Origin of the sequence: Corallococcus sp. AS-1-12 (assembly GCF_020036995.1) — a bacterium.
Classification (GTDB): Bacteria; Myxococcota; Myxococcia; order Myxococcales; family Myxococcaceae; genus Corallococcus.
The window spans coordinates 1-57,671 of the sequence record NZ_JAIQDD010000018.1; the positions used below are offsets into that span (position 1 = coordinate 1).

The following is a 57,671-nucleotide window of genomic DNA, read 5'->3' on the forward strand; positions in this document are numbered from 1 at the left end:
GGCTTCTTCTTGCGATGTCACCCCACCTCTATGCGGCTCGTAGGACTGCTTATTCCGCGCAGACCTCCTGTCGGACAAGCAGACCGTCCTCGTTGCCCGCTGGGCTGCGGTCCGGGGGGCATGGGGCGAAAATCTGTCCGACAGTCGGACAGGTTTTGAGGCAACCGGGTCCGCGCGGGCGCCTCTGTCCGTGCCCCCACCGCGGTGTCGACGCACGCACGACCTCGTTCACCTTCTGGGTTGGTGCGGCCTCGGGTCCATGCTGCGAGAACCTGTCCGACTGTCGGACAGGATTTGAAGCAACGAGGCCCTGGCGGGTGGGGCCCTATCCCCGCTCCAGCTTGGTGTTCGCGAGCACGCGAACTCGAGACCCGGCCGGTCCTGCGCAGCCTCGGGTCCATGCGGCGAAAACCTGTCCGACAGTCGGACAGGTTTTGAGGCAACCGGGCCCGGTCGGGCTCCTCGGTTCATGGCCCTCTCTTGGTACCGCGCACGCACGACATCACACGCCTCCCAGTCAAACGCGGCCTCGTTCGCCTTGCGGTGGAAAGCGGTCCGACAGTCGGACAGGTTTTGGGGCAACCAGGCCCGCGCGGGCGCCTTGGTTCATGGCCTCCCTTGGTACCCGCGCACGCACGACGTCATACGCCTCCCAGTCAAGCGCGGCCTCTCGCCCTGGGCGGTGGGAACGGGTCCGAGTGTCGGAGATGTCTTGGAGGCACCGGGACGATGCGGGCTGCGCTGCTCTTGGTCCCAACGTCGTGCCCTTGCATGGACGACGTTGCGCTCCGCGAGACGTGCGTCCCCCACTTCGTGCGGTGCGAACCGCTCTGATAGTTGGACAGGCTCTTGGAAGACTGGCTCGGGCGGGTGCTTCTGCTCGAGGCTCCAACTTCGTGCCCATGCATGCACGACGTTGCCGTTCGTCGCTGCGCTCCTCGGGGCGTGTGCCATCGGGCTTCGCTCGGTGCGAGCTGGTCCGACTGTCGGACAGGTTTGCGTAAGCCGGGCCCGGGCGCGAGAGCCTCCAGAAGCTGCTGGCGACGGAGGACGTGGAGGAGGAGTGCGTCGCCACCGCGTGCGACGCGCTCCAGCGCCTGCGCGAGCACACCTTCGACTGCATGGGGATGGACCTGCACCTGCCGGAACTGAGCGGCCAGGACCTCCTGGAGCGCATGACCGCCGAGGAGGCCATCTCCTTCCCGCCCGTCATCGTCTACACCGGCCACGCGCTCAGCCTCGACGAGGAGCAGCGGCTGCGCCGCTTCTCACGCTCCATCATCGTCAAGGGCGTGCGCTCCCCGGAGCGGCTTCTGGACGAGGTGACGTTGTTCCTGCATTAGGTGGAGTCGCGCCTGCCGCCGGAGCACCCGCGCATGCTCCAGGCCGCGCGCGACCGCGAGTCCACGCTGGAGGGCCGCCGCATCCTCGTGGTGGAGGACGACGTGCTGAACATCTTCGCCCTCTCCCGCGAGCTGGAGCCCCGGGGCGCGAAGGTGGAGATCGCCCGCAACGGCAAGGAGGCCCTGGCCCTCTTGACGAAGAGCCTGGCCCTGCCCAGCTCTCCGTGGACCTGGTGCTGATGGACATCATGAGGCCGGAGGTGGACGGCCTCACCGCCACGCGCGAAATCCGCAAGCACGAGGCCTGGCGCAAGCTGCCCATCATCGCGCTCACCGCGAAGGCCCTGCGCGACGACCAGGAGAGGTGCCTCCAGGCCGGCGCCAATGACTCCATCGACAAGCTGCACGACGTGGAGAAGCGGCTGTCGCTCCTGCGCGTCTGGATGCCCAAGGGGTGAGGCCGCGCATGCTCGACGTGGCGACGAAGGAGTTCGACATCGAGCCGCGGCTGCTGCTCGTGGCGCTCTACCTGAACTACCACTACGACTTCCGCGGCTGCGCAGAGTCCTCCCTCAAGCGCTGGCTGGCCCAGGCCTCCGAGCGCTTCGACCGCGCCCCCCTGTCCCGGCTCCAGGACCGGATGCTTCACGAACCCGCGCTGCTGGATTTCCTCACCGTGCAGGTGAGCGAGCTATTTCGCAACCCGTCCTACCTCCGCAACCTGCGCGAGCACGTGGTGCCGGTGCTGCGCACCTCCCCGTCGCTCAAGGTGTGGGTCGCCGGATGCAGCACGGGGGAAGAGGCCTGGTCGCTCGCCATCCTGCCGCGCGAGGAGGGGCTCCTGGAGCGCACGCTCATCTACGCCACGGACATCAACCCCAGCGCGCGGAGGCCGGCGTGTACGCGGTGGGCCGCATCGCTTCCTTCACCTAGAACCACCGGCTGTCCGGCGCGCGCACGTCTCTGCCGGACTCCTGCACGGCCGTGTACGGCGGCGCGGTGTTCGACCGCTCGCTCAGGGGGCGCATCGTCCTCTCGGGCCACGGCCTGGCCACCGACAGCGTCTTCGCGGCGGTACTGCTCCTGTCGTGCCGCAATGTGCTCAGCTCCTTCAACCGCGAGCTGCAGGAGCGCGCGCTGGGGTTGTTCGCGGAGTCGCTCTGTCACAAGGGGTTCCTGGGCCTGGGTGCGCGCGAGTCGCTGCGCCTCTCCTCGCACGAGGCCTCGTTCACCCCGTCGTCCCCGAGGTCCGGCTCTACCAGAAGCGCCAAGGAAAGGACGCAACCGCCATGCCCACCGCGCGCTCCGCTCCGCCCGCTGGCCGCGTCGACGCCATCGTCATTGGCGCGTCCGCGGGAGGGGTGGGTGCCCTGAAGCACCTGCTGCCCGCGCTGCCCTCGGACTTCCGGCCCGCGGTCCTCGTGGTCCTGCACCTGCCCCGCGGCCTCCCCAGCCTGCTGCCAGAGGTCTTCACCCCCCGGTGCGCGCTGCCGGTGCACGAGGCGGGGGACAAGCAGCCCATCCAGCCGGGGACCGTCTCCTTCGCGGCCCCGAACCACCACCTGCTCGTGGACCGGGACGCGAAGGGGCCCCTGCTCGCGCTGTCCATGGACGCCCCCGTCCACTTCTCCCGGCCCGCCATCGATGTGCTCTTCGAATCCGCCGCCGCGGTCTATGGCGCGCGCCTGGGCGGCGTCATCCTTTCGGGCGCCAACGCGGACGGGGCGCTGGGACTCCAGGCGGTGAGACGGCGGGGCGGCGTCACCCTGGTGCAGGCGCCCGACACCGCTCGCTCGCCCACCATGCCCCAGGCGGCGCTCGCGGCCGGAGCGGTGGACTTCGTGCTGCCTCTTGAACAGATGCCCGCCGTCATCCGGGCATGGGGAGATGGCGGTGCTATCTGACCTGTCCGTCCTCAGCAAGGAGCCCCTGCCCGTGGCCTCCCGGGTGAAGTGCCTGCTCGTCGATGACCTGGAGGAGAACCTCCTGTCGCTCTCCGCAGTGCTGCGGCGTGACGACGTGGAGGTGCACTGCGCCCGCTCCGGCGCGGAGGCGCTGGAGCTGCTGCTCCTGCATGAGTTCGCGCTCGCGCTCGTGGACGAGCAGATGCCGGAGATGGACGGCTTCGAGCTGGCGGAGCTGATGCGCGGCTCCGAGCGCACCCGCGACGTGCCAATCATCTTCGTCACCACGGGCGGGGGCGACCCCTGGCGCACCTTCAAGGGCTACGAGGCCGGCGCGGTGGACTTCCTCGACAAGCCGCTGGAGGCCCACGCGCTGCGCGCCAAGGCGGAGGTCTTCTTCCAGATGCACCGCCAGAAGCAGCAGTTGGCGCAGCAGTTGGACACGCTCGCGGAGACCCTGCGCCTCAACGAGATGTTCACCGCGGTGCTGGGCCACGACTTGAGAAATCCCCTCTCCGCCATCCTCACCGCGGCGGACCTGCTCCAGCGCCGCTCGGACGATGAGGCCGTGAAGCGGACGGCCACGCGGATGATGGCCGCCGGCAAGCGCATGGGCCGGATGATTGAAGACGTGCTGGACCTGGCGCGCGCGCGGCTGGCGGGCGGGATTCCGCTGCGCCGGGGGGAGACGGACTTCGGGCAGTTGGTGCAGCGCATGGTGCAGGAGCACCAGACGGCCTGGCCCCGCCACCGCATCGAGGTGCGGCAGGACGGCGACCTCGTGGGGGACTGGGACGCGGACCGGCTGGCGCAGGTGGCCTCCAACCTCATCGGCAACGCGCTCCAGCACGGCGACGCCGCGGAGCCGGTGCGCATCACCGTGGACGGCACGCGCGACGACGCCCTGCGCTTCACCGTCACCAACGTGGGCGTCATCCCCGCCCACCTCCTGCCCTTCCTCTTCGACCCGTTCCGGGGCGGCCAGCAGCGCCGGGGCCGGGGAGAGGGGCTGGGCCTGGGGCTCTACATCGTCCAGCAGATCATCCACGCGCATCAGGGCGGCGTGGAGGTGCTCTCCGGCGCCGGGCCCTACACGGAGTTCCGCGTGGAGCTGCCGCGCAAGGGCCTGGAGGTCGTCAGGCTGTAGCGCCGTTGTCCGCGGGCACGCTGCCCGGCCCGTCCGGCGCCTCCAGCGGCGGCAGCGTGTGCAGCCCCCAGCGCTGTCCCGCCTGCCACGTGGCGGCGCCGGAGACGCCCCAGCCGGCGCGCTGGGCCTCGCGCCCCTCGAACTCCAGCCAGAAGACGGCGGTGTCCGGATGGGCCGCCTGGTCCAGGCACGCCACGCGCGACAGCGTGCGCCCGTGCGAGTCCAGCGCCACCGCGAAGGGCTTGTGCGAGTGGCCGCAGAGCACCCACTTCGGGTGCACCGTGTCCACCAGCCTGCGCGTCACCGGGTTGCCGATCCACGGCGAGGGCAGCGGGCGCGAGGGGGCCAGGCGCTCGTCGCGGGCCTTCTGCACGATGCCCCGGGGCCACTCGTGGACGAGCAGCAGGTCCACGTCCCGCAGCGCGGCCACCCGCTCCACCTCCGGCGCGCGGAAGTAGCCCGCCTGCTTCGCCGTATCCAGCGACGTGGGCCGCTTCAGCGGCTGGTCGATGAAGCGCGGCGCGTGGATGCCGGACAGGTACGCCACGCGCAACGGGCCCAGGGTGCGCAGGCCCGCGCGGCCCAGGTAGTGGACGTCCGGGGCCAGCTCCCCGCCGTCCGGCAGGTCGTGCAGCGCCTCGAAGTCCTCGTTGTTGCCGCCGATGAAGTACAGCGGCCGCTTCACGCGGCGGATGCCGTCCGCGTACTCGGCGAACTCGGCGGGCATGGAGCGCTTGGCGGCCTTGCGCCGGTGGTCGTCCGCGTGGCGGAAGGCCTCCACGTCCCCCACCGCCAGCACCAGGTCCACCCGCCGGCCGCGCGCCGCTTCCAGCGCGTCCAGCCACGCCTCCACCCGGTGGAAGCGGCCATGGATGTCACCCAGCGCGGCGACGAGGAGGGAGTCCTGCGGCATGTCCTTCACTCAAGGCCTCCCGCCCCGCCCTGTCGAGTCATCCGCCCCGGTCACTTTCCAGTGACGGACGAATGGCCGCCTTGGGCTACGGGCAGCCCAGCGGATAGGTGACCTCCACGACGGAGCCCGGCGCCGGGGCGCGCAGCCGGTCGAAGACGACGGCGTTGGCCCGCGCGTCATAGGACCAGCCGTCCGTGACGGGCAGCCCGTCCACCCGGACGGCGATGGCGCCGGGGTCCTCCGGCAGCTCCGACAGGGGGAAGGCGCGGTTGGGCCCGAAGGCGCTCTCCGACAGCTTCTCCAGCGACGCGGCCCAGTTGGGCGTGCAGATGCTGTCCACCACGCCGTTGAGCTTGCGGGCCAGCTCCATGTACCGGGTGCCGGAGCTGCTGGAGGTGGTGCAGGTGCTCAGGTCGTCCGGGCCCACCACGGCGTTGAAGCTGACCTTGGTGGGGTCGTTCCCCTTCAGGGCCAGGAGGTAGGTTTCGTAGAAGGACACCGGCTGGGTGCTGAAGTCCTCCTCGTCCGACAGGACGATGATGGCCAGCTTCGCGTCCTCGCGCAGGAAGCCGCCGTTGCCGTCGTTGGCCTGGGGCGTGCGCGGGTCGTCCAGGTCGTAGAGCAGCGGATCCGACAGCGCGCGGTAGGCCGCGTCCAGTCCCTGCTCGTTCCAGTGGCACACGCCCACGTGCGTGTTGGTGGCGAAGACGCCGGCCGCGTTGGGCGTCTCCGGCGTGATGATGCGCGGGCTGGAGCCGTCCACGGGGAACAGGCGCCCGTTCTCACCGCCCAGCGCGCCGCCGGGGCACTCGGACCAGCCGCCCGGGGACGGATCCAGGCCCGTGGTGGTGACGCCGATGCGGTAGTCCACCTGCGCGGCGGTGGCCTGGGACAGGAAGGCCGCGAAGTTCTCCCCCAGGCTCTGCTGCTCCTCCATCATGGAGCCCGAGTTGTCCACGACGAAGAGCACGTCCACGCGCGACTCCGACTGCTGGACGAAGCGGTCCGTCTGGTCCGTCTTCGCCAGGCCCCGCCCCACGAGCCCCGCGCTGTAGACGGCGCCGTCCTTCAGCGTGAAGCGCACCGTCGCCGCGTCCTCGCCCTCCTCCACGGGCGCGTACTTCGCGGTGAGCGTCACGCGCCCGCCCGCGGGAATGGCGGCCGGCAGCGCGCCGGACACGGCGAACTCCTGGCCCGGCTGCTCCAGCTTCATGGCCGTCACCCTCACCTCCCCCGGGCAGTCGTTGTAGGCGATGAAGTCGCGGGTGCGCGGGCCGCACGCCAGCCGGCTGATGCCGAAGTCCACCGTGGTGGGCTGCACGGAGAAGCACCCCTGCACGCCCCGGCCCACCAGGTTCACCAGCGGGTGGCCGCGCGTGGGGTGGCTCACCCAGCCCTCCGCGAGCCCCTGGTACTCCCCTTCCGCCGGCGGGCGGAAGCGCACGAGGAGCGTGGCCTTCTTGCCGGGCTCCAGCACGCTGTTGGCCACCGTCGCCGCCCGGAAGGCGGGGTCCGACCCGGACGCGAGCTGGAGCCCCGCCAGGAAGCACGCCTGGGTGCCGGTGTTGCGCAGCGTCACCCCCAGCGCCACCTCCGAGCCCACCGGCACCTGGCCAAAGTCCAGCACCGAGGGCAGCGCGTACTCGCACGGCGCGAAGGTCCTGCCCTCGCCCGACAGCGTCACGCCGTCCGTGGCGCTGGAGGTGCGCTGGGTGGAGGTGACCGCCAACTGCCCGCTGCTCGCGCTGCCCACGCCCGCGCGGGGGCTGAAGGTGATGCCCACCTTGAGCGTGCCCCCGGGCGCCACCGGCTGGCTGGACGGCGGCTGCGCGAGCGTGAAGTAGCCCCCCGCCTGCGTGGTGAGGTGGAGCCCGGTGACGGTGGTCTCCTCGCGGCAGTGGTTGTTCACGGTGACCTCGCGCGTGGCCGTCATGCCGAAGGCCACCGGCCCGAAGTCCAGGTGCGACGGCGTCACCTCCACGCACGACGCGCCGCCCTCGCCCGTCAGCGTCACCTTGGGGCCCGGCGACGTCGTCCGGGGCTTGCGCACGGACACCTCCACGCGGCCGTCGCGCACCCGGCCGGCGACCGTGGGCGTGAAGGCCACGCGCAGCTCCACCACCGCGCCCGGCGCCAGCACGTCGTTGGGGAGCGCGGGCGCGCTCACCACCTTGAACACGCCGGACGGGTCCTCCAGCAGCGACGCGCCCTTGTAGCTGAGCGGCTCGGAGCCCAGGTTGCGCACGGTGATGCGCTCCTCCGCGGTGGCGCCCACGGCCACCCGGCCGAAGTCCACGCGCAGCGGCGTCACCTCCAGCGCGCCGGCCACGCCCATGCCCGTCAGCCGCACCGTCGCGGGCTCGCAGCCGTCACACACGGCGACGTGCAGCTCCGCCTCCGCGTTGCCCAGCCGCACGGGGCTGAAGGCCACCGGCACCTTGCGCGTCTCGTGCGGCGCCAGCGTGGACGGCAGCCCCGCGCCCGCGGAGAACTCGTCCTTGTCCGAGCCCTCCACCGACAGCACCAGCGGGCTCTCCACGTCGGAGGGGTTGCGCACCGTCACCTCGCGCATCTCCACCAGCCCCAGGTTCACGTTGCCGAAGTCGAGCGCCGCCTCCGGCACCTCCACCAGCGCCTTCACGCCGCGCCCGCTGACGGGCACCTGCGTCGCCGCGCCGCCGGACGCGTCCGTGAAGAGCTCCAACTGCCCCTGCACCGCGCCCTCCACGTCGGGCGAGAAGCGCACCTCGAGTTCGTGCTCCGCGCCGGCCGTCAGCGTGAAGGGCTCGAAGGCGGGGACGCTGACGTTGGGCAGCGACGAGCGCGCCCCCTCCACGCGGTACGACGCGCGCCCCTGGTTCGCCAGCCGCAGCTTCATGGACTTGGTGCGCCCCACCGCCGCGGGGCCGAACTCCAGGAGCTCCGGCCTCGCCGCGAAGCCCGTGCGTGCCTGCTGTGAAGTGGGCCGCTCACACGCCGTCACCGCCACCACCAACGCCAACACCCGCCATCGGAGTCCACGCATACAGAGTCCCGCCTTTCCTACACACGGCGCCGGTGTCCCCCCACACAGCACTGCACGTGGATCCGGTCGGCGTAGAAAGGTGCAACCCTGGTGCCTGAACGTCCCAACGAGGCGCCGTCACACCGCCAACACGGCAAACGGGCGCTCACGCTGGGGAACGGCATTTAACGGGTAAAGCAGGGGATTCCACGTTTCGTGGAAGCGACTGCAAAAGCTTCACAAACGGTCGATGCCACACCGACCCCTCACCCTCGGGGGCCGTGCGACTTCCAGAGGGGAGGAGTGCCGCGCGCAGGACGGCCGCGTGCCCGTCCGGCTGTGGGGATGCGGGCGGCGGCTTCGCGTGTTTCCGCTGAACCCCTCCGGTGCTGCGCCTTTGCGTGCACCGGAACACCCTTTCAGTGATAAAGCGCGCCCCCATGTCCGAGCCCGACGTCATTTCCATCCGCGGTGCCAGGGAGCACAACCTCAAGACCGTCTCCCTGGACATCCCGAAGAAGAAGCTCGTGGTGTTCACCGGCGTGTCGGGCTCCGGCAAGAGCTCGCTCGCGTTCGACACGCTCTACGCGGAGGGCCAGCGCCGCTACGTGGAGAGCCTGTCCTCCTACGCGCGCCAGTTCCTGGGGCAGATGGAGAAGCCCCGCTACGACACGCTGCGGGGCCTGTCGCCCACCATCTCCATCGAGCAGAAGGCGGCCAGCAACAACCCCCGCTCCACGGTGGGCACCGTCACGGAGGTGCACGACTACCTGCGCGTGCTGTACGCCTCCATCGGCGTGCAGCACTGCCCCAACTGCGGCCGCAAGGTGGGCAAGCAGAGCGCGCAGCAGATCGTGGATGAGATCATGAAGCTGCCCGCGGGCACCAAGCTCCAGGTGCTGGCGCCCATCGTCACGAACCGCAAGGGCGAGCACAAGGACCTGCTGGCGGAGGCGCAGAAGCGCGGCTTCTCCCGCGCGCGCGTGGACGGCAAGGTGCGCGAGCTGGAGGAGCGCATCGAGCTGGACAAGAAGTCCAAGCACGACATCGCGCTCATCATCGACCGGCTGGTGTTGAAGCCGGACCTGCGCACGCGCCTGACGGACTCCGTGGAGACCGCGCTGCGCGAGGGCAAGGGCACGCTCATCATCACGGACGAGAAGGGCACGCTCGCGTCCGACCGCGTGATGAGCGAACTGAACGCGTGCCCCGCGTGCGGCCTGTCCTTCGGGGACCTGACGCCGGCGTCGTTCTCCTTCAACAACCCGCTGGGCATGTGCACGGACTGCAACGGCCTGGGCACGCGTCCGGAGATGGACCCGGACCTGCTGGTGCCGGACCCGACGCGCAGCATCCGCGACGGCGCGATTGAACCGTGGGCCAGCGGCATGAACCGCGGCGAGGGCTGGACGGCGGACTTCGTGGAGAGCCTGGCGTCCGCGTTCAAGATTGATCTGGACGTGCCGTACGCGAAGCTGACCAAGCGGGAGAAGGACGTCCTGATGAACGGCGCGAAGGGCAAGTCCTTCACCGTGCAGTGGGGCGACAACGGCCAGTACGACATGGAGTGGGAGGGCCTGCTCGCCCGCACCATGCGCAACTTCAAGACGACGACGTCGGAGGCGCGCAAGGCGGAGCTGCAGAAGTACTTCAGCGACAAGCCCTGCCCGTCCTGCAAGGGCGAGCGCCTGCGTCCGGAGAGCCGCGCGGTGAAGGTGCACCAGCGCACGCTGGTGGACCTGAGCCGGATGACCATCACGGAGGCGCGGACGTTCCTCACGCAGATGGGCCTCTCCGCGCAGGAGGAGAAGATCGCCCAGGAGCTGCTCAAGGAGATCCGCAGCCGCCTGTCCTTCCTGGTGGACGTGGGCCTGGGCTACCTCACCCTGGACCGCACCGCGTCCACGCTGTCCGGCGGCGAGAGCCAGCGCATCCGGCTGGCGTCGCAGATGGGCAGCGAGTTGACGGGCGTCATCTACATCCTGGATGAGCCCTCCATCGGCCTGCACCAGCGTGACAACGGCAAGCTGCTGGCCACGCTCAAGCGGCTGCGGGACCTGGGCAACTCCGTCATCGTCGTGGAGCACGACGAGGAGACGATGGAGGAGGCGGACTACCTGGTGGACTTCGGCCCCGGCGCGGGCGAACTGGGCGGGCAGGTGGTGTCCCAGGGCACGCCCAGGCAGGTGATGGCGGACGAGCAGAGCCTCACCGGCGCGTACCTGTCCGGCCGCCAGGAGATTGAAATCCCGGAGACGCGCCGCCCGGTGAACCCCAAGCATCAGATCTCCATCGTGGGCGCGACGGAGAACAACTTGAAGAACGTGGACGCGGACATCCCGCTGGGCATCTTCACCGCGGTGACGGGCGTGTCCGGCGCGGGCAAGTCCACGCTGATCAACGAGATCCTCTACCCGGCCCTGGCGCGCGCTCTCTACGAGAGCCGCGAGCCCATGGGCAAGCACAAGTCCATCAAGGGCCTGGAGCACCTGGACAAGGTCATCGACATCGACCAGCGGCCCATTGGCCGCACGCCGCGCAGCAACCCGGCCACGTACACCAAGGTGTTCGACGCCATCCGTGAGGTGTTCGCCATGACGCCGGAGGCCCGCACGTTCGGGTACGGCCCGGGCCGCTTCAGCTTCAACATCAAGGGCGGCCGCTGCGAGGCGTGCGAGGGCGACGGCGTGAAGCTGGTGGAGATGCACTTCCTGGCGGACGTGTACGTCCCCTGCGAGGTCTGCAACGGCAAGCGCTTCAACGAAGCGACGCTGCGCGTGCGCTACAAGGGCAAGAACATCGCGGAGACGCTGGACCTGAGCGTGCGCGAGGCGGTGGACCACTTCGGCGCGCACAAGGACATCATGCGCGTGCTCACCACGCTCACCGACGTGGGCCTGGGCTACCTGCGGCTGGGCCAGCCCTCCCCCACCCTGTCCGGCGGCGAGGCGCAGCGCATCAAGCTCGCCCGCGAGCTGGCCCGGGTGGCCACCGGGCGCACGCTCTACATCCTGGACGAGCCCACCACGGGCCTGCACTTCGAGGACATCCGCAAGCTGCTCTCCGTGCTCAACCGGCTGGTGGAGGCGGGCAACAGCGTGCTCGTCATCGAGCACAACCTGGACGTCATCAAGAGCGCGGACTGGCTCATCGACCTGGGGCCGGAGGGCGGCTCGGGCGGCGGCAACATCCTGGCCACCGGCACGCCGGAGGACGTGGCCCGGGTGGAGGCCAGCCACACCGGGCGTTACCTCAAGCACGTGCTGGGCAAGGCGCGCCGGGCCCGCATCGGCAAGCGCGTGGACGCGGCCTGAGGGGCCCCGGTAGGGTGGGGGCATGGCCGAGACCTCGACCGCCCCCACCTCCCAGCGCTTCCCGCCCCAGATTCCCTACATCATCGGGAACGAGGCCTGCGAGCGCTTCAGCTTCTACGGGATGCGGAACATCCTCACGGTGTTCTTCATCGACTACCTCCTGCGCACGCACGTGCCGGAGACAGGGGCGCGGGAGGCCCAGGCGAAGAGCCTGATGCACCTGTTCATGGCGGGGGTGTACTTCTTCCCGCTCATCGGCGGCTACCTGGCGGACCGCTTCTTCGGGAAGTTCCACACCATCTTCGTGCTGAGCCTCGTGTACTGCGGCGGGCACGCGTGCCTGGCCCTCTTCGAGGACAACGCCACGGGCTTCTACACGGGCCTGACGCTCATCGCGATTGGCTCCGGCGGCATCAAGCCGTGCGTGTCCGCGATGGTGGGCGACCAGTTCTCGGAGAAGAACAAGCACCTGGTGAAGAAGGTCTTCGCCATCTTCTACTGGACCATCAACTTCGGTTCGTTCTTCGCGTCGCTGTTCGTCCCGCTGCTGATGAAGAACTACGGGCCGGCGGTGGCCTTCGGCGTGCCGGGCATCCTGATGTTCCTGGCGACGGTCATCTTCTGGGCGGGCCGCAAGCACTACGTGCTGGTGCCGCCCACGGGCCCCAACCCGCACTCGTTCTTCAAGGTGCTGGGCAGCGCGTTCCGGGGCAAGGACGCGGCGGGCGGCACCTGGCTGGACAAGGCGAAGGCGGAGCACCCGGCGGAGGCGGTGGAGGGCGTGAAGGCGGTGTTCCGCGTGTCCGCGCTGATGCTGCCCTTCGTGCCCTTCTTCTGGATGCTGTTTGATCAGAAGGCGTCCACCTGGGTGGTGCAGGCGCGGTCCATGGACCCCAACGTGGGCGGCATCGTGTTCCAGCCCAGCCAGATGCAGTTCATCAACCCCATGCTGGTGATGCTGCTCATCCCCTTCCTCACGGCCGTGGTGTACCCGGCCTTCCAGCGCGCGGGCTGGGAGCTGACGCCGCTCAGGCGCATGCCGCTGGGCCTGGTGATTGGCGCCGCGTCGTTCGTCATCGCGGGCTTCTTCCAGGTGGCCATGGAGGGCGGGACGACGCTGAACATCGCGTGGCAGCTCCTGCCGTACATCGTGCTGACGGTGGCGGAGATCCTGGTGTCCACCACGGGCCTGGAGTTCGCGTACACGCAGGCGCCACGGGAGATGAAGGGCACCATCCAGAGCGTGTGGCTGGTGACGAACACGCTGGCGAACGTGGCGGTGGCCATCGCCGCGGCGCTCAACGTCTTCACGGGCTCCGCGCAGTTCTTCTTCTACGCGGCGCTGGCGGCCGTGGCCGGCGTGGGCATGGCGCTGGTGGCCCGCCGCTACGTGGTGCGCGACTACTACCAGACGGACGCGCAGGCCCCCATGGACGGCCGCAACCCCGCGGTGGAACCCAAGCCGGCTTAAGGCCCCAGCCGCGCGTTCGGCTCCGCCGTGGCAGCCGCATGGGGCCCCCGGCGGGGCAGCTCCACCGTGAAGGTGGCGCCCTGCCCCGCCTCGCTTTCGACGCGGACCGAGCCGCCCAGCCGCTCCACCAACTGGTTCACGATGTGGAGGCCCAGCCCCAGCCCCCCGTAGTGGCGGGACGACACCGCGCGCTCGAAGGCACGGAAGATGCGCGTGTGCCGCTCCGCCGGGATGCCGATGCCCTGGTCCCGGACCTCCAGGCGGGCCGTCACGGCGTCCCCCGCCACCCGGACCTCGATGGGCCTCCCCTCGCCGTACTTGATGGCGTTGGAGAGCAGGTTGGTGACGATCTGATCCAACCTCGAGCGGTCCCACACCCCCGGCATCGCCGTGTCGGCGTGGAGCTGGAGCCGGGTCCCCGACGTGGCCAGCTCCGGGGCGAAGCGCGCCGCGACGTCCCGGACCAGCGCGGACAGGTCCACCTCCTCGAACTCCAGCTCCAGCCGCCCCGCATGGATGCGGGAGACGTCCAGCAGGGTGTTCACGAGCTTCGCCATCCGCTTCGCCTGACGCTCGATGACCTCCAGCGAGTGGGTCACGCTCTCCACCGGCGCGGTGCGCAGCGCCCCCGCCCGGGCCAGGCGCATCAGGCCCTGCACCGAAAGCTGGAGGGACGTGACCGGGGTCTTCAGCTCGTGCGAGGCGATGGAGAGGAACTCGTCCCGGAGGCCCACCGCCAGTTGCGCCTGCTGGTAGAGGCGCGCGTTGTCCAGGGCCATGGCCGCGCGGCGGGCCAGCTCCTGCGCGAGCGCGAAGTCCGCCGGGCCGTACCGGTCACCGCCCTTCATGCGGGCGAGCGTGAGCGCGCCGAGCGCGTGCTCCCGCGCGAGCAGCGGCACGGAGATCCACGACTGGAACTCGACCACCTCGGACAGGCCCTGCCCGTCCCGGACGCACCCCAGGGACATGGAGGCGCACCCCTCCGGGCAGAACTCCGGCTCGCCCAGGCGCAGCACCCTGCCCGGACCATGCGGGGCCTCCAGGTCCGGCAGCGCGCAGTCCATCCGCGTGGGCGCGGTGGCGCGCAGCACGTCGGAGCGGGCCTCGGCGATGCGCTGGAAGGAGTGCCCCCCGTCCAGCAGGTCCACCGCGCACCAGTCCGCGAACCGCTCGACGGTCAGCTCGGCCACGCTGCGCAGCGCGTCCTCGGGGGCGAGCGAGCCGGTGAGCAGCCCGGACGCCTCCGCCAGCAGCGCGGAGCGCCCCTCCTGCTGCTCCGCGCGGGCGCGCGCCTGCTGCTCGCGCTGGAAGGTCTGGTCGCGCTCCTGCTCCGCCCGGCGGTGCTCGGTGATGTCGATGCCGGTGCTGATGACGTACTCGATGGCCCCGGACTCGCCTCGCAGCACGTTGCTGGACCAGGCGATGAGCCGGCGCTCGCCCTCGCGGGTCACCCAGTCGTTCTCGTACTGCTCGAACCCCCGCCCGGACGCGAGCACGGCGAAGTGCGCCTCCACCCGCGCCGCTTCGTCCGGCGGCAGGAGGCGCGTCCAGAAGCGCGCGCCGCGCAGCTCCTCGAAGGAGTAGCCCGTCACCTCCTGGCACGCCCGGTTGAAGCGGACGATGCGCCCCTGGGGATCCAGGACGATGACCAGCGCGCGCGCCGTGTCCAGGACCGCCGAGCTGAAGTCCCGCTCGTGCTGGAGCGCGCGCTCGCTGTCCAGGGTGCGCGCGAAGAGCTGCCGGTGGACGAGCGCGGTGCGCAGCACGCCGCCCAGCCGCTCCACCATGCCCCGGTATTGCCGCGGCAGGTGCGGCTCGCGGTCGAAGTACAGGAGCAGCAGGCTGGACGGGGCCCCGGCGTCGTCGATGGGCACCGACCACCGCACGAGCCCCGGCGAGGCCAGCTCCGGATAGGGCAGGTCGACCCGCGGAGGCCCCGGCGGCCCCGGGCGCGGGGGCAGCGCGGGAATCGGGAGCTGGCGGGAGGCCGAGGACAGGCCGCTCGCGCCCAACAGGCCCACCTGCCCCCGCGCGTCCGGCTGGAGCCAGAGGGCCACCGCGCAGCCCAGCCGCTCCGCGACGCGGTCCAGGAAGTCGTCCGCGGGCTTGTAGGGGTTGAGCAGGTCGAGCGCCGCGACGGTGAGCTCCTGGAGCACGCTCAAGAGCGCGAGCCGCTCCTCGGTGAGCTTGTGGTCCGCGTCGGGGTCCGCCATGCGCCACCTCATTCCCCTACCCGGGCAGGGCGACCACCACCGCCGTCTTGTTGTGGAACTGGGGGACCCCGCCGCCCATGGCCCCCACCTCGCCCAGCGTCAGACACCCCACGAGCGGCACCTCCTCTCCGAGCGCGTCCTGGAACCGGGAGAGCTCCTCCCGGACGCCCTCCCCCAGGACGAGGTAGCGGGAGACGCAATCGAACACCACCGCGCCGCCCAACGTGCCGGAGGTGGCCTCCCGCGCCAGGGTGGCGGCGCTGCCCGCGGCGTCGAGCAGGTCCCTGCGCCTGCCCTCCATCACGCGGACCAGGGAGCCGTCCGGGACCTCGGCGATGAAGCGGACCGAGCCGTCGGGTTCGACGGACAGCGGGTCGCGGATCACGAACTCGCCATTGGCCTGGGGAATCCCCAGCGGGTGCGTCATCGCGAAGCGGGGGAAGCTCCGCGCATCCAGGGCGTCCCCCCGGCTCTCGGCCGTGTGCCGGTAGACGTCGAAGGCGCGCTCATAGTCGAGCTCGACGGCGGTCGAGCCCCGGGCCTTCGTCACCTGCGAGGGCGGGCCATACGGGGACCAGCCGTGCTGGATGCCCACGCCGAAGGGCTCCCGGGCGTCGAAGGCAATCACGACCACCTGGTCCTCGTAGGCGTGCCCTTGCATGAACTGGGCGGTCTTGACGAACCGGAGGTTGTTCCCCGCGCCGCCCCCCGCCCAGCGGATGCCCGCGCCGGCTTCCTGTTGGGCCCCGCGCACGACCTCCGTCGAGTTGCCGCTCAGCGCGTCCGGCAGGACGAACAGCGTGCGCCGGTATCCGGGGGGCTTGGGCGGCAGCCTGCCCACGGCCTCGGCCACCGCCGCGCGCCCGGCCGCGCGCGGGCTCACGCTGACGGGGCCGCCCATGCCCACGCCGACGCGGAAGTCGTCGCCGCGAAAGAGCGCGATGACCAGCCCCTGGAGCAGCAGCTCCGTCCCCGCGAAGACGCCGGCCGCGCAGCACCCGGCCCAGGGGATGGCCCCCAACTGGTCGCGGACCGCGGACGCCAGCGCCACCGCGTCGTACTGGTCCGTGCACAGGACGAGCGCGAAGGTGGGGGCGTCCGCGCCTCGCAGCGCCTCCTGGCTCGCCTCCCGCGCGGCGGCGATGCAGTCCGCCGAGCGGCTCTTTCCAATCTGGATCCGCATGGGGCTCCAGAATCGATACCCACGCGGGAGCGGGCGTGCAGGGCCCGCCCGGCGCCAATGAAAACGCCGGAGCACCCAGGGGGCGCTCCGGCGTTCGTGTCCCGGCAAGACCGCCCTGCGCGGCTCAGGTGGCCGGGTGGACGGTGCCCTGCTGGTGCGCGGGCGGCGCCGCGGGCGTGACCTCGTCCGTGCCGTGCATCATCCGCTTCAGCATGGGGGCGAGGAACAGCAGGATGACGCCCGCCAGGCCCGCGCCGATGACGATGGTGAGGAACACGCTGAACTCACCCATCTTCTCCGAGTAGCCACCGAGCACGCCGGACAGCTTGTTGGCCACCGCGTTCGCCAGGAACCACACGCCCATCATCGCGGAGACGACGCGCTGGGGCGCCACCTTGCTCACCATGGACAGGCCCACCGGCGACAGGCACAGCTCGCCCATGGTGTGGAAGAGGTACGCCATGATGACCCACCACGCCGCCGCCTTGCCGTCCGCCGCGCTCTCCTTGGAGGCGCCCAGCATGAAGGCGAAGCCGACGGACAGGAAGATGAGCCCCAGGGACATCTTCACCGGGATGCTCAGGTCCTTGCCCTTCGCCGCCAGCGAGCTCCACACCGCCGCGAAGAGGGGCGCCAGCGTCACGATGAAGACGGAGTTGAAGTTCTGGAACCAGGTGGTGGGCACCTCCCAGCCGAACATCGTCCGGTCCACCTTCTGGTCCGTGTAGAGGTTCATCAGGCCGCCCGCCTGCTCGAAGCCCGTCCAGAACGCGACCACGAACAGCGCGATGATGAAGATGACGATGATGCGGTCCCACTCCTCGCGGGAGAAGGCGTGGCGCTTGCCGTCCGGCGTCGTCGTCTGCGCCTCGGTGGGGCGCGGCGCGGGCGCCAGGCCCACGTTGCCGAGCATCCGATTCGACAGCGCCATGAAGATGAGCAGGCCCAGCGTCATGCCCACGCCGGCGGAGCCGAAGCCCCAGTGCCAGCCCACGCGCTCCCCCAGCGTGCCGCAGATGAAGTTGCCCAGCACCGCGCCCAGGTTGATGCCCATGTAGAAGATGGTGAAGGCACCGTCGCGCCGGCCGTCACCCGCGGGGTACAGCCCGCCCACCATGGTGGAGATGTTCGGCTTGAAGAAGCCGTTGCCGATGATGAGGAAGCCCAGGCCCGCGTAGAAGATGGAGACGCCGGGCAGCGCCAGCAGCAGGTGACCTATCACCATCAACGCGCCGCCCAGCATCACCGCCTTGCGCTGGCCGATGAAGCGGTCCGCGATGTAGCCGCCCAGGATGGGCGTCAGGTACACGAGGCCCGTGTACGTGCCGTAGAGGCCCAGCGCATCCGCCGTGGACCAGCCAAACCCGCCCCGCACCTTGTCGGTGAGGAAGAGCACCAGCAGGCCGCGCATGCCGTAATAGGACATGCGCTCCCACATCTCGGTGGCGAACAACAAATAGAGGCCCGGGGGATGCCCCTTGCGGGCCTCGCCCGCGGCGACGGTGCTTTGCATGCCGTGAGTTCCTCGAACGGATTCTTGTGGGGGGGAACGAAAAGTCGCGCGACTGTAACAGGAGTCCCGCCCTCGGCGAGGACAGAGGACACCCCGCGTCCTTGGGAATTCCCGCCCCCTGCGCGAGCGGCCCTTCAGCCCCCCGCGTTCGTGTCCGGGCGCGTCAGCCCAGGCGCCGCGACCAGCGGCCGCGACTCGCACCCGTGGTGGGGGTGGAGGCCAGGGGCTCCGCGTGCGCGGGGCGCAGGGGCAGCCGGACCTCCACGCGCGTGCCCTTGCCCATCTGGCTGGTGATGTGGATGCGGCCCCCGTGCTGCAAGACGATGCGCCGGCTGAGCGCCAGGCCCAGGCCCGTGCCCTCCCCCGCGGCGCGGGTGGAGAAGAAGGGCTGGAAGAGCCGCTCCAGGTCCTCCGGGCGGATGCCCACGCCGGTGTCCTCGATGGTGACGAGCGCCTCGTCGCCCTGCTGGGCCGTCTCCACCAGCACGCGGCCGGCGTCGCCCACCGCGCGCAGGGCGTTGTCCAGCAGGTTGAGCCACACCTGGTTGAGGGTGCCCGGGTCGCCCCAGATGGGCTCCGCGCACTGGTAGGCGCGCTCCACCACGACGCCCGGGGGGACGCGCCAGCCCAGCACGTTGAGCGTGGAGTCCAGCGCCGTGTCCAGCCGCACCGCCACCGGCTTCTCCGCCGTGCGCACGAAGGACAGCAGCGACTCCGCCAGGTGGCGGATGCGCTGGCCGCACTCCTCCATCACCTCCAGCATCGCGGGGCCCAGGTCGGGGTCCCCCCCCGTCTGCTTGCCCTGCATGAAGTCCTTGAGCGGGACGAGCGCGTTCATCAGCCCGTTGAGGGGGTTTCGCACCTCGTGCGCGAAGCCGGAGGTGAGCAGGCCGATGGCCGCCAGCCGCTCGTTCTCCGCCGCGCGCACGGCCGCCTCGCGCAGGCGCAGTTGCGTCTCCACGCGCGCCAGCAGCTCGCGCGGGCTGAAGGGCTTGCCCAGGTAGTCGTTGGCGCCCGCGCCCAGGGCCTCCACCTTGGCGGATACCTCCTGGCGCGCGGTGAGCAGGATGACGGGCAGGTCCACCGTCTGCGCGTGGGCGCGCAGTTGCACCAGGAGGTTCAGGCCGGACTGCACCGGCATCATCACGTCGGACACCACCAGGTCCGGCCGCTCCTCCAGCGCGCGGCGCACGCCCTCCTCGCCGTTGGTGGCCTCCAGCACCCGGTAGCTGGGCGCGAGGATGTCCGCGATGAAGGCGCGGATCTCCGCGTCGTCCTCCACCACCAGGATGCGGGGGGCCTTCGCGTCCGCGCGCGTGTGGTCCTGCGGCTCCGTGGGGCGCTGCGCCCCGGCGACGGTGGCGGCCAGCACGGTGGCGAAGCGGCCGGAGCTGCGGCGCTCGCGGCGCGTGGGCAGGTCCGTGGCGCGGCGCTCGCGCAGGTCCTCGCGCAGGTGCTGGGTGCCCTTGGGCAGCCGCACGCGGAAGCTGGAGCCCTGCCCCGGCGTGCTCGACACCTCGATGCCGCCCGAGTGCAGCTCCAGCGTCTCCTTCACCAGCGCCAGGCCGATGCCGCTGCCCCCGAAGCGCCGCGTGCCGCTGGTGTCCGCCTGGGCGAAGCGGTCGAAGATGACGGCCAGGTCCGCGGGCGCCATGCCCTGCCCGGTGTCCACCACCTCCACGTGCACGTCCGTGGCGTCCTCGCGCAGCCGCACCGCGATGCTGCCGCCGGCCGGGGTGAACTTGAGCGCGTTGGAGACCAGGTTGTGGAACACGCCTTCGATGCGCTCCGCGTCCACGTGCACCGGCGACACCGGCCCGCCCTCCAGCGTGAGGGTGAGCCCCTGCTTCTCCGCCACCGTGCGGAAGGGCAACAACTGCGAGGACAGGAACGCGTGCAGCTCCACCGGCTGGTAGCGCAGCCGCACCTTGCCCGCCTCCAACTGCGCCAGGTTGAGCAGGTTGTCGATGAGGCGCAACAGCCGCTGCGTGCTCCGGTCCAGCGTCACCAGGTGCTGCCGCACCACCGCGGGCAGCGACTCCGGCTCCTTCTGGAGCGCGTCCAGCGACAGCAGGATGAGCGTGAGCGGCGTGCGCAGCTCATGGCTCACGTTGTCGAAGAACTCCGTCTTCAGCCGGTCCTGCTCGCGCTGCTTGACGAGCGCCGCCTCCAGCTTCTCGTTGGCCTCGGACAGCTCGCGCGTGCGCGCGGCGACGCGGTCCTCCAACTGGACGTTGCTGCCGAACACCTCGTCGTAGCGCTGCTGCAGCTCCCGCAGGGAGCCCATGTTCGCCTGGGCCTGCGCCGCGAGCAGCTCGTCCTTGCGCTTGAGTTCACGCCGCCGGTCCAGCCAGCCGCCCAGCGCGAAGCCGCCCGTGCCCAGCGACGCCACGGAGAAGAGCGCGTCCCCCCAGCCCAGGTGCGTGGCCAGCAGCCCGCTCACCATGCCCAGCAGCAGGCCCAGGTAGTGGCCCCAGAGCGCGGGCGGGTCCGTCCAGGTGAGGTGGTAGCGGCACGCGTGGCCGCCCAGCACCTGGCACTCCGTCTCCCGCACCTCCGCGGGCGCCAGGCCCCAGATGGTGGGGAAGGACGCGAACTGGCCCATGCGCAGCTCGCAGATGTTGCGGCTCTGCTCCGGGATGCTGCTGCGGTAGGACAGCTTGAGCCGCTTGTGCTCCAGCAGGTCCACCGTGAACGCCCCCACCCGGTTGTAGCTGGGGGAGAAGTCGATGGTCTGCTTGTAGCAGGCCTTGGGCGAGCCGAAGGCGCGCAGCATGTAGAAGACGAAGCCCAGCGCCTGCGGCGACGCGGTGAAGAGGCCCGCCTCGCGCATGAAGCGCGAGTCGCCGGAGTCCTCGCGCAGCGCCGCCGCCACGCGCTCCAGGAAGCGCAGCGAGATGTAGTTGGTGGGCTGGCGCATGTAGTCCAGCCCCAGGCTGAACCCCTGCTCGCGCCACACCCGGGCCAGGCGGTCCGCGCCAAAGCGGTGCTCGAAGTAGAGCAGCAGCGTGGACGTGGCGCGGACGCTCACCTCGGGGGCGTTGTCCGCGGACACGTCCTGCACCTTCACCGCCGGCAGGCGTTGGGTCACGGCTTCGTTCCTTCGGTGACCAGCGTCACCGCGTACTTCAGTCCCTCCGGGTCCTCGAGCATGGCCAGGAAGTCGGCGCAGTGCGCCTGGTAGGGCTCCATCCCGCCCAGGGCCGCCGCGCCCACCGGCGCGAGCGCCTCGAAGCGCGTCTTCCAGTCGCGCACGAGCCGCGCCTCCGCGGCGCCTGGGGAGAGGTAGAAGGGCATCAGGTGGACCCGCACGTCCGTGAGCCCCGCGCGGCGGAACTCAGAATACAGCTTGCGGCCCACATACAGGTCGAACCCGCGCGCCGCCAGGGCCTCCACGATGCGCTCCGTGCCCACGCGCAGGTGCTCCGGGAAGGGCCAGTTCTGGAAGCCCAGCCCGTCGATGTCGGACACCACCACCCGCCCGCCGGGCCGCGTCACGCGGATGAGCTCCGCGAGCGCGACGTGCCGGTCCGGCAGGTACTCGAAGACGTACTGGCTCCAGGCGTAGTCGAACGCGTCCGGCGGCAGGCCCGTGGTGCGCACGTCCGCCTGGAGGAACGTCACGTTGGGCCGGTGGGCGTTGCGTGTCCGCGCCTCCGCGACGCGCCCCTCGTGCAGGTCCACGCCGGTGACGTGGCCGCCCTCCCCCACCAGCTCCGCCATCAACTCGGCGATGCCGCCGGGGCCGCAGCCGGCGTCCAGCGCGCGCGTCCCCGGCGCAAGGCCCGTGCGCAGCAGGACGGCGCGCGTGTCCTGGGACTGCTCCTGCTCCAGCAGGCGGCGGGACTCCTCCGCGGATTCCATGAGGTACATCAGCGCGCCTCCTCTTTCGTGACGGACGTCTGAGCGTCGGGAGCCTCGGGAGCCTGGGTGGACGCCCGGCGCCGGGGCCGCCGCATGGGCATCTGCCGCTCGAAGAGCGAGCGCCAGGCCTCGCACCAGCGGCGCACCATGGAGCGGTGGAAGGTCCACTCGGAGAAGAGGCCCTGGTCCACGAAGCCCCAGGGGGCCAGCACGGGCACGTCCTGCGCGTCCACCAGGCCCAGCGCGGAAGTACGGCCCCGCTCGCGCGCGTGCGCCATGCACCGCAGCGCCAGCGCCGCCACCGCGTCCTTCGCGCGAGGGTGCTGCCGGTCCGCCACCACCAGGTTGAAGCCGTTGGTGACTTCAATGAGGCTCAGGCCCGGCGAGGCCTCGTCCTGGAGCGCCAGCGCGAGCGGGCCCTCTTCCCCATCCACCACGAACACGCGCCGCTCGCGGTGCAGCCCCGCCGCCCGGAAGCGCTCACCCAGGACGGACTCGGAGCCGCGGTCCGCGCCCAGGTCCTCGCTGAGCAGGCGCACCATCTCCCCCTTGCGGCGCAGGTACGACTCCAGCCACTGGCGGTCCTCCGGGCCCGCCTCGCGCACGGCCGGCAGCGCCCCCGCGTCCACGGAGGGCATCTGGGACAGGTCCGCGCGCAGGTAGTGGAACTGGCGCAGGTGGCACAGCCCCTGCCCTTCCAGCACGCGCGCCAGCCACGTGCCCAGCCGGTGCGGCCACCGGTTGTCGGTGCGCCACATGTAGCGGATGAACTCCACGTCCTCCATCGCCTCGCCCACCTCCACCGCGAGCGACGTGAGCTCGCTGGAGATCTGCTCGCTGCGGCGGAAGCCCGGCATCACGGCCAGGTGCTGCACCAGCCACGTGCCGGAGTACATGCGCAGGCCGTTGACGTGCCCCAACAGCCGGCGCGCGTCCGTGAAGACGAGCGAGCGCCCCAGCTCGCGCGCGCGGCTCAGCCGCTCGTACGTCTGCTCCAGCACGGGCAGGACGCGGGACTCTTCCCCGAAGGGGTGGTCCGGGTGGAAGGTGTAGTGGGCCTCCTCCATCATCCGCCAGACGTCCGGGAAGCGGAACACGGCGCCGTCGCGGACCTGGGGCGCCCTGGCGGACACGAACGCGTCCACGATGGCGTCGCGCACCGCGCGCGGCATGTCCAGGATGCGCACGCCGCAGCGGTAGGGCCTCAGGCGCTGATCATGCCGGGACTCGAAGGGCACGACGTCCACCGAGCGCACCTCCACGCGACACGCCACCTCCGAGCCATCCGGCAGCAGCAGCATCGTGTCCAGCAGCGAGCCCACCGGCAGCACCTCGCACGACGCGTCGATGGGGAAGGCGAACCCGCGCGCGCCCAGGTCCAGCACCGCGCGGGTGATGCGCTGGCCGCTGAACGGGGAGGTGAAGCGCACGAGGAAGCGGTGCTGCGCGCTGGGGCGGAAGCGCTGCTGCCCCCGCCGGTTCTCCACCGCCAGCGAGCGGGGCATCCCCAGCGCCACGCCGTCCGGCCCCACGTGGAGCATGCTGGTGACGCCCCGGTAGCGCTGGCCGCCCATCTCGAAGGAGAGGTGGACCACCTCGCCCACGCTGGAGGGCAGCGCCGAGGACACCTGCCCGCGCAACAGGCCCCGCTCGTCGGAGGCCTCCACCGTGGCGGACTCCAGGAGGAAGTGCGCCGTCTGGCTGTCCATGGGGTGCAGCCACACGGGCAGGTCGCGCCGGAGCGCCTTGCGCAGCGCGGCCTGCACCGCCACCGCGTCCCGCAGCGTGCGCGGCGGGGCGGTCGTGGACTCGTCCTGGGCCAGCCGCCAGGACAGGCCCACGCGCAGGAACGCGTGCGTCCCCTGCTGGACGGGGGTGGCGTGGCGCACGTAGGCGCGGGCCACGTGCAGCACCGGCCGGCCATCGCGCAGCATGGTCAGCGAGTCCAGCGGCGTGCCCGGCAGGAAGGCCGCCAGGGACGCGTCCATGGGGACCTGGAGCGCGGCGCCGAAGTGGCCCAGGTCCTGGCACTCCGCGCTGAAGGCCTGGCCGCGCAGGCGGAAGTCCACGCGCATCCCGGCATCCAGCGACACGCGCGTGGACGCGCGCAACTGGAGGATGTCGCGCAGGCGCGTCTGGAGCTCGCCGTCCGTCAGCGCGTCGTCCACCGTGCTGAAGACGTGCCCCTCTGCGGCCGTCTCCACCAGCTCCTCCAGCCCGAGCTGATCCGACCGGGCGCAGACGAACACGCAGACGGCCTCCGGCGCCGCGCGGTCCACGTGGCGCAGGAAGCGCCGCGCGTTGTCCGGCGGCGCGATGATCAACGTGGGCGCGGTCGACTCCATGCTCCGCGCGGCTTCCAACTGCGAGCCCACCACTGAGACCCGGTGCGCGTTCAACGCGGACTTCAACGCGTTGCGACGCATCTCGTTGGGGTGGACGATGAGGACTTCGTGAGTCGGCACGCTCATGGATTCTCTCCGACGCGCAAGAGCCACACCGGCGCCCGTGCATGGCGCCATTCCCTTCGACGCGGGGCTCGCACGCGCCCCGTTCCCGCCATTCACATGTCTTGAGTGTCCGAGCCTGGTGCTCTCTCTGATGCCAGCGGGCCCGCGCTGAAACGCCTTCCCGGTGAGCCGCCGGCGAACAACCACCGCGTACTTTACCTGCTCCTATGGATTAGGTGATGTACGCGGGGGTGAGAGGACTTTTCGGAATAGGTTAAAGACGCGCGGTCGCCCGGGACCCCTTGGTGGGTAGGGACGCACGCGCGGGGCTCCAGGAGCGCGCTGGCCCCGCGCCGCGGACGCCGTTACAGAATGCGCGGGCGACGAGGAGGCCCCCCATGGGCGAGACGGTGGATTACGAGGCCGGCATCCGGGAGCTGAAGCGCTCCATGAACGCGGTCATCCTGGCGCACTACTACCAGGAGAGCGAGGTGCAGGACGTGGCCGACTTCGTCGGTGACAGCCTGGCGCTCGCGCAGGCCGCGGCGCGGACGGAGGCGGACGTCATCGTTTTCTGCGGTGTGCACTTCATGGCGGAGACCGCCAAGATTCTGAATCCCAGCCGACAGGTGCTGCTCCCGGACCTCAAGGCCGGCTGCTCCCTGTCGGACCGGTGCCCGCCCGCGGCCTTCAAGGCGTTCAAGGACAAACACCCGGACGCCTTCGTGGTGTCGTACGTGAACAGCTCCGCCGCGGTGAAGGCGATGAGCGACGTCATCTGCACGTCCTCCAACGCCGTACGCATCGTGAACCAGATTCCGAAGGACCGCCCCATCCTCTTCGCGCCGGATCAACACCTGGGCCGGCACGTGATGAAGCAGACGGGCCGCGACATGGTGCTGTGGCCGGGGAGCTGCATCGTCCACGAAATCTTCAGCGAGAAGAAGCTCGTGGGGCTGAAGGTGGAGCACCCGGACGCGGAGGTGGTGGCCCACCCGGAGTGCGAGCAGCAGGTGCTGCGGCACGCGGACTTCATCGGCTCCACCAAGGCCATCCTGGATTACGTGGTGAAGAGCCCGAAGAAGAAGTTCATCGTGGTGACGGAGGCCGGCATCCTCCACCAGATGAAGAAGGCCGCGCCGGACAAGACGTACATCCCGGCGCCGCCGGACAACGGGTGCGCGTGCAACGAGTGCCCGTACATGCGCCTCAACACGCTGGAGAAGCTCTACCGCTGCATGCGGGACAGGACGCCGGAGCTGGTGCTGCCGGCGGACCTGCAGCACGCGGCGCTGGCCCCCCTGCAGCGCATGCTGGAGTGGTCGGTCTGAAAGGCGCGGGACTCGGGACTGTCGCCCGCGTCCCACGTTTGGCAACTCGCGTCTTGCGGATGGCGGGCCCAAGTGCCATGGAAGGGACGTGGCCTTCCGATTTCTCGCACTTCCCGCCCACCGGCTGGTGGACTTCCCCAAGACCCTGCCGGACGACGAGCGCCTCGAGCCGGACCTGCCGCCGGTGCACGAGGCGGTGGAGCGCGCCCTCGCTGGCGCCGAGTTCCGCGACCTGAAGGCCCGCGACCGCCTGCGCGCCCTGCTCCAGGCGGACCGTCCCCCGGCCCTGGGCTCGCCGGGCAAGGGCTTTGGCGCGAGCGCCATCTTCGCCCAGCCGCCCCAGGACCTGCCGGCGCTGCTGCGCCTGGCGGATGAGCTGGAGCACATGGCCCGCCTGGAGGCCGGCGAGCGCGCGCTGGTGTGGAAGTGCGGCGAGTGCAGCGCCCGCTACGCGGTGCCGGTGGCCCTGGTGCGTCAGGTGTCCATCCGCTGCGAGCGCTGCGGCCACCCGGTGCAGTTGTCCTCGCAGCAGAGCCTGGGCGAGGAGGCCCTCATCGACCCGTTCCAGGGCGCGGTGAACAGCAGCCGGCACGAGCTGGCGGCCTTCTTCCGCGAGGCCATGGCGCGAGGCTGGCCGGTGCTCGTGGCCGAGGGCGGAGCCCCCGCTGCGCGCGGACGTCCCACCAGCCCGGCGGCCTGAGCCACCCCGCTGCCGTTCCCAAGGGGGCCCTTCCACGGGCCCCCTCTTCGTTTCAGATGAAGATGCCGGCGGAGGCGTCGTTGCGCGCCTCCTGGAGCTCCTGCGTGGCGGGGCGGCCACGCAGCGCGTCCGTCACCTGGCGCGGCGCATGACGGCCCGAGCACTTGGAGCACTCGCACTTGCCGCGCTTGCAGGTGCAGTCCGCCTTGCTGCCGCAGGAGCACTTCGCCGTCAGCAGTTGATCCATCTCCTCCAGCGGGCGCGGCGCGTCGTCCTTCCGGGCCTCCGGGGCCGGCGTCCGGGGCGCGGTGCCCTTGGAGGCGGCCGCCTTCGCGTGGGCCTCGCAGGCGTGGGCGCTGGCGGGCAGGAGCCAGAGGCCTCCCAGCAGCAAACCCGCGGTCATCAACGTCGCGCTGCGTGCCATGTCCGCTCTCCTTGGCGAAGGCCCGGGGAAGACTTGGGGGGAGGCGTCCGCCGCTCCGGCCTATAGCGCAGGGCATTCCCCCTGCCAAGGCATTGGCACGCACCTTTGCCTACCCTTCAACGGAGCGGACGGTGCGCTCGCCCGGCGCGGGGGTGGACGCGTACAGTCCGCGCCCTCCTGCCCGTGACGAACCGAACCGCCCGCATCGCCTTTGTCGCCGCGCTCGTCCTGGGGGCGCTCCCGCTCTGGGTGTCGCGCCTGCTGCCCATGGTGGACCTGCCGCAGCACCTGTACCTCATCTCGGTGCTGCACCGGCTGGACGACCCGACGACGCTCTACCCCACGCTGTTCGCGGCGCGGCACGAGCTGACGCCGTACCTGGGCTACTACTACCTCGTCAGCGCGCTCAACTGGCTGTTGCCGCTGGAGCTGGCCAACCGCGTCTTCCTCACCGCGTACGTGGTGGGGATGCCGCTGGGCATGGCCTTCCTCCTGCGCGGCCTGGGCCGGCCGTCATGGCCCGCGCTGCTCACGCTGCCGCTCGCGTACGGAGACAGCTTCGGCTGGGGCTTCATCAACTACCTGGCGGCCCTGCCGCTGACGCTCGTGTGCTGCGGCCTCTTCGTGCGGACGCTGACGGACGCGCCGCGCCGCGCGCGCTGGGGCGTGGGGCTGGCGGCGTGCCTGGTGGCGGTGCTGCTCTTCCACGTGCAGGCCTTCGGGTTCCTGGCGTTCGGGCTGCCGTGGCTGCTCCTCACCACGCCGGTGCCGGAGGACGCGGCGGCGAAGGGCCTTGTCGCCCGGCTGCGGCCGCGCGTGCCGGCGCTGCTGGGCGTGGTGCCCGGCGTGGCGCTGTTCCTGTCGTGGGTGGTGCTGCGGTTCGGCAACCCGCCGGACATCCAGCCGGGCGCGCCGTGGAAGGCGTGGGGGCCCACGTTCTCGCCGCAGAACCTGGCGTGGAAGGGCTTCGAGCAGAACCGCGCGGAGTTCTTCCAGGTGCTCGCCAACACGTTCCACGACGGCTCGGACCGCTGGCCGCTGTACGCGGTGGGCGCGGTGGCGGTGGCGGGCTGGGTGCTGGGCCTGGTGGCGCCGGGGACGCGCCGCGAGGGGCGGGTGGCGCGCTGGCGGCTGCTGGGGCTGGGCGTGCTGGCGCTGGCGCTGTACTTCCTGCTGCCCTTCGACATCCGGGGGTACGTCTACTACCTCAACACGCGCTACGCGCACCTGGCCGCGGCGCTGCTGGTGGCGAGCGTGCCGGCCGCGCGCGCGGACTGGCGGCGGCCGCTGGGGCTGACGGCGGCGGCGAGCGCGCTGCTGCTGGCGTTCGTGATGGGGCGCGGCTTCCAGCGCTTCTCCCAGGAGGCCCGGGAGCTGGAGGCGCTGTCCGAGCTGGCCGCGAACCGGCCGAAGGTGATGGGGCTGGTGTTCGACCCGCGCTCCAGCGTGGTGCGCTTCCCCGTCTTCATCCACGCCGCGGCGGTGGTGGCGCGCGAGCGCGGCGGGGTGCCCAACTTCACCTTCGCCACCACGCCCCACTCGCCGCTGCGCTACCGGGGGGAGGTGCCGCCCACCTTCCCTTCCGAGTGGCGGCCGCAGGAGATGGACTACGCGACGCAGGGCCGTTGGTACGACCACTTCCTGGTGCGCGGGGCGCATCCGTCGCGCGTCTTCGGCGCGCGGCTCCAGTCGGAACTGGTCATCGTGGGACAGAGCGGAGGGAGCTGGCTGGTGCGGCGGCGGTAGGGCGTGAAGTAGAAACCCGGTGCATGAGCCCTGCCTCCACCGAGCCCCGTCCCCTGCTGGATGCGTTGCGCGCCGGCGCGCCCCTGCCCGCCTTCCCGGAGGCGGACGTCGCGCGGGCCCGGGGGCTCGCGGACGACGTGGGCTCGGCGACCCCCGCGGCCGTGGAGGCCCTGCCCGAGGCCCTGGCGGGCGCGGTGCTGGAGGCCGCCGTGCTGGCGGGCCAGGTGGCGCTGCCGGAGGCCCTGTCCGCCTCGTCGGTGAGGCCGCTGGCCAAGGCCGCGAAGAAGGCGCTCTACCGGCTGCGCTCGCGCGGCGTCACCCCGCCGGAGGCCCCCCGGGAGGCGCCCCCGGCTCCGGCCCCGGAGACGCTGCCCACGCTGGTGACCGTGGTGTCCTCGGCGGGGCAGTACGGCCTGCTGCTCACGCGCGTGGTGCGCGGCGGCGTGGAGCTGCTCCAGGTCATCGCGTCGGATGAGCAGGGCGTGCTGGAGCTCTCGCGCACCGAGCAGAGCCGCGGGGACCTCCGCCGCATCCTCAAGCACGGGCTGAAGAACGGCTTCGGCATGGAGGTCTCCCGCGAGGAGGGGGCCCGGCTGCTCGCCGAGGCGGCGGCCCTCAACCTGCGCACCCGCACGCCCTTCCCGCCGGACCTGGAGGCCGCGCTGCGCCACCACGGCGTCCAGCCCCAGGAGCCCGAGCCCCTCCCCGCCCCCGAGCCCGACGACGTGCGCCGCGCCCTGGAGGGCGATCAGCTCCACGCGACGCCGGAGATCGCCGAGTGGATGCCGCCCGACGCGGAGGTGCGCGGCCTGATGGAGCAGGTGCAGGCGCTGGCCGGAAGCCCGCTGGCGTTGAGCGGGCCCCAGCGCCAGGAGCAGGTGCGGCAGAAGGTGCTGGACGCGGCGAAGGCCTTCTTCACCCCGGAGGTGCGCCAGCGCTACGCGCGCCGCCTGTGGCGCATGGCGGCCTTCTTCGACGCGACCGGGAGGGCCCTGCAGGCGGACATCGCCCGGGGAGAGGCGCGGCGCCTCTTCCACGGGCTCGACGCGCCCTTCTCGCTCTTCGCGGAGACGCTCTTCGCCAAGGTGGTGGTCCTGGCCGCGGCGGGTGCCCAGGCCCAGGCGGCGCAGGGCGCCCCGGGCTCCGAAGCGCCTCCTGTCACCCCCACGGGCGAGCGGCGCAGCCCCGGCGGCCTCATCCTGCCCTGAGAGGGCCCGCGTCCCGGACGCCCCGGGAGCGGGCCCGTGGACCTCAGGCCGGCTCCGTGCGGGCGCACAGGAGCAGGTCCAGGTTCTCCCGCTCCCAGGCGAGCGCCCGCTGGTAGTCGTGGAAGCGCTTCTCGTGCTCCATCAGCTCCGGCGGGTGGATGCAGCGCCGGCCGTCCTCGCCCCGGCGGGCGCGGTAGACGTGGTGCAGCATCTCGTGGAAGACGATCCACTCCACGAAGTACCGGGGCACCAGCGGCTGATCCAACGCCGGGTGGATGCGGATGACCTTCGAGTCCGCCGAGTACGAGCCCATCTTGATGCTCTTGCGAGGCCCCTTCACCCGGGGCGCCGGCCCGTAGGTGATGGCCGCGTCGATGCGGCTCTGGAAGTAGCGCTCGTTGAGCCGCTCATAGATGCGGCCCAGGTCGTGGTAGCGCCCCACCGGGGACAGCCGCAGCCGCTTGCGCATCTGCGCCGGGGACAGCCGGCGGATGAAGATGCGGTTGCGCTCGATGTAGCGGTCCAGGAGCGCGCTGGCGTCCGGGTCCCCCTTGCGCACGAAGCTCGCGAGCGCCTGGAGCACCTCGTCCGGCGCCGCCAGGAACATGTGGTGCAGCCTCAGCCGCCACAGCGCCCGCTGGCGTTGGAACGTCAGCATCGTGTGGGTGTTGTCGTGGATCTCCACCGCCACCTTCCCCCGCAGCCGCGTGCGCAGCCGGCGCTCCAACACGCGCCGCCACACCTTCACCAGTCGGTTGGGCTCTGGGGCGACCGGGAGCTGCCGGGCCACCCTCCCCGCGGGGTAGGTCCTCTGTCGGTTGATGTTCTTCTGCTTCTTCGCGCGAGCCATAGAGGGGCCGGAGTCTACGGACCCCTCTGACATGTGTAAACGCGCCCGCTTGGTGGAAAGCCAAGGAATTCCAACGACTTAAGGGCACTCAAGCTTACCCGGTCCTACGTGTCCTCCGGGGGGTGCGGATGCCGCATACGCGTAAGTCGCCGTGCCAATTAGCGTCGCCTGCGGCATGGGACCCGGAGCGTCTGGAGTTCCCCGGTTACAGGTCGGACGTTGTAGGTCTCGATACCCCGAGGTGCACGCTTTCCCGGGCAGGTGTACTGGACGCGAAGCGGGCCGGGAGCCAGGGCGACCACCTGGTTGATGGGCAGCTTTCCGCCCCCCGGCCGGCCGAGCACGGTGCGCGCCGGGGCGTCGAAGCGGACCTCCACGGTGGCGGGGGGTGGGGGCTCGACCGGGGTCGCCGTCTCCACGGGCGGAGGGGCCGCGGCATCGGTGCCCGCGGCGGCCAGCGTGAGTCCCGCGTCCAACGGGCTCGCGGAGGTGTCCGCGAGGGCGGGTGCTACGGGCTGCCGCGCGGAGGAGTCCGCGAGAGCGGGCTCCGCGGGCTGCCGCGCGGAGGAGTCCGCGAGGGTGGGTTCAGCGGGCTTCGGCGGCGCGGACTCGGCCGGAACAGGAGCGGGTGGCGAGGGCGCCTTCACGGGGGCGGTTCCCTGGGGACCGGGCCGCGCCGGGCCTCCCACTGGAGGCCCCTTCATGGGCGCGGGAGGCGCCTGCGCTTCCGGACCGAAGAGGCCCATCATCCACGCGAGCCCCAGGGCCAGCACGGCCACGAGCGCCACGCCCGCCACCACCAGCAGCGTGCGCGAGCGCCGGGGCGAACGGGAGGCGTCGAGCGTGTCGGGCCCCTCGTCGTCGTAGGCCTCGTCCTCGTCGACGGGGGCGCGCACGGCCCGCCGGGGCGGCGGCCTTCGCGGCGCCTGGAACCCGACGGTGGACTCGTCGTCGTCCGGGTCCCCGGTCGTGACGGGCGTCGGGTCCGTGAGGCTTATCCCGGAGGGTCCGGGGTCGGTGTTGAAGCGTTCGTCGTCCTCGAGGGACGGCCGCGGAGGCGGGCGGACGTTGCGAGCCCCCGGAGTTCCGGACGGGGCCGAACGGTTCGCGTCGCTGGAAGCGGAGGCGCCCCGGCGCGGGCCCGGAGGCTGCGACACGCGGCCATCGTCCCCCATGCGCCGGGGACCGGAGGCCACCGGGTCGGAGCGGCCATCGTCGCCCATTCGGCGAGGACCGGAGGACAAGGGCTCGGAGCGGCCGTCGTCGCCCATGCGCCGGGGACCGGAGGCCACCGGGTCGGAGCGGCCGTCGTCCCCCATGCGCCGGGAACCCGACGCCAGCGGATCAGACCGGCCATCGTCCCCCATGCGCCGGGGACCGGAGGCCAGCGGATCAGACCGGCCGTCGTTGGCGGACGCCATGCCCGACCGGCGCGGGCCCGGTGGCGGCGTCGTAGCGCGTCCCTCCGGCGTGCGACGCGGTGAGGGCGCGAACGGATCATCCCCGGCGCCCGCCCCGCGAGGCATGGCCACGCCAGACGACGGACGCCGCGAACGGTCTCCCCCACCCCGCTCGCCCGAAGGCCCGGAGCGCGCGGTCACCTCCGGAGGGCCGCGCCGCGCCGGTGCGGGCGTGGGCGCGACGGGCCGGGGACGGCGCGCGCGCAGGGGCACGGTGGAGTCACCCTCGTCGTCGTCCTCCTCCGCCTCCTCCTCGTCCCAGGCCTCCGCCTCGAACACAGGCTCCAGGTGGCGGCGCGGCGAGGGAGCACCGGGCATCGTCCCGACCGCGGTGGACTCGCCGTCATCGTCGTCGTCGCCCAAGGGCAGGTCGCGCGGACGCGCCATCTGCGTCTCCGGCTCCCCTTCCTCCGCGTCCCAGGCACGCAGCGCCGCGGCCTCCGCCGTGGGCCTGCGCGCGGGAGGCCGGGCCACCAGCCCCACGGGCGTCAGCGCCGAGGGCCCCCGCGGCGGCGACGCCGTCCCGCCCAGCGGCAGGGTGCGCGCGCCCGTGTCCTCGTCCAGCGGAGACGTGCGCGACGATGTGTCCTCCGTGAGGGGCAGCGTGCGCGCGGCGGTGTCCTCCGCGTCAGCCAGGGGCAGCGTGCGCGCGGCGGTGTCCTCCGGCAGGTCGGGCACCGGAGGCGGCAGCGGCGTGCGCAGGGGCGGCAGCGGCAGGGTCGCTTCGTGCCGGCCCGCGCGCTTCGCCGGGGGGATGTGGAGCACCGTGCGCTCCTCCTTCTCCCCCAGCAGCCGCGCGATGTACTGCGCCACGTCCAGGCTCTGCCGGAGCACGCCGGACGCGAGGAACGCCTCCAGGTCGTCACGCACGTCGGAGGCCCGCTGGTAGCGCTGGGTGCGGTCCTTCACCAGGCACCGCATCACGATGCGCGACAGCGCCTCCGGGTAGTCCGGGCGCACCAGGTGCGGCGGAGGCGGCTCCTCGTAGCGGATGGCGTAGAGGATGCCTTCCGTGGTGGCGCGGTGGAACGGCTGCTTGCCGGTGGTGATTTCGTAGAGCATCACCCCCAGCGCGTAGATGTCCGCCCGGTGGTCCAACCGCTCCTGCAGGATCTGCTCGGGGGAGAGGTAGAGGAACTTCCCCTTGATGACGCCCGGCTTGCTGCGCTCCATGAACGCGCCGGCCTTGGCGATGCCGAAGTCGACGAGCTTCACGCGCCCGTCGTACGAAATCATCACGTTCTGCGGAGAGACGTCCCGGTGGATCAGCTCCAGCGGGCGCCCATCCACGCCCCGGCTGAAGTGCGCGTGGTCCAGGCCCGCGGCGATGGCCGCGCAGATCTTCGCCGCGACCCCGTACGGCATGGAGGCGCCGAACTTGAACTCCTCCGCGAGCACGCGGCGCAGGTCCACGCCCTCCACGTACTCCATGCAGATGAAGATGTTGTCCCCCTCCTTCCCCAGCTCGTGCACCTGCACGATGTTGGGGTGGTGGAGCTGGGCGGCGATGCGCGCCTCGTCCAGGAACATCTGGACGAACTCCGGCTCCTCGGAGAGGTACGGGAGGATCCGCTTGATGACCACCAGCGTGGGGTCCGGCGGCTTGTGCGCCAGGAACAGCTCCGCCATCCCGCCCAGCGCGAGGCGCTTGATGAGCAGGTATTTGCCGAACGGGGTGGCCGTCTGGGGCGAGCTCAAGGACGTGGAAGGTGTGGGCCGCGGGTGGAACTTTGAAGCGTGTCCGGAGCCTACCTGCATTCCCGCCCCGGGGGGAGCCGTCCGACCCGCCCGGCGCCGGACTCTAGGCAGGCCCGGCGGAGCACGCGAACTTTCGGGCTCCAGCCCCTGAAACACGACCGCCCCCCAGGGCACGAAGCCCTGGGAGGCGGACGGGGAAAAGCGTCAGGCGGAAGGCGGATTACTCCGGAGCCGCCACTTCGCCCGGCAGGTCCGCGCAGCCCTGCGGGATGATGGTGTAGGTGTAGCGCTGGTCGGTGCCCGGCACGCCGCTGTCGGAGAGGTTGTTGCCGCAGCCGGTGATGTCGGAGCTGCCGTTGGTGCAGGGCGCGAAGGTGTAGGTGTCCCAGACGCCGCTGATGCCGTTGGGGAACGTCACCGCGCCGCCATCCAGGGCCGCCTTCTGGTAGTCGCAGCCCTCGAACGTACCGCCGTCGCTGAAGGTCCGGGAGCGGGTCTTGTCGTGGTAGACGAGGATGCCGCCCGTGACCTCGAAGCCGTAATAGAGGGTGCCCGCGTCCTCGTTGTCCAGGCGCTGGAACTGGGTGGGCTGCGGGTTGGTCAGCGTGAGCGGACCCGCCAGGTGAACGCGCGTGCCCAGGTAGGACGCGGCGTTCTGGGGCGCATCCAGCGACGCCTGCAGGTCCGCCACCGTCACCTCGTTGGCGGCCGGCCGGGCGTCCACGCCCGCGTCGGACTTCACGGTGATGGTGAGCTTCAGGCCGTTGCGGTAGTCGTTCGCCAGGTGGTGACGGCGGCCGCTGAACGGCTGGAAGTTCGGCTCGGTGCCGAAGAAGCCCTCGATGTCGATCTTGTTGCCGGGCTGCGGGCGATACGTATCCGGCACGTCATCGTAGAACTTGCTGATGTAGAGGCCTTCCTTCGGGAAGGCCGGATCCGTCACCCAGAAGAACGAGCGCCACTGCTTCCCGTCGTTGCCCAGCTTCTCGTAGTCGACGTCGGTGACGACCACGTCGCGCAGCGTCGTCTTGGTGTTGAACGGCAGCTTGCGCGTCGCGGCGATCTGCCCCGCCGTGCCCGCGTCAGAGCCCGCGTCAGAGCCCGCGTCGGTGGTGCCCGCGTCAGAGCCCGCGTCGGTGCTGCAGACGCCCGTGCAGCCGGCGTCGGGAGTGGGCGTGGGGTTCTCATCGTCACGGCCGCCACAGCCGGCCGCGGTGGCCATCGCCGCTGCGGCCAGGAGGGCCGCAGCGCCCAGCTTCGTGCGCAGTTCCATTTGTAATTCTCCGGGGGGTGAGAGGCGCCGAGGTGGTTGAAGTCCGACGCCGGTCGGGCTGAGGATTCAGGCCCTTATACCGGTGGCTCACCAGGGCCGGCAAGGAACGGACCGAGGCCCTGTCCGTGACATCGTCGTCAATTCAGGAATAGGTGGATCATGCTGCCGCGCGACATGTTTCTCCATGGGCTGAAGCCCACGCTCCACATCGCGCATCGCGGCGGGGCGCTGCTCGCGCCGGAGAACACGCTGGAGGCCTTCCAGCGCGCCGTCCACACGCACCGCACGGACATGCTGGAACTGGACGTGCACCTGTCGCGCGACGGCGAGGTCATCGTCGCGCACGACGACACGCTGGAGCGCTGCACCGACGGAGAGGGTCCGCTCGCGGCGCTGACGCTGGCGGAGCTGCGCAAGCTGGACGCGGGCTACCGCTTCACGCCGGACGAGGGCCGCACCTTCCCCTTCCGCGGCCAGGGCGTGCGCCTGCCCACGCTGCGCGAGGTGCTGCGCGCCTTCCCGGCCCTGCGCCTCAACGTGGAGCTCAAGCCGGACGTGCCGGGCGCGGAGGGCGTGCTCGCCCGCCTGCTGACCGAGGAGGCGGCCCTGGGCCGCGTGTGCCTGGGCAGCGAGCAGGACGTCATCGCGGAGCGGCTGTACGAAGAACTTCCCGACGCATGCCACTTCTACCCGCGCGACGCGCTGGCCGCGTTCGTCCTGGCGCTCAAGGCGGGCGAGACGCCGCCGGAGGACGCGCGCTACCGCGTGCTCGACATGCCGCTGTATTTCGGCGAGGTGCGGCTGGTGGACGACGTGCTGCTCAAGGCCGCGGCCGAGCGCGGCAAGTGGATCAACGTGTGGACCGTGGATGATCCGGCGGAGATGGACCGGCTCCTCGCGGAGGGCATCGGCGGCATCATGACCGACCGGCCGGACCTGCTCCGCCAGCGAATGGACGCCTCTGGAAAGCCGGGTTAAGCCTCCGGGCTCCATGCCCCGCTCCACCGCCCGCGCGCGTCCGGCGACGTCCCGCACCGAGCCGCCCTCGACCCAGGCGCCGCCTCCGGCCGACGCCGCAAAGAAGCCCGCTCGCAACGCCCTCAAGCTCAAGGTGAAGGTGCCGCGCGCCAAGCGCTTCGTGGCGCTCGCGGGCAACATCGGCGCGGGCAAGACGACGGCCGCGAAGCTCATCAGCCAGGGCTTCGGCTTCGAGCTCTTCGACGAGCCCGTCATCGACAACCGCTTCCTGCGTGACTACTACGGCGACATGACGCGGTGGTCGTTCACGCTGCAGTTGGAGTTCCTCATCCGGCGCGTGGAGCACCACGAGCTCATCCACTCCGTCAGGAAGAGCTGCGTGCAGGACCGCACGCTGTATGAAGACCCCGAAATCTTCGCCAAGTACCTGCACGGCCTGGGGCACATGACGAACGCGGAGCTGGACCTGTACTACGAGTACTTCCAGCGCCTGTCGCGCCACATCGTGCGGCCGGACAAGGTCATCTGCTTCGACGTGCCGTCGGAGGAGGTGCTGCTCCAGCGCATCCGCACGCGCGGCCGCGCGGAGGAGAAGGGCATCGGGCGGCCCTTCCTCAAGGGCCTCAACGGCTACTACGCGGGCTTCCCCCAGGTGCTCCAGGAGAAGTACGGCGTGGAGTGCCTGGTGGTGGACGTCTCCAAGTCGGACATCCGCAAGGGCGCGGGCCGCGACGAGTTCATGGACCGCGTCTCCGCATTCCTGGCCTGACGCCGTACCAACTCTCGTGCGACGCTCCGTCGCGCCATGCACGACCTCAGCCCCAAGAGCCCGCGCGACTCCGAAGTGGTGATGACGCAGCTCATCCTCCCTCCGGACGCCAACAACCTGAACGCCGCGTTCGGCGGGAAGGTGATGCAGTGGATCGACATCTGCGGCGCCGTGGCCGCCCAGCGCCACTGCCGTCAGGTCGTGGTGACGGCGTCCATGGACGACCTGCACTTCCACGCCCCCATCCGCGTGGGCTGGATTGCCCTCCTGCACGCGCGCGTGCTCGCGGCGTTCCGCACCTCGCTGGAGGTGGGCGTCACCGTGCACGCGGAGAACCCGCTCACCGGTGAGCGGCACCTCACCACCAGCGCGCTGCTCACCTTCGTGGCGCAGGGCCAGGACGGCAAGGGCGTGCCGGTGCCGCCGCTGCTCCTGGAGTCGGACGCGGAGCGCCAGGCCTTCCAGGAGGCCGAGGCCCGCCGCGCCCAGCGCCGCAACCGCGGCCAGGGGGAGCAGAACTGGATGAAGGTGATGAAGCCCGTGGCCGGCGCCTGAGGCTCCGGAGCCTGGACGCACGAAGGGCCGGGGGCACGCCTGCCTGGCGTCCCATCCCGGCCCCTCCTCACCCCTGAAGCGACGGACAGCGGCTCAGGTGGTGAAGGACGTCCCGCAGCCGCAGGACGACTTGGCGTTGGGGTTCTCGAACTTGAAGCCCGCGCCGGTGATGCTGGTGACGTAGTCGATGTGCGTGCCCGAGAGGTACTGGGCGCTCAGCGCGTCGGTGGCGATGGTGACGCCGTCCTGCTCCCAGGTCTGGTCGCCGGCCTTCGTCTCCTTGACGAGGTTCAGGTCGTACCCCAGGCCGCTGCAGCCGGAGGGCACCACGCGGATGGAGAAGAAGTAGCCCTGGAAGCCCTGGGCCTGGATGACCGTCTTCACCTGGGCGATGGCGGCGGCCGTCAGGACGACGGGCGCGGAGGCGGCGGGCTGGGAGGCCGGCGTGGTGCCGGCGACGGCGGTAGAAGTATCCATGTGCTTCAATCTCCTCGTAGACGGCGCCTCATAACGCCCTGGCGCCCGAAAAGCCAAGGGACCTGACGGGCCCCTTCCCGGCTCAACAGAAGATAACCCCCATGCCCATCCCCGAAATCACCCCCGCCGAGCTGGCCCGGCGCCTGGCCGGCCCTCCCGAGTCACGCCCCGTGCTGGTGGACGTGCGCTTCCCGCACGAGCACGAGTGGGTGGCCCTGCCCGGCTCGGTGCTGATGCCCCTGCCGGAGCTGGAGGACTTCCACGAGCAACTGGAGTCCTTCCGGGGCCGCCCCGTGGTCGTCTACTGCCACCACGGGGTGCGCAGCCTGGACGGCGCCGCGTACCTCATCGACCGGGGCCTGGAGGCCGTGTCGCTCCAGGGCGGCATCGATTTGTACTCGCGCACCGTGGACCCCGCCCTGCCGCGCTACTAGAGCGCGGAGGCCAGGTCCAACGGCAGGTCCGTCGTCTCGTCGGCCTTGATGGTGGCCTCGAAGGCGACGGGCTCCTTGAGCTGCTTGCCGCGCAGCTCCAGGCGCTGCTTGCCCTCCATCAGCTTGAGCGTGGTGCCGGCGCTGCCCATCATCTGGTTGTTCCGGTACACCGTCAGGCCCGGGGTCATCCCCTTGGGGGTGATCTTCAGCTTGAGGGTGCCCTCCTTGAAGCTGCGCTCGAAGGTCTTCAGCTCGCCGGGCTGGCCGAACGCGAGTTCCTCCGAGTCCTCCAGGTAGATGCCCTGGGCGTCGTTCTCCAGGATGAGCGTGTCCTGCAGGTGCGCGCCCTGCACGCGCGTGAGCGGCGCGGTGCCCAGGAACGTCACCGGCTCCGGGCTGTTGCAGCGCTCCGTGTGCCGCACGGACACCTTCACCGGCTGGTTGGTGTTCACCGTGAGCCACACGCCCTGCGCGTCCGCGGCCTTGGACGTGAGCGCCAGCATGATGGGTTCGCGGAAGAGCACGACCATGGCGAGCAGGCCCACCACGAGGCCCACCGTCACCAGGGCGCGCACGCTGCCGCCCCGGGGCCTCACCGGCTCCGGCAGCGCGGGGGCGCTGGAGCGGGACGGACGGCGCTCGCCGGAGTCCTCGTCGTCCACCGGCGGGGCCACCGGGCGCGGGCGCGGGGCGTCCACGCGGCTGGAGGTGCGGCGGCGCGGCGGCTCCACGGCGGACTGGCTGGTGCTGGTGCGGCGGCGCGGGGGCGGCGGCGCGGGCGCGGGCTCCGTCTCCGGATCATCGTCCGGAGGCGGCAGGCGCGTGCGCTCGTCGTCCTCCAGGTCCATGCGGTGCACGCCCGAGCGCGAACGCATGGGCGGCTCCGACACCGGCACCGCGCGAGACGCCGTGCGCCGGGGCGGCGGGACGTCGTCCATGGACTGGCTGCGCAGGTCCGAGCGCGAGTTGGTGCGGGCGATCTGCGTCGCGTTCGGGTTGCTGGTGGACGTGCCGCGCCGGACCGCCGGCTCCGACACGCTGGAGCGGCGCCGGGGCTGCGGCTCCACGCCGGTGAGCGACGGCGCGTCGTACTCGTTCGGGTCCTCCGCCAGCGCGGGCGACATGCCCGTGGCGCGGCGGGGCGCGGTGCCCGTGCGGGTGGCGTTGCCTCGCGAGCGCTCGCGCGACTGCGACTCGCCCGGCGGGGCCTCCCAGCTCATGTCCGGGGGCGGCCGGGGCGGCGAGGTGTTGGAGTCCTCGCCCACGGGCACGAACTGGCCCTGCCGCAGCTCCTCCTCCAGGCGCTCCGCGAAGAGCGTCTTCATCAGCTCCGAAATCTGTCCGGAGGTGACGAGCCAGCGCTCGTTGACGAGCAGCTCCTCCAGCGCCGTCTGGAACTCGCGCGCGTTGTCGTAGCGGTCATCCGCGCTCTTGGCCAGGGCGCGCATCACCACGTGGTCCATGTCCCGGGGCACGTCGGCCACCTCGGACGGGGACGGGATGGCGCACTCCATGGCCGCCTGCAGCGTGGCCAGCTCCGAGTCCTTCTTGAGCGGCCGGTGCCCGGTGAGCATCTCGTACAGCACCAGGCCGATGGCGAAGATGTCCGCGCGCCGGTCCAGGTGCTTGCCCGCGGCCTGCTCGGGCGCCATGTACGCGAACTTGCCCTTGATGGCGCCGGACTTCGTCATCGAAGCCTGGTCCGCCGCCTTCGCGATGCCGAAGTCCACCAGCTTCACCGAACCATCGAAGCTGATCAGGATGTTCTGCGGGCTGATGTCGCGGTGCACCACGTTGAGCGGCTGGCCGCGGTCATCCGTGCGGCTGTGCGCGTAGTAGAGGCCCTCGCACGCGGACGCGACGATGCGGATGGCCAGCGGACGGGCGATCCACTGGTTCATCCCGCTGGCCTTGCGCATGACCCGGCCCAGGTCCTCGCCGTGGATGAACTCCATGGCGATGTAATAGGTGCCGTTGGCCTCGCCGAATTCGTAGACCTGCGCGATGTTCGGGTGGTTGAAGCGCGCGGCGATCAGCGCCTCGTTCTTGAACATCTCCACGAACTCGCGGTCCTCCGCGAGGTGCGGGAGGATGCGCTTGACGACGAGCTCCTTCTGGAAGCCCTCGATTCCGGACTGACGCGCAAGCCAGACTTCGGCCATGCCGCCCGTGGCGAGCTTCTTGAGGAGCTGGTATTTCCCGAATGCTTGAGGGTTCATCCCGGGGACTCCCCGGGGGGAGCGGGCTCAGTGAAGGGTGACAGGGGAGCGCATCTTAGGGGACGTCGGCCCATGAGGCAAAGCCGCAGGGACGCCTTGCTGGGGTGGGTCGTCATGACCTGCCTGCTGGCCCTCCATGCCGTCGCGGCCCCCGCGTCGGATCAGATCAAGGTCGAGCGCAAGGGAGAGCTGCTCTCCCTGTCCTGGCGGGACGCGGAGGACCAGTTGAACGGCGTCCTCACCCCCGCTGTCCCCCGCCCCGGTGAGCCCCTGCGGCTGACCTTGTCGGTGGGAAACCTCCAGGGGCCTCCCTTCCAGGGCGCCGTCACGGTCGCCTTCTCCCGGGAGGGCGTACCGGGCCAGGTGACGCGCACGCTGACGCGCGACGCCGTGGGCTGGAGCACCGAGTTCGTCCCCGACGAGGCCGGCGCGTGGGACGTGGACGTGCGCTTCCTTACCACCCGCCCCAAGGCGGCCCACGCGCGCTTCACCGTGAGCGAGCCCCCGGTTCCACCCATGGTCTGGCGCGTCCTGATGATCCTCGCCGGAGGGCTCCTGCTGGTGCGGGTGCTGTACGCCATCACGCGGCGCGGCGTGACGCCGGAGCACCCCATCCCTCCCCTGCCCCAGGCGCCTCCGGAAGCCACGCCGGAACAAGGATCCGCCCCGCCGGCGGACCCGCCCGCTGATCGGTAACACCGCCCTTCTTACAGTCCGGCGTTACAGCCCTGGGGGTCCCCGGGAGGGAAAAAGTCTTCCCAGGTTGGGTCTCGTCACGTCCACGTCACGGGGCATCCGCCCCTCTCGCCGCTTCCGGATGTCCACCAGCGCACGTCGCGCCCCTGGGCACCGGGGTTGCACAGGGGAGCAGGCGTCGGGTCGTACGGCGTGGGGCTTTACCGGGGCGGGGAGACATCGGGCATGGGCGGGACGGGGCTGGAGGAGAAGGGGTGGCGGCGCGGACTGCTCGTCGCGGTCCTCCTGGGCCTGCCGGCGGTCGCGAGCGCGGCGCCGGAACCGGATGAAGACGCGGCGGAGGGAGTGGACCGGCCGCTCGAGGTCTCCGGGGACGACGACGCGGACAAGCCGCGGGACGCAGCAGGTGACGCGCTGGCAGGCGCGGTGGCGCAGGCGATGCCGGGCGGCTCGCAGGGGCCCGTCATGGGTTCACCGGAGCAGGTGGCCGAGCCGAACGCGCCGGTGCCGGACGCGGCGGTGCCGGGCAAGAAGAAGAAGAAGGACACGGGCCCCAAGGCGGACACGCTGGGCGAGGCGCCGGACGAAGCGGACAAGGTGGACGACAAGGGCGGGCCCCAGCAGCGGATCCGCGTGTTCGGCCGCGTGTTCGCGCGGGGCGCCGCGGACGAGCGCCAGAAGTACGAGCGCGACCTGGGCATCGAGTCCGCGCGCGTGGGCGTGGCCGCGTCGCTGTCCAACCTGGAAGCGGAGGTGAGCGCGGATCTCGCCTCCAAGACGATTCTCAAGGACGCGTTCGTGCGGCTGGCGGACGACGACAAGCGCCTGCGGCTGTACGCGGGCCGCTTCAAGTCGCCCTTCCTCCAGCGCTCGCAGGAGTCGGCGTGGCGGCTGCCCATCCAGGAGCGCGGCCTGGTGGAGGACTACCTCACGGAGACGAACGCGCTGGGCGGGCGGCGTCTGGGCGTGATGGGCGAGCTGCGGCTCAAGGAGGCGTGGGGCCTGAAGTTCTCCGCGGGCCTCTTCGAGGGCGGCGAGGACGCGACCGGGAAGCGGCTGAGCGAGGACGGCTCCGCGCGGCTGAGCATCCGCCCGTTCAAGTTCCTCACGCTGGGCACGAGCACGTACCTGACGCAGGTGATTGACGGGACGAAGCAGTACGCGACGGCGGCGGACGCGGAGGTGACCCTCTGGGGGCTGTCCGTGACGGGCGAGGCGGCGGTGGGCCGGCTGGCGTTGGGGCCATTCCAATCGCAGTCGGTGCTGGCCTCCTGGACGGTGCCGGTGGGCCACGAGGGGTGGGCGGTGCAGCCGGTGGTGGGGGCGGAGGCGCTGCAATTGCAGGGTGGCATCCAGGCGGAAGGGCATTCGGTGACGGGGGGCTTCAACGTGTTGTTGGCGGATTCGTTCAAGGCGCAGCTCCAGGCGGAGCGGGCGCTGCGGCCGGGGGACGTGGCGCCCGCGCTCGAGCTGTCGGTGCAGCTCGCCACCCGCTTCCGTTGAGGAGACACCTGGGATGATCTCGTTCGCTGAAGGCGAAGTGACGAAGCTGCGGCGTGAGTTCAAGCGCGTGCTGGAGGCCCCGGACGCGAAGGCGGTGTGCGCGAGGCTGTCGCAGGAGCTGGGGGGCTACCTGCCGCCGCCCACGCGCATCGTGTCGGTGTACTTCGACAAGCCGGGCCATCCGCTGGCGCGGCGCGCGATGCTCACGCCGGACGACTGCCTCAAGGTGAGGACGAAGGAGTACTCGCCGGACGTGGGCGCGGCGGGCCGCGAGCGCGTGGTGCTGGAGGTGAAGCGCGAGCACGGCGGGCTCACGCGCAAGCGCCGCGTCTGGGTGCCGCGCGCGGAGCTGGGCCGGGCCATCAAGGGCGGCGTGAGCCTGTTGCCGCTCATCGCGGGGGGCAGCCTGGCGCCGGTGCTGGCGGTGACGTACCGGCGGCACGTGTACCAGGTGTCGCAGGAGTGGCGCGTGACGGTGGACCGGGACATCGGCTTCCACGCCGTGTCGCCGGAGCTGGCGCTGTCGCCGGTGGCGCTGACGGTGGAGCGGCTGGGGCTGCCCGTGTGGGAGGACTCGCGGGTGGTGGTGGAGGTGAAGCACCTCGGGGCGGCGCTGCCCGAGTGGCTGGCGGCCCTCAATCCGGGGGGCGCGACGGCGTACAGCAAGTTCGCGGAGGGCATGGCGCGGGTGCATGCCTTCTCATCAGGTGGCGTTGGGGTCGTAGGGGGTTAGGGCACCGTGTTCATCGATTTCGAAGGCATTGACGGCAGCGGCAAGACGACGCTGTCCAACCTGCTGGCGTCCCGGCTGAAGCGGCTGGGCTACAAGGTCGCGCACGCGCGCGAGGGGGGCGAGCTGCAGTCCCCCACCGCCCGGCGCATCCGCGACCTGACGCGCGACGCGAAGCTGCTGGAGATGTGCCCGCGCGCCGAGTTCTTCCTGAACCTGGCCCGTGACGCGCAGCAGTTGGAAGAGGTCATCGCGCCCGCGCTCAAGCGGGGCGAGGTGTGCATCACCGACCGCTACCTCTACTCGCAGCTCGCGCTGACGGGCGGCGGGCGGGGCCTGAAGGAGGCGCAGCTCCTGCCCTCCTGCGAGCTGGCGTCGCAGGGGCTGTGGCCGGACCTGGTCATCCTGGTGGACGTGGACCCGGACCTGGCGAGGCTGCGCAAGCGGCTGGGCAAGGTGCAGAGCGGCAAGGTGAACGACGCGGACAGCCGCAAGGGCCTGGTGGGCGCGGGGCTGGCGGTGCGCGTGCGCGAGGCCTTCCTGGCGCAGGCCCGGAAGGACCCGACGCGGTGGATCATCCTGGAGAACAATGATCAGCCGCTGCGAGTGCTGGAGCAGCGCCTGGTGGAGGCCGTCGTGGCGCGGCTGGAGGGCCGTGAGCAGCCGGTGCAGCGGCTGGTCCCCGCCGCCACCCCGCCGGCCCCGGGCGCGGCGTCCGTGGACGACGTGGAGGAGCGCTTCTTCCAGGCGGTGGACAGCCTGGAGGCGAGAGAGCCGCAGTTGGCGGCGTGGCTGCTCAACGGCATCCCGGGCCTGCCCGCGCACCAGCGGCGGCTGGCGTACGCGGAGCGGCTGCCGGGGCTGGTGGCGCGCAGCCTGAACGGGCTGGATGACGACACGGCGTGGACGCTGCGCGACGTGCTGTCGGCGAGCGTGCCGGTGGACGTGGCGGAGGGGCTGGGGTTCGTGACGTCCCCGCGCTCGCACGCGCTGCGGCGGCGGCTGTACGCGCGGGCGCCTGCGGCGGTGCTGGAGGGGCTCAAGCGCCAGGACTCGCCGGAGGCGTGGGCGCTGCGCGAGCGGGGCCTGAAGGACGGGCACCTGGCGGCGGTGCTGCTGGGCCTGGCCGGCGTGGACGGCGAGGAGTCCTGGGTGGTCCGCGAGGCGGGCATGCAGCGCAAGCTGTACTCGGAGGTGGCGCGCAGCCTGGGGGGCCTGAGCACGGAGCGCGCGGAGGCGCTGCGCGAGGCGCTGATTCCGCACGACCGGCTGGCGGTGCTCAAGAGCACCACGGGGCTGGAGACGCCGGTGGCGGTGGGCCTGCGCGAGCAGTTGGAGAAGGGGGCGCTGAAGCTGGTGCTGCGTTCGCTGACGGGCGTGGACACGCCGCGGGCCTGGGCGATGCGTGAGCGGGGCGCGCAGTCCACGAAGGAGGCGTTGGACTCCGTGGACGGGATGGACTCGCCGGCCGCGTGGAGGCTGCGGGCCTCCGCGGCGCGCCGGTGGCCGGCGACGGTGGTGTCGTCGATGCGCGGGCTGCCGCTGGTGGCGGAGACGCGGGCGCTGTTGGAGCGCATCCTGGAGGAGCAGGCCGGGAAGCTGCCGGTGCTGCGCAACGCGTACGCGGTGGTGGCGCACGCCCGCGCGCTGGAGCAGGCGCAGCGGCCGGCGCGGGCGCTGGCGGAGACGCTGAGCGTGGATGCCGGGCGGCAGGAGGCATGACGCCCATGGAGGGTCCGTTCGGAGCGCTGTTCCAGGACGTGGAGCAGGAGCTGCAGGCGCTGTCGATGGGGGCCATCCTCCCCCGGCTGGTGGCGTCGGCGCTGATTGGCGCGCTGTTGTCGTCACGGCCCTGGCGGATGTTGACGGGCAAGCCGCTGCCGAAGGTGGAGATGGTGCAGGCGCAGATCCTCCTCTGCGCGGCGGCGGCGGTGATTACGGCGGTGATTGGCAACAGCGTGGCGAAGGCCTTCGGGCTCGTGGGCCTGGGCGGGTTCGTGCGGTTCCGCTCGGGGCTGAAGGACCCGAGGGACGCGGCCATCCTGTTCCTGGTGATTGGCCTGGGCATGGCCTGCGGCCACGGGAACCTGGTGCTGGCATTCGTGGGCACGGGGTTCGTGGCGGTGCTCCTCTTCGTGCTGGACCTGTTCGAGAAGAAGGCCGTGGCGACGAAGGAGGCGAAGCAGCGGCTGGTGGTGTCCGCGCAGGCGGACGACCTGGTGCGAGCGGAGGCCACGCTGAGGGCGGCGCTGGGCGAGCGCAACGTGATGGTGAAGAGCTGCGCGATGGACTTCTCCGCGCGGCGCGTGGAGCTGGAAGTGGAGGAGCCGGAGCCTGGAAGCCTGGCGGCGGCGTTGGGACGGACGGAAGGGGCGCCCCTGCGGGGGCTGCGGTGGACGGCGGTGAGCGCGAAGGGCGCGCGGGAGGAGACGGTATGAAGTTCAGGAAGCTGGCGGTGCTGTTCGCGGCGTGCGGAGCCATCGCGGCCTGTGGTGGTGGCGGGGGCAGCCTGCCGACGGGGAATGATCCGGGCACGCCCACGACGAACCCGGACGGCACGGTGGACCTGCCGGGCAACGCGGTGGACCCGGGCACGGGCGGAGGCACGAAGCCGGATCAGCAGGCGGAGGTGACGACGCTGTGGCCGCTGACCACGGGCTCCACCTGGACCTACCGCATCACGGATGACGTGGAGGGCGTCTTCGACAAGGTGGTGACGGTGCAGGGCCCGGAGACGGTGCCGGGCACGACGATGACGGCCGTGAAGGTGCACAGCCGGCAGGACCGCACGAAGTCCGGCACGGTCTACGAAGAGAACTCCTGGCAACTGGAGCTGACCAACGGCCTGGTGGTGCGCCTGCGCGAGGAGGACGTCACGGACGGCCTGGCCACCAAGGCGACGACCTGGTCCCCGGCGATGATGAAGTCCCTGGCGGCGACGCCGGCCTCCGTGCCCTGGGAGCACCAGGACCAGGTGCGGGAGCTGATCACCTACGCGGCGGGCGGAACGGAGGGCAAGGACCCGAAGTACGTCTGGAAGGTGCTGGAGAAGGACGTCACGGTGACGACGCCCGCGGGCACGTTCACGAACGCCATCAAGGTCCAGCGAGACAAGCTGAACAAGAGCGGCGAGGTGAAGGAAGAGAAGCAGCGCCTGTACTGGCTGGTCCCCGGCGTGGGCAAGGTCCGCGAGGACGGGGAACGCCTGGAGGAGCTGGTGTCCTACGACGTGAAGAAGCCGTAGGCCGCTAATTCATCTGGATGGGATTGAGGCCCGGGTTGGCGCGAGGAATGCGCTGGCCTGGACACCCTTTCAGGATTACCCAACCATTCGCCCCAGAAACCACCCACAACACCTAACTACAGAACCGGAAACCGCCTCACCGAATAAACCCGAGAAAACCCACGAAGCCGCTCCTCATCCACGACACCAGCATCAGAATTAAAAACAACCTCCCCTCCAAGAATACAAAAAAAACAACAATTTCACCATCAATCAAAACACAGCCACCACCAAACGCCTCACAAACCCCAACCGCCCCCAAAGCATCAGCCGAAAAACTTCAACAGGATCGCATTTCGGCGATTTCCAGACCCAAAAGTTAAACGCAACCACAGCATCAAAACCAGCGGCTGCCCTTAAAAAGTACTTTTCCCCGTCGCGGGCCAAGTACGCTCCAATTTCAAGCAGCGGGGTCTCCACCGAAACACTCCCATTCACCCCAGGCGACATCACCCCAACCACCCCTGCTGCCTCCAAAAACCGAGAAAGGACATCACGAAGATCGCCATCAAAATCAAACGTCAGCAAACAAGGATTCATCTCCTCCCCACCGGCCGATCTCCAGCCGACCAAATATGAACAACCTCACCCTCGCGCATAATAGCAACAACCTCCTTCAATCTAGACATAGGATTCACAGCATATTGTCGCTGCATCATTTCAACCGTCATGGACGCATAACTCATATTAACCACAATACGATCAGCCTACTGAGGCTTATCAGGCGGGTTCACTTTTTATTCTGCACAGTCACGCAGCGTGAATTAGGATTATCTGTATTCGGCGCAATACAGTCCCACTTACAACCCTCCACGAGATAATCGGCTGTTCGCCTTTTCTTGTTCGCAGGACCGTACTGAACGTCATATCCTGCTCGAGCAAGAGCCTCAGCCGATTTAATCTCCCCCACATTACCTGCAACTGTTGCAGGATCATCCCTTGGGTTGGTTTTCGGTGGATCACCTCTCGGCGTTGCCGTTTCCGACGGCGGACGCGAAGGGAGGGTTCGCCTCAACTCACAGCGCCTAACGAAAGTGCGGACCGGACTGGCCAGGAGCAAGCGCCGTCTCCTGCTTGAGGCGCATGGTCCGCGAACTCGTTCCCGACGCCTTCTGGCAGCGCGTGGCGCCGCTGCTGCCTCCGCCTCGGCACAAGAAGAAGCTGGGCCGTCCTCGGGCGGACGACAGGGCAGCACTGGAGGCCATCGTCTTCGTGCTTCGCAGCGGCATCCCGTGGGAGATGCTACCTCGCAAGCAGTTCGGCCTGTCGGGCATGACGGCCTGGCGCAGGCTGGAGGAATGGACCCGCGCAGGCGTGTGGGAAAGCTCCAGGAGCGGCTGCTGGATGAGCTGGGGCTGCGCGGCAAGGTGGACTTCTCGGGAGCCTCCATCGACTCCTCGTCCGTACGGGCGTCAAAAAGGGGGCCCTCACGGGCCCAAGCCCGACGGATAGAGCGAAGGCGGGTAACAAGCATCATCTTCTCGTAGAGGCCCACGGCCTGCCTCTCAGCGAGTCGGTGACGGCGGCCAACGTGCACGACACGCACGAAATCTTCCCCCTCGTCGACTCCGTGCCCGCGGTGCGGATGCCTTCGGGCCAGCGCCGCTTCCGGCCCGCGAAACTCCACGGCGATAAGGCCTACGCCTCCAGGAAGAACCGGAGCGGGCTTCGCCTGCGCGGCATTGCCGCACGCATCGCACGTCCGGGCGTCGAGTCCAAGGAGAGGCTGGGACGCGACCGCTGGGTGGTGGAGCGCCCCTTGGCGTGGAAGAACCAATTGCTCCTACGTCACCTCTGTCCTGGCCATTGTCAGGAGCTGTAAACTCCTGGCCTCCCGCAGTGCGCAGCGAGTCCTCTTCAATAAAGCTGGACTCGCCGCGCCCCCCGGGACGAAGGCGAACGTCACAACTCCGTCGTCATCGTCGTAATGAATCGCTACAGGGAAGAACACCGGTCGCATTGGGAGCCCCTCTGCTCGGGACATCACCTCCCACCTCCCTACACGCTCGGCGTCATGCCTCAAGGGGAGCAGAAGCACCTTGCACCCGAACACATGCCGTCGGACCGCGTGAAGGCCCACTCCACGCGTTTGACGCAGACCTGCTGTCCTCTCCGCAAGCCGGACAGGCGGGCCCGGCGCTCAGGCCCGCGCGGTGTCGTCGTACGACACGCGCAGGCCGTCGTACGTCACGGTGATGAACGGACGCCCCATCCAGCCACAGTGCCGACAGACCGCGTTCGGACCGGTCGCGGTGACCCGCACCGGCAGGTCCGACTCGCACACGGGGCACCCGGCGGGCAGGGTGTACTCACGGGTCTGGGAGTGGACTTCGGTCATGTATTCAGGGGTAACGCAGCATCCGGACGCCGCAAGGCGCCGCCCTGCGCCGCCTTCCCTGAAACATGCGTTGCAGGCCTGTCCGTCTGTCGTTCCGCCACACCAGGGGCTCGTTCGCCTGCCTACCCCTGCGCGGCTGATTTCCGGATGAGGGTTGAACGATGAACGGTTGCGCCCCGGTCCCGAATGTCTCGGGCCGGAGGATTCATGGACCGGACGAAGTCTCTTTCGCTCGCTGCCCTGGCTGCCCTGTCCGTCGGGGGCTTTGCCTCGTGTGACGCGCTCGCCCTGCCGCGTGATCCCTACCTTCAGAAGGTGGGCCCTGACACCGCCACCGTGGCGTTCCGCTTGTCGGCGAACTGCTCCAACGCCCTGGTGCGCTACGGCGCCGGTAACACCAGCCAGACCGCCAGGTCCACGGCTGCCGCGAAGATCCACGCCGTGGTCCTCACCGGCCTGTCTCCCGCCACCTCCTATACGTATTCAGTGGACGGCTGCGGCGAGACGACCCCGGCGAAGACGTTCAGCACCGCCCCCGTGCCCGGCACCCGGCGCGTGCACTTCGCGGCGGTGGGCGACTTCGGCACCGGCGGCAGCGATCAGAAGAAGGTCGCCGCCTCCATGCTCACCAACAAGCCGGAGCTCTTCGTCGCCCTGGGTGACAACGCCTACGCGTCCGGCACCGAGACCGAGTTCCAGAACAACCTCTTCACCCCCATGGCCGCCCTGCTCTCGCAGGTGCCCATGTTCGCCACGCCCGGCAATCACGAGTACGTGACCAACGAGGCCCAGCCCTACCTGGACAACCTCTACCTGCCCACCAACAACGCGGAGGGCTCGGAGCGCTACTACTCGTTCGACTGGGGACACGTGCACTTCGTGTCCATCGACTCGAACTGCGCGGTGGGCCTGGCGTCGTCTTCCAAGTGCACGCTCGCCGCGCAGAAGGCGTTCGTGGAGAAGGACCTGGCCGCCACGACACAGCCGTGGAAGGTCGTCTTCTTCCACCACCCGTCCTGGTCCAGCGGTGAGCACGGCTCGCAGCTCACCATGCGCCGCCAGTTCGGTCCGCTGTTCGAGAAGTACGGCGTGGACCTGGTCCTCACCGGGCATGACCACGACTACGAGCGCAGCAAGCCCATGCTCGGTGACGCCGAGGCCGGCAAGAACGAGGCGGGCATTCCGTACCTCGTTGTTGGCGGCGGCGGCGCCACCCTGCGCACGTTCGCCACGTCTCGCCCCTCCTGGAGCGTCATCCGCGATGACGCGGCCCACGGCTTCCTCGACGTGGACGTCGTGGAGGGCAACCTCACCGCGAAGCTCGTGAAGACGGACGGCGGCGTCCTCGACACGTTCACCCTCTCCAAGACGCTGCCCGCGCGGCCCGAGCAGCCCCAGGGCACGCTGAACGTCGCCGTCGACAACGGCAGCGGCGCCGCGCCCCACACGGCCTCGTTCACCGCGACGGCCTCCCAGTCCGGCGCCACCATCACCTGGGACTTCGGTGACGGCGCCACCGCCGAAGGCCCCCAGGCCCAGCACGTCTTCGCCAGGGCAGGCACCTACACCGTGACGGCCACGGCCACCGTCCAGGACACCGCCCCGCTGACGACCACCACCGTCGTCACCGTGACGGCCAGCGGAACGACCGACCCCGGGACCGACCCCGGCACCGGCTCCGGGTCCGGGGAGGCCCCCGGCACCACGCCGTCCGACCCCGACCCTCGCCCCGAGATCCCGGCAACGCCCACGACGCCGGGCGTCACACCGGGGGATGGAAATGACTCGAACGGGGGCGGAGGCTGCGCCGCCGGCCCGTCCGCCGCCCTGATTCCCGCCGCCGCGGCCCTCGTCGCGGGGCTTGTGCGCCGCCGTCGCCGCGACCGCTGAGCCCCCCGGAGGCGGACCGCAAAAACCTGTCCGACTGTCGGACAGGTTCTGGACCACCGCGGCCCCCGCCCGGGGCTGGGCTACGGCTCCGCCCCCTGAAGCTTGTCCGACTGTCGGACAGGTTTTGGACCACCGCGGCCCCCGCCCGGGGCTGGGCTACGGCTCCGCCCGTGAAGCCTGTCCGACTGTCGGACAGGTTTTGGACCACCGCGGCCCCGGCCCGCGCCTCGGGTCAGGGCCCCAGCCAGGTCGCTCGAACTTGTCCGTCTGTCGGACAGGTTCCGGGCCATCGCGGCCCCCCCTTGCCCGAGGCCGCTGTCCCAGCCGTGTCGCTCGAACGTGTCCGACTGTCGGACAGGTTTTGCCCTTCCGGGGTGGGGGCGGAGGGGCCACGAAGGCCCGGCCCCGAAGCGGCTCCCGGGCGCCTCTGGCCGGCCCCTTCAGCGCCTTCCGGGGGCGTCTTTTGCGTTCCCTGCTTGTCAACGCCACCTGGGGATGCAAAGGCCTCTTGCGACATGGCCACGACTCGCAAGCCTGGACCTTCCCGCGGTGGCGCCCCCAAGTCTGGTGGGCCCCGTACGTCCCGCCCTGGCGCGCCGAAGAAGCGCAAGGACGCCGGTGGACGCGCCGACAAACCGAAGCTCAGCCGCGCCCAGCATGAACGCGCGCGCCCCAACCCCAACCGCCCCCTTCGCGAGGACCTGGTCCTCCAGGCGTGTCTGGAGGCCTACGGCGGCGTGCGCCGCGAGGGCCGCCTGTCCGACCGCGCCCTGGAGTTCGTCCTGCGCCGCAAGACGGCCCTGTACTCCACCGAGCGCCGCGCCGTGGCCGAGCGGGTCTACGCCCTGCTGCGCCGCCAGCGCACCGTGGACTTCCTCCTGGAGAAGTCACACCGGAAGTTCGACGCGCTGGACGGCACGCGCCAGGACGTCATGCGGCTCGCCGCGTCCCGCATCCTCCACGGCGAGGACCCCACCTACGTCGCGCGCTCCAGCGGACTCACCGGCCCGGACGTGTCCGTGCTCGACCGGCTGCCGGACGCCGCCGCGGAGCTGGACGCCCTGCCGGAAGCGAAGCGCTTCCCCATCGCCGCGTCGCTGCCGGACTTCCTCGCGGACCGCTTCCGCGCCGTCTTCGGCAAGGACGCCGCGCGCGCCGCCGAGGCCATGAACGAGCGCGCCCCGCTCATCGTCCGCGCCAACACCCTCAAGGGCGACCGCGCCCAGCTCCAGGACCGCCTGGCCGCGGAGGACGTGGAGTCCACGAAGCCCACCGCCCTGTCCCCCCTCGGCCTCGTCATGGAGACGCGGCTCAACCTCTTCTCCCTCCAGGACTTCAAGGACGGCGGGTTCGAGATCCAGGACGAGGGCAGCCAGTTGCTGGGCATGCTCGTGGACGCGCCGCCCACCCGCGTGGTGGACGCGTGCGCGGGCGCGGGCGGCAAGACGCTGCAACTGGCCGCGCAGATGAAGAACCGCGGCGACCTGCACGCCCTGGACGTGGACGAGGGCCGCATGGAGGACCTGCGCAAGCGCGCGCGCCGCGCCGGCGTGCACAACGTGCGCACGCAGCTCATCCCCCACGAGGGCCCGGAGGCGGACGCCGCGCTCACGCCGCTCAAGGGCCAGGCGGACCGCGTGCTGGTGGACGCGCCGTGCAGCGGCACCGGCACCTTCCGCCGCAAGCCGGACGCGAGATACCGCCTCACGCCGGAGGACCTGGAGATGCACGTGGGCCGGCAGAAGGCCCTGCTCGCGCGCTTCGCCATGCTGGTGAAGCCCGGCGGCCGGCTCATCTACGGCACGTGCAGCGTGCTGCGCGAGGAGAACGAGGACGTGGTGGAGGACTTCCTCGCCAAGCACCCCGACTTCAGCGTGCGCCCCGTGGCGGAGGTGCTGGGCGCGGAGCTGGGCGGGAAGCTCGGCCCCGGCCCGTACCTGCGGCTCGCCCCGCACACCCACGGCACCGACGGCTTCTTCGGCGCCGTGCTCGTCAAGGCGAAGTAACCCCGCCGTCCCCCAGGCAGAAAGGCCCTCCGTCCATGTCGCTCGCCGTCCACTACCGCGTCGCCATGCCCCGCCCGCATGCGCACCTGTTCGAGGTGGAGGCGACCTTCCCCGCCGGGCCTGACGCGCTCGACGCGGTGATGCCGGTGTGGACGCCGGGCAGCTACCTGGTGCGCGAGTACGCCCGCCAGGTGCAGGACGTCACCGCGCGGGGCCCGGACGGCCAGCCCCTGCCGGTGCGCCGCGTGGACAAGCGCACCTGGCGCGTGGACGCGAGGGGGCAGGCCGTCACCCTGCGCTACCGTGTCTACGCGAACGAGCTGACCGTGCGCACCAGCCACCTGGACGGCAGCCACGCCTACTTCAACGGCGCCACCGTGTTCCTCTACACGGAAGCCACGCGCGCCCTGCCCCACCACGTCACCGTGGACGCGCCGCAGGGCTGGCGCACGTTCTGCGCGCTGGACTCGGAAGGGGCCACCTTCCACGCGCCGGACTACGACGCGCTCGTGGACAGCCCCTTCGAGGTCGGCCCCCACACGCCGCTCACCTTCACCGTCGCGGGCGTGCCGCACGAAGTGGTGGTGTGGGGCGACAGCGTGCCGGACGCGGAGCGGCTGTGCGCGGACATGCAGCGCATCTGCGAGGCCCAGGCGCGCATGTACGAAGGCCTGCCGCTCAAGCGCTACCTGTTCCTCGTCTACCTCACCGACAAGGGCCGCGGAGGCCTGGAGCACCAGGCCTCCACCGCGCTGCTCTTCCCGCGCACGGGCCTTGCCTCGTACCGGGGCTGGGAGGACTTCCTCACGCTGGTGGCGCACGAGTACTTCCACCTGTGGAACATCAAGCGGGTGAAGCCGCGCGCGCTGGTGCCGTTCGACTACTCGCAGGAGAACTACACCACGCTCCTGTGGGCCTTCGAGGGCGGCACCGCCTACTACGACAACCTCTTCGTTCGCCGCGCGGGCCTGATGTCCCCCACGCGCTACCTCGCCCGGCTGGGCGAGACCTTCTCGCTGCTGCACTCCACGCCGGGCCGGCGCGTGCAGACGCTCACGGAGGCGTCGCTCGTCAGTTGGGTGAAGCACTACCGCCCGGATGAGCACTCCACCAACAGCGCCATCTCCTACTACCTGAAGGGCGAGGTGGTGTGCGCGCTGCTGGACCTGGAGGTGCGCCGCGCCACCGGTGACGCGAAGTGCCTGGATGACGTCATGCGGCTCCTGTGGCGGCGCCATGGCGACGGCTCCGGCGTCCCGGAGGACGGCGTGGAGCAGGCCGCCAGCGAGGTCGCGGGCGTGGACCTGACGCCCTTCTTCGACCGGGCGGTGCGCTCCACGGAGGACCTGGACTACGGCGTCTTCGCGCACGTGGGGCTGGAGGTGTCCTTCCGCGTGCGGGAGGCGCCCAACGACAAGGGCGGCACGCCGCCGCGCCTCAAGGGCGAGCCCAAGCCCAGGGGCTGGCTGGGCGTCACCGTTCGAGGCTCCTCGACGCTGTCCACCGTCCCGGAGGGCACGCCCGCGCTGGACGCGGGCCTGTACCCGGAGGACGAGGTGGTGGCGCTGGACGGCTGGCGCGTGGACGGCGCGGGGCTCATCGCCCGCTGCGAGGACAAGCGCCCCGGCGACACCGTGCGGGTGACGCTGTTCCGCCGCGACCGCCTGCTGGAGGTGCCCGTCGTCCTGGGCCAGAAGCCCGCGGACGCCGCGTGGCTCCAGCGCGTGGAGCGCCCCACGGACGCGCAGAAGGCCGCGTTCCAGGCGTGGCTGGGCTCCCCCTGGGACGAGACTCCCGGCCCGGCGTAGGCTCGCGGGCCGCATGGCCCCTTCCCTCCCTGCCCCTCCCTCCTGCGCGGGACACCCGGGCGCCGCCGCCGGCTGGCGCTGCGAACACTGCGAGGCCCTGCTGTGTCCCGCGTGCGTGGAGACCCGGCGCGCGGGCACGGTGGAGTACTCCGTCTGCGTCCGGTGCGAGGGCACGGCGAACGTGCTCCTGCGCCACCGCTCGCACCGCTCGCTGGCGGCGCGGCTGCCGGGGGCCCTGCGCTTCCCGTTCACGGCCCCGGGGCTCCAGGCGCTGGCGGCCGTCGTCATCGTGCTGACCGTGTTGCGCATGGCCGTGGTCGGCATCGTGGTCATCGCGGTGCTGCCGCTCACGCTCGCGCTGGGCGTCTTCTGGGCGGCCTTCTTCGCGCTCGTGCGGAGCGCCGCCCGGGGAGACGCGGAGCCGGAGGGCCCGGGCTTCACCGACCTCGTCAGGGACAACCTGGTGCCCGGGCTGATGGGCCTGTGCGTCAGCGGGGGCGTCTTCCTGCCCGCGCTCGTGCGCGCGTGGGGGCTGCTGGAGTCCGCGTCCCCGGACGAGGTCCTGAAGCGCGTCACCCATCCGGTGGACACGTTGAGCGCGCCCGTCTTCTGGGCGGATCCGCTCTTGTGGGGGCTCGCGCTCGTGGGGCTCTTGTGGCTGCCGTGGGCGCTCCTGGTGGCCGCGATGTCGCGCTCGGTGTTCGCCGCGCTCAACCCCTTGCGCGCGCTCGCGTGCATCCGCGCGGTGGGGCGCGATGCCCGCGTCGTGACGGCGGTGTTCCTCCTGCTGGCCCTGCTGCAGGGAGGGCTGCACCAGGTAGCGGAGGCGGTGCTCGGCCTGCCCATCGTCATCGTGCCCCGCCTCATCGCGGAGGCGCTCACGTGCCTGGTCCCCTTCGCGGCGGCGAACGTCCTGGGGCTCGTCCTCTTCGTGCACGGCGATGCGCTGGGCTACCTGCCCGCGCGCGACCACCTGGAGCCCACGCTGGGCGACACCGCGCCCCAGCGCGTGCCCGTGGCCCTGCGCGAGTCCCAGGCGGAGCCCGAAGCCCCGGCGCCCGACGCCGCCGGAGTCGAAGCGCAGGTGGCCGAGCTGGGCGCGGCCGTGGAGGCGCGCGACGTGGCGAAGGCGCTGGCGCTGTACGGCGCGCTCCACGTTCTGCCCCGCCTGAAGCTCTTGCCGTCACACCATCTGTTCATTGGACAGGCCGCGGCAGTGGAAGGAGATTTCCCACTGTCGGTCAAAGCGTTGGAAGCCGCGGCGGACACGGCGCCGGAAGAGCCCACCGCGCCCCGCGCGCTGGTGCTGCTGGCGCGAGTGCAGGGGGAGAAGTTGGGAAACACGGTGCGCGCGGAGGAGCTCTACCGGTACATCGTGCATCGTTATCCGGACACAGATGCCGCACGTTTTGCCCACGCGCGGCTGCCGCCCGCGGCCTGACACACGCATTGCAGCACCCGTCCTCCGGTATCAGATTCCTCGCATGGGACGGGTTGGGGGCGTGGGGATGGGCAAGCAGTGGAAGCGGTGGGGTTGGTTGGGGCTCCTCGCGAGCGTGCTGATGACGGGCTGTGATGACGCCCCCAGCGCGAACCGCCACGAGGACACCTGCGCGGAGCCGAGGACGCTGCGCGTGGAGGTGATGTCGTCCGACGGCGCGTACATCCAGGGCGCCTCCGTGACGGCCACCAACCTGGAGAGCAACGTCAGCATCACCGGCGTGACGGACGACCGGGGCGTCACCACGGCCATCAACGAAACGCTCGCGCCCAGCCCCATCCGCGTGATGGCCACGGCGGGCTCGCACGTGACGCGCGCGGAGCGCGTGGAGTGGACCTGTGACGAATGCCACTGCACGCCCGTTCCCGCCACGGTGACGCTCAAGCTCCAGGATTGAGCCGGAAGACCGGCCAGTGAGGGCCGGCGGAGGCGAAAAATCCGCCGCCCCGGGCCGTGGGGCGGTTGTGCACACCCACCGGTGCGCGATACCACTTACGCCATGCGTCAAATCCGCATGCACGCGTCCGTGTCGGTCTGGCTCTCCCGCAGCCTCGCCGCACGCCCGTCTGGCCTGACGGCGTGCGAGCGGGCCTGTTGTCGCGGCACTGGTGTTCCCCCACTCCAGTAAGCCGTGCAACCGCGCTACCCGCCGGGTAGGCCATCCCGAAGGTCCCCCATGTCCGCAGAGAGTGTGCAGGCGCTGCTCGAATGCTCGGTCACCGAGCTGACCGCGCGGTTCGTCACCCAGGCGCAGCCCCTCCCCCAGGGGCTGCTGGAAGCGCTGGAGGCCGACCCCCGTCAGGGTGCGCAGGCGCTCGCGCGCAAGCTGCGCTCACGTCAGGAGAAGAACCGGGCGGAGGGGCAGCGGCTGCGGCACCTGCTGAAGTTCGAGACGGAGCTGTGGGAGCAGGGCCTCTTGAAGGTGGCGGGCGTGGACGAGGCCGGCATGGCGCCGCTCGCGGGCCCCGTCGTCGCGGCGGCGGCCATCCTGCCCCGGGGCTACAAGCTCAAGGGGCTGGACGACTCGAAGAAGATATTGGACCCGGACAAGCGCGAGGCGCTGGCGGAGGCGCTCAAGCGCGACGTGGTGGCGTGGGCGGTGGGCCGGGCGGAGGTGGAGGAGATTGATCAGCTCAACATCTACCACGCGGGCCTGCTGGCCATGCGGCGCGCGGTGGAGGGGTTGGGGCTGACGCCGGACTACGTGCTGGTGGACGCGCGCACGATTCCCCAGTGCCCGGCTCCGCAGCGCGGCATCATCAAGGGGGACTCGCTGTCCCTGAGCATCGCGGCGGCGTCCGTGCTGGCGAAGACGACGCGCGACCGGCTGATGGCCGAGCTGGACGCGCGCTATCCCGGCTACGGCCTGGCGGCGCACAAGGGCTACCCCACCGCGCAGCATGTGCAGGCCATCCAGGCCCTGGGCGTGCTGCCCATCCACCGCCGGAGCTTCGGTCCGGTGCGCGAGGCGCTCG

At 71.1% G+C, this 57,671-nt stretch carries 45 protein-coding genes and 2 pseudogenes (1 of these 47 running past the window's edge); 31 read left to right on the top strand and 16 right to left on the bottom strand.

Annotation, left to right across the window (positions count from 1 at the left end):
- The first annotated feature begins 1,052 nt into the window (after positions 1-1,052).
- The 7 genes and pseudogenes from K8556_RS24985 to K8556_RS25015 all read left to right on the top strand — a co-directional run bounded on the left by K8556_RS24985 (position 1,053) and on the right by K8556_RS25015 (position 4,394).
- Entirely contained in the window at positions 1,053-1,343 is a 291-nt protein-coding gene (locus K8556_RS24985; RefSeq protein WP_370639966.1) for a response regulator, read from the top strand.
- On the top strand, positions 1,344-1,583 hold the full coding sequence (locus K8556_RS24990; RefSeq protein WP_223742598.1) for a hypothetical protein: 240 nt from the start codon (positions 1,344-1,346) through the stop codon (positions 1,581-1,583).
- Positions 1,583-1,801: a response regulator gene (locus K8556_RS24995; RefSeq protein WP_255652164.1), complete on the top strand. Its 219-nt coding sequence runs from the start codon at positions 1,583-1,585 to the stop codon at positions 1,799-1,801. The genes K8556_RS24990 and K8556_RS24995 overlap by 1 nt, the downstream gene beginning before the upstream one ends.
- Before the next feature lie 182 nt (positions 1,802-1,983).
- Positions 1,984-2,169, top strand: a pseudogene (locus K8556_RS25000) (CheR family methyltransferase); the annotation flags it as partial.
- Positions 2,170-2,342: 173 nt separating this feature from the next.
- On the top strand, positions 2,343-2,717 hold the full coding sequence (locus K8556_RS25005; protein WP_223742730.1) for a CheR family methyltransferase: 375 nt from the start codon (positions 2,343-2,345) through the stop codon (positions 2,715-2,717).
- Complete coding sequence (locus K8556_RS25010) at positions 2,633-3,247, top strand: chemotaxis protein CheB (RefSeq protein WP_223742600.1); 615 nt, start codon at positions 2,633-2,635, stop codon at positions 3,245-3,247. The genes K8556_RS25005 and K8556_RS25010 overlap by 85 nt, the downstream gene beginning before the upstream one ends.
- Positions 3,231-4,394 carry a hybrid sensor histidine kinase/response regulator gene (locus tag K8556_RS25015; RefSeq protein ID WP_223742601.1) on the top strand — a complete coding sequence of 388 codons (1,164 nt, stop codon included), beginning with the start codon at positions 3,231-3,233 and terminating at the stop codon, positions 4,392-4,394. The genes K8556_RS25010 and K8556_RS25015 overlap by 17 nt, the downstream gene beginning before the upstream one ends.
- On the opposite strand, the gene K8556_RS25020 is transcribed toward K8556_RS25015, so the two are convergent.
- On the bottom strand, positions 4,384-5,307 hold the full coding sequence (locus K8556_RS25020; RefSeq protein ID WP_223742602.1) for a metallophosphoesterase: 924 nt from the start codon (positions 5,305-5,307) through the stop codon (positions 4,384-4,386). The two genes, K8556_RS25015 and K8556_RS25020, sit on opposite strands and share 11 nt — an antisense overlap.
- A gap of 85 nt (positions 5,308-5,392) precedes the next feature.
- The gene (locus K8556_RS25025; RefSeq protein WP_223742603.1) at positions 5,393-8,332 is read right to left on the bottom strand and encodes a choice-of-anchor D domain-containing protein; all 2,940 of its coding nucleotides are present in this window, start codon (positions 8,330-8,332) and stop codon (positions 5,393-5,395) included.
- 419 nt (positions 8,333-8,751) lie between these two features.
- Here K8556_RS25025 and uvrA point away from each other — a divergent pair, with 419 nt between their 5' ends.
- On the top strand, positions 8,752-11,625 hold the full coding sequence (uvrA, locus tag K8556_RS25030; RefSeq protein ID WP_223742604.1) for an excinuclease ABC subunit UvrA: 2,874 nt from the start codon (positions 8,752-8,754) through the stop codon (positions 11,623-11,625).
- A 22-nt stretch (positions 11,626-11,647) separates the two neighbouring features.
- A complete protein-coding gene (locus tag K8556_RS25035) occupies positions 11,648-13,096 on the top strand; it encodes a POT family MFS transporter (RefSeq protein ID WP_223742605.1) in 1,449 nt (482 codons plus the stop codon).
- On the opposite strand, the gene K8556_RS25040 is transcribed toward K8556_RS25035, so the two are convergent.
- The 6 genes from K8556_RS25040 to K8556_RS25065 form a co-directional block, all read right to left on the bottom strand.
- A complete protein-coding gene (locus K8556_RS25040; RefSeq protein ID WP_223742606.1) occupies positions 13,093-15,309 on the bottom strand; it encodes a GAF domain-containing sensor histidine kinase in 2,217 nt (738 codons plus the stop codon). The two genes, K8556_RS25035 and K8556_RS25040, sit on opposite strands and share 4 nt — an antisense overlap.
- A gap of 16 nt (positions 15,310-15,325) precedes the next feature.
- Entirely contained in the window at positions 15,326-16,492 is a 1,167-nt protein-coding gene (locus K8556_RS25045) for an FIST signal transduction protein (RefSeq protein WP_223742607.1), read from the bottom strand.
- Between the two features lie 124 nt (positions 16,493-16,616).
- Positions 16,617-18,005: a peptide MFS transporter gene (locus tag K8556_RS25050; RefSeq protein ID WP_223742608.1), complete on the bottom strand. Its 1,389-nt coding sequence runs from the start codon at positions 18,003-18,005 to the stop codon at positions 16,617-16,619.
- Between the two features lie 163 nt (positions 18,006-18,168).
- On the bottom strand, positions 18,169-21,096 hold the full coding sequence (locus K8556_RS25055; RefSeq protein ID WP_223742609.1) for an ATP-binding protein: 2,928 nt from the start codon (positions 21,094-21,096) through the stop codon (positions 18,169-18,171).
- Positions 21,093-21,878: a methyltransferase domain-containing protein gene (locus tag K8556_RS25060; RefSeq protein WP_223742610.1), complete on the bottom strand. Its 786-nt coding sequence runs from the start codon at positions 21,876-21,878 to the stop codon at positions 21,093-21,095. Before K8556_RS25060 ends, K8556_RS25055 begins: the two co-directional genes overlap by 4 nt.
- Positions 21,878-24,340 (bottom strand): PilZ domain-containing protein, encoded by a 2,463-nt coding sequence (locus tag K8556_RS25065; RefSeq protein WP_223742611.1) that lies wholly within the window; start codon positions 24,338-24,340, stop codon positions 21,878-21,880. The genes K8556_RS25060 and K8556_RS25065 overlap by 1 nt, the downstream gene beginning before the upstream one ends.
- Positions 24,341-24,717: 377 nt before the next feature.
- Here K8556_RS25065 and nadA point away from each other — a divergent pair, with 377 nt between their 5' ends.
- Complete coding sequence (nadA, locus tag K8556_RS25070; RefSeq protein ID WP_223742612.1) at positions 24,718-25,650, top strand: quinolinate synthase NadA; 933 nt, start codon at positions 24,718-24,720, stop codon at positions 25,648-25,650.
- 88 nt (positions 25,651-25,738) lie between these two features.
- Positions 25,739-26,350, top strand: coding sequence for a zinc-ribbon domain-containing protein (locus K8556_RS25075; protein WP_223742613.1), 612 nt, complete (start codon positions 25,739-25,741; stop codon positions 26,348-26,350).
- Between the two features lie 52 nt (positions 26,351-26,402).
- Here K8556_RS25075 and K8556_RS25080 read toward each other — a convergent pair whose 3' ends face one another.
- A complete protein-coding gene (locus K8556_RS25080; RefSeq protein WP_223742614.1) occupies positions 26,403-26,774 on the bottom strand; it encodes a metallothionein in 372 nt (123 codons plus the stop codon).
- A gap of 183 nt (positions 26,775-26,957) precedes the next feature.
- Between K8556_RS25080 and K8556_RS25085 the strand changes: the two genes are divergently transcribed.
- Both K8556_RS25085 and K8556_RS25090 read left to right on the top strand, forming a co-directional pair.
- Positions 26,958-28,520 carry a hypothetical protein gene (locus tag K8556_RS25085; RefSeq protein WP_223742615.1) on the top strand — a complete coding sequence of 521 codons (1,563 nt, stop codon included), beginning with the start codon at positions 26,958-26,960 and terminating at the stop codon, positions 28,518-28,520.
- Between the two features lie 23 nt (positions 28,521-28,543).
- Positions 28,544-29,728, top strand: a complete 1,185-nt coding sequence (locus tag K8556_RS25090; RefSeq protein WP_223742616.1) for a hypothetical protein — start codon at positions 28,544-28,546, stop codon at positions 29,726-29,728.
- Between the two features lie 43 nt (positions 29,729-29,771).
- Here the strand turns inward: K8556_RS25090 and K8556_RS25095 are convergent, their stop codons facing one another.
- The 3 genes from K8556_RS25095 to K8556_RS25105 all read right to left on the bottom strand — a co-directional run bounded on the left by K8556_RS25095 (position 29,772) and on the right by K8556_RS25105 (position 35,009).
- Positions 29,772-30,578 (bottom strand): hypothetical protein, encoded by an 807-nt coding sequence (locus tag K8556_RS25095; protein WP_223742617.1) that lies wholly within the window; start codon positions 30,576-30,578, stop codon positions 29,772-29,774.
- Between the two features lie 158 nt (positions 30,579-30,736).
- Positions 30,737-33,736 carry a serine/threonine protein kinase gene (locus K8556_RS25100; RefSeq protein ID WP_223742618.1) on the bottom strand — a complete coding sequence of 1,000 codons (3,000 nt, stop codon included), beginning with the start codon at positions 33,734-33,736 and terminating at the stop codon, positions 30,737-30,739.
- 220 nt (positions 33,737-33,956) lie between these two features.
- Positions 33,957-35,009 (bottom strand): hypothetical protein, encoded by a 1,053-nt coding sequence (locus K8556_RS25105; RefSeq protein WP_223742619.1) that lies wholly within the window; start codon positions 35,007-35,009, stop codon positions 33,957-33,959.
- A gap of 159 nt (positions 35,010-35,168) precedes the next feature.
- On the opposite strand from K8556_RS25105, the gene K8556_RS25110 reads away from it, so the two are divergent.
- The 3 genes from K8556_RS25110 to K8556_RS25120 are packed head-to-tail and all read left to right on the top strand — an operon-like array spanning position 35,169 to position 37,311.
- Positions 35,169-35,987 carry a glycerophosphodiester phosphodiesterase gene (locus K8556_RS25110; RefSeq protein ID WP_223742620.1) on the top strand — a complete coding sequence of 273 codons (819 nt, stop codon included), beginning with the start codon at positions 35,169-35,171 and terminating at the stop codon, positions 35,985-35,987.
- Between the two features lie 13 nt (positions 35,988-36,000).
- On the top strand, positions 36,001-36,756 hold the full coding sequence (locus K8556_RS25115; RefSeq protein ID WP_223742621.1) for a deoxynucleoside kinase: 756 nt from the start codon (positions 36,001-36,003) through the stop codon (positions 36,754-36,756).
- A 36-nt stretch (positions 36,757-36,792) separates the two neighbouring features.
- Positions 36,793-37,311, top strand: a complete 519-nt coding sequence (locus K8556_RS25120; RefSeq protein ID WP_223742622.1) for an acyl-CoA thioesterase — start codon at positions 36,793-36,795, stop codon at positions 37,309-37,311.
- Between the two features lie 93 nt (positions 37,312-37,404).
- On the opposite strand, the gene K8556_RS25125 is transcribed toward K8556_RS25120, so the two are convergent.
- Positions 37,405-37,788 carry an iron-sulfur cluster assembly accessory protein gene (locus K8556_RS25125; protein ID WP_223742623.1) on the bottom strand — a complete coding sequence of 128 codons (384 nt, stop codon included), beginning with the start codon at positions 37,786-37,788 and terminating at the stop codon, positions 37,405-37,407.
- Positions 37,789-37,889: 101 nt separating this feature from the next.
- Between K8556_RS25125 and K8556_RS25130 the strand changes: the two genes are divergently transcribed.
- Positions 37,890-38,222 (top strand): rhodanese-like domain-containing protein, encoded by a 333-nt coding sequence (locus K8556_RS25130; RefSeq protein WP_120566412.1) that lies wholly within the window; start codon positions 37,890-37,892, stop codon positions 38,220-38,222.
- On the opposite strand, the gene K8556_RS25135 is transcribed toward K8556_RS25130, so the two are convergent.
- On the bottom strand, positions 38,219-40,441 hold the full coding sequence (locus tag K8556_RS25135; protein WP_223742624.1) for a serine/threonine-protein kinase: 2,223 nt from the start codon (positions 40,439-40,441) through the stop codon (positions 38,219-38,221). The two genes, K8556_RS25130 and K8556_RS25135, sit on opposite strands and share 4 nt — an antisense overlap.
- A 114-nt stretch (positions 40,442-40,555) precedes the next feature.
- On the opposite strand from K8556_RS25135, the gene K8556_RS25140 reads away from it, so the two are divergent.
- From K8556_RS25140 to K8556_RS25165, 6 genes are all read left to right on the top strand, one after another.
- A complete protein-coding gene (locus tag K8556_RS25140) occupies positions 40,556-41,137 on the top strand; it encodes a hypothetical protein (protein WP_223742625.1) in 582 nt (193 codons plus the stop codon).
- A 225-nt stretch (positions 41,138-41,362) separates the two neighbouring features.
- On the top strand, positions 41,363-42,640 hold the full coding sequence (locus tag K8556_RS25145; protein WP_223742626.1) for a hypothetical protein: 1,278 nt from the start codon (positions 41,363-41,365) through the stop codon (positions 42,638-42,640).
- 13 nt (positions 42,641-42,653) lie between these two features.
- Positions 42,654-43,373, top strand: coding sequence for a VTC domain-containing protein (locus K8556_RS25150; protein ID WP_223742627.1), 720 nt, complete (start codon positions 42,654-42,656; stop codon positions 43,371-43,373).
- A gap of 6 nt (positions 43,374-43,379) precedes the next feature.
- Positions 43,380-45,092, top strand: a complete 1,713-nt coding sequence (tmk, locus tag K8556_RS25155; protein ID WP_223742628.1) for a dTMP kinase — start codon at positions 43,380-43,382, stop codon at positions 45,090-45,092.
- A 5-nt stretch (positions 45,093-45,097) separates the two neighbouring features.
- A complete protein-coding gene (locus K8556_RS25160; RefSeq protein WP_223742629.1) occupies positions 45,098-45,808 on the top strand; it encodes a DUF4956 domain-containing protein in 711 nt (236 codons plus the stop codon).
- The gene (locus K8556_RS25165; RefSeq protein WP_223742630.1) at positions 45,805-46,614 is read left to right on the top strand and encodes a hypothetical protein; all 810 of its coding nucleotides are present in this window, start codon (positions 45,805-45,807) and stop codon (positions 46,612-46,614) included. Before K8556_RS25160 ends, K8556_RS25165 begins: the two co-directional genes overlap by 4 nt.
- A 252-nt stretch (positions 46,615-46,866) precedes the next feature.
- Here K8556_RS25165 and K8556_RS25170 read toward each other — a convergent pair whose 3' ends face one another.
- Entirely contained in the window at positions 46,867-47,181 is a 315-nt protein-coding gene (locus K8556_RS25170; RefSeq protein ID WP_223742631.1) for a hypothetical protein, read from the bottom strand.
- A gap of 555 nt (positions 47,182-47,736) precedes the next feature.
- Here K8556_RS25170 and K8556_RS39850 point away from each other — a divergent pair.
- Positions 47,737-48,105, top strand: a complete 369-nt coding sequence (locus tag K8556_RS39850) for a transposase (RefSeq protein ID WP_223742632.1) — start codon at positions 47,737-47,739, stop codon at positions 48,103-48,105.
- A pseudogene (locus K8556_RS39855) lies at positions 48,104-48,475 on the top strand (transposase); the annotation flags it as partial. The gene K8556_RS39850 and the pseudogene K8556_RS39855, both read left to right, overlap by 2 nt.
- A gap of 318 nt (positions 48,476-48,793) precedes the next feature.
- Here the strand turns inward: K8556_RS39855 and K8556_RS25185 are convergent.
- Complete coding sequence (locus K8556_RS25185; protein WP_223742633.1) at positions 48,794-48,991, bottom strand: hypothetical protein; 198 nt, start codon at positions 48,989-48,991, stop codon at positions 48,794-48,796.
- Positions 48,992-49,198: 207 nt separating this feature from the next.
- On the opposite strand from K8556_RS25185, the gene K8556_RS25190 reads away from it, so the two are divergent.
- The 6 genes from K8556_RS25190 to K8556_RS25215 all read left to right on the top strand — a co-directional run.
- Positions 49,199-50,881 carry a metallophosphoesterase gene (locus tag K8556_RS25190; protein WP_223742634.1) on the top strand — a complete coding sequence of 561 codons (1,683 nt, stop codon included), beginning with the start codon at positions 49,199-49,201 and terminating at the stop codon, positions 50,879-50,881.
- Between the two features lie 515 nt (positions 50,882-51,396).
- Positions 51,397-52,887, top strand: a complete 1,491-nt coding sequence (locus tag K8556_RS25195; protein ID WP_223742635.1) for an RsmB/NOP family class I SAM-dependent RNA methyltransferase — start codon at positions 51,397-51,399, stop codon at positions 52,885-52,887.
- Between the two features lie 35 nt (positions 52,888-52,922).
- On the top strand, positions 52,923-54,695 hold the full coding sequence (locus tag K8556_RS25200) for a M61 family metallopeptidase (protein ID WP_223742636.1): 1,773 nt from the start codon (positions 52,923-52,925) through the stop codon (positions 54,693-54,695).
- A 13-nt stretch (positions 54,696-54,708) separates the two neighbouring features.
- A complete protein-coding gene (locus tag K8556_RS25205) occupies positions 54,709-56,136 on the top strand; it encodes a tol-pal system YbgF family protein (RefSeq protein WP_223742637.1) in 1,428 nt (475 codons plus the stop codon).
- 43 nt (positions 56,137-56,179) lie between these two features.
- Entirely contained in the window at positions 56,180-56,593 is a 414-nt protein-coding gene (locus K8556_RS25210; protein WP_223742638.1) for a carboxypeptidase-like regulatory domain-containing protein, read from the top strand.
- Positions 56,594-56,872: 279 nt separating this feature from the next.
- Positions 56,873-57,671 carry the 5' portion of a ribonuclease HII gene (locus K8556_RS25215; RefSeq protein ID WP_223742639.1) on the top strand. 80 nt of this gene lie beyond the right edge of the window, so only the first 799 of its 879 coding nucleotides appear in the window; its start codon is at positions 56,873-56,875; the stop codon falls past the right edge of the window.

Coding starts and splice junctions, on each gene's coding strand:
- K8556_RS25015 (WP_223742601.1), top strand. CDS start 3,231: ATGGCGGTGCTATCTGACCTGTCCGTCCTCAGCAAGGAGCCCCTGCCC.
- K8556_RS25160 (WP_223742629.1), top strand. CDS start 45,098: ATGGAGGGTCCGTTCGGAGCGCTGTTCCAGGACGTGGAGCAGGAGCTG.
- K8556_RS25135 (WP_223742624.1), bottom strand. CDS start 40,441: ATGAACCCTCAAGCATTCGGGAAATACCAGCTCCTCAAGAAGCTCGCC.
- K8556_RS25060 (WP_223742610.1), bottom strand. CDS start 21,878: ATGTACCTCATGGAATCCGCGGAGGAGTCCCGCCGCCTGCTGGAGCAG.
- K8556_RS25080 (WP_223742614.1), bottom strand. CDS start 26,774: ATGGCACGCAGCGCGACGTTGATGACCGCGGGTTTGCTGCTGGGAGGC.
- K8556_RS25190 (WP_223742634.1), top strand. CDS start 49,199: ATGGACCGGACGAAGTCTCTTTCGCTCGCTGCCCTGGCTGCCCTGTCC.
- K8556_RS25205 (WP_223742637.1), top strand. CDS start 54,709: ATGGCCCCTTCCCTCCCTGCCCCTCCCTCCTGCGCGGGACACCCGGGC.
- K8556_RS25150 (WP_223742627.1), top strand. CDS start 42,654: ATGATCTCGTTCGCTGAAGGCGAAGTGACGAAGCTGCGGCGTGAGTTC.
- K8556_RS25130 (WP_120566412.1), top strand. CDS start 37,890: ATGCCCATCCCCGAAATCACCCCCGCCGAGCTGGCCCGGCGCCTGGCC.
- K8556_RS25165 (WP_223742630.1), top strand. CDS start 45,805: ATGAAGTTCAGGAAGCTGGCGGTGCTGTTCGCGGCGTGCGGAGCCATC.
- K8556_RS25145 (WP_223742626.1), top strand. CDS start 41,363: ATGGGCGGGACGGGGCTGGAGGAGAAGGGGTGGCGGCGCGGACTGCTC.
- K8556_RS25110 (WP_223742620.1), top strand. CDS start 35,169: ATGCTGCCGCGCGACATGTTTCTCCATGGGCTGAAGCCCACGCTCCAC.
- K8556_RS25045 (WP_223742607.1), bottom strand. CDS start 16,492: ATGCGGATCCAGATTGGAAAGAGCCGCTCGGCGGACTGCATCGCCGCC.
- K8556_RS25090 (WP_223742616.1), top strand. CDS start 28,544: ATGAGCCCTGCCTCCACCGAGCCCCGTCCCCTGCTGGATGCGTTGCGC.
- K8556_RS25095 (WP_223742617.1), bottom strand. CDS start 30,578: ATGGCTCGCGCGAAGAAGCAGAAGAACATCAACCGACAGAGGACCTAC.
- nadA (WP_223742612.1), top strand. CDS start 24,718: ATGGGCGAGACGGTGGATTACGAGGCCGGCATCCGGGAGCTGAAGCGC.
- K8556_RS25010 (WP_223742600.1), top strand. CDS start 2,633: ATGCCCACCGCGCGCTCCGCTCCGCCCGCTGGCCGCGTCGACGCCATC.
- K8556_RS25025 (WP_223742603.1), bottom strand. CDS start 8,332: ATGCGTGGACTCCGATGGCGGGTGTTGGCGTTGGTGGTGGCGGTGACG.
- K8556_RS25040 (WP_223742606.1), bottom strand. CDS start 15,309: ATGGCGGACCCCGACGCGGACCACAAGCTCACCGAGGAGCGGCTCGCG.
- K8556_RS25050 (WP_223742608.1), bottom strand. CDS start 18,005: ATGCAAAGCACCGTCGCCGCGGGCGAGGCCCGCAAGGGGCATCCCCCG.
- K8556_RS25115 (WP_223742621.1), top strand. CDS start 36,001: ATGCCCCGCTCCACCGCCCGCGCGCGTCCGGCGACGTCCCGCACCGAG.
- K8556_RS39850 (WP_223742632.1), top strand. CDS start 47,737: ATGGTCCGCGAACTCGTTCCCGACGCCTTCTGGCAGCGCGTGGCGCCG.
- K8556_RS25210 (WP_223742638.1), top strand. CDS start 56,180: ATGGGACGGGTTGGGGGCGTGGGGATGGGCAAGCAGTGGAAGCGGTGG.
- uvrA (WP_223742604.1), top strand. CDS start 8,752: ATGTCCGAGCCCGACGTCATTTCCATCCGCGGTGCCAGGGAGCACAAC.
- K8556_RS25195 (WP_223742635.1), top strand. CDS start 51,397: ATGGCCACGACTCGCAAGCCTGGACCTTCCCGCGGTGGCGCCCCCAAG.
- K8556_RS25125 (WP_223742623.1), bottom strand. CDS start 37,788: ATGGATACTTCTACCGCCGTCGCCGGCACCACGCCGGCCTCCCAGCCC.
- K8556_RS24995 (WP_255652164.1), top strand. CDS start 1,583: ATGGACATCATGAGGCCGGAGGTGGACGGCCTCACCGCCACGCGCGAA.
- K8556_RS25185 (WP_223742633.1), bottom strand. CDS start 48,991: ATGACCGAAGTCCACTCCCAGACCCGTGAGTACACCCTGCCCGCCGGG.
- K8556_RS25105 (WP_223742619.1), bottom strand. CDS start 35,009: ATGGAACTGCGCACGAAGCTGGGCGCTGCGGCCCTCCTGGCCGCAGCG.
- K8556_RS25140 (WP_223742625.1), top strand. CDS start 40,556: ATGACCTGCCTGCTGGCCCTCCATGCCGTCGCGGCCCCCGCGTCGGAT.
- K8556_RS25120 (WP_223742622.1), top strand. CDS start 36,793: ATGCACGACCTCAGCCCCAAGAGCCCGCGCGACTCCGAAGTGGTGATG.
- K8556_RS25035 (WP_223742605.1), top strand. CDS start 11,648: ATGGCCGAGACCTCGACCGCCCCCACCTCCCAGCGCTTCCCGCCCCAG.
- K8556_RS25020 (WP_223742602.1), bottom strand. CDS start 5,307: ATGCCGCAGGACTCCCTCCTCGTCGCCGCGCTGGGTGACATCCATGGC.
- K8556_RS25200 (WP_223742636.1), top strand. CDS start 52,923: ATGTCGCTCGCCGTCCACTACCGCGTCGCCATGCCCCGCCCGCATGCG.
- K8556_RS25065 (WP_223742611.1), bottom strand. CDS start 24,340: ATGAGCGTGCCGACTCACGAAGTCCTCATCGTCCACCCCAACGAGATG.